Source organism: Enterobacter sp. PI-10 (genome assembly GCF_027947695.1).
Lineage (GTDB): Bacteria > Pseudomonadota > Gammaproteobacteria > Enterobacterales > Enterobacteriaceae > Enterobacter > Enterobacter vonholyi.
In genome coordinates this window covers 1-56951 of the sequence record NZ_JAJNOG010000006.1, presented here as the reverse complement: position 1 = coordinate 56951, position 56951 = coordinate 1, and the positions used below count along the sequence as shown (strand labels likewise).

General features: G+C 56.9%; 51 protein-coding genes, 1 other RNA gene, 1 pseudogene and 1 other annotated feature (1 of these 54 running past the window's edge). Of the genes and pseudogenes, 29 read left to right on the top strand and 24 right to left on the bottom strand.

Annotation, left to right across the window (positions count from 1 at the left end):
* The 4 genes in view from LRM19_RS14185 to LRM19_RS14170 are tightly spaced (at most 11 nt apart) and all read left to right on the top strand, a layout consistent with a single transcriptional unit that may run on beyond the window.
* Nucleotides 1-106, top strand: partial view of a DUF1116 domain-containing protein gene (locus tag LRM19_RS14185; RefSeq protein WP_172621921.1) — the 3' portion only. Its footprint begins 1310 nt before the window's first position; 106 of the gene's 1416 nt are visible here — the last part of the coding sequence; its start codon lies beyond the left edge, outside the window; it ends in the stop codon at nucleotides 104-106.
* A gap of 11 nt (nucleotides 107-117) precedes the next feature.
* Entirely contained in the window at nucleotides 118-1671 is a 1554-nt protein-coding gene (locus LRM19_RS14180; protein WP_271369191.1) for a xanthine permease, read from the top strand.
* Entirely contained in the window at nucleotides 1668-2624 is a 957-nt protein-coding gene (locus tag LRM19_RS14175) for a carbamate kinase family protein (protein WP_271369190.1), read from the top strand. The genes LRM19_RS14180 and LRM19_RS14175 overlap by 4 nt, the downstream gene beginning before the upstream one ends.
* A 1-nt stretch (nucleotide 2625) precedes the next feature.
* Nucleotides 2626-4005, top strand: coding sequence for an amidohydrolase family protein (locus tag LRM19_RS14170; protein WP_271369189.1), 1380 nt, complete (start codon nucleotides 2626-2628; stop codon nucleotides 4003-4005).
* Between the two features lie 116 nt (nucleotides 4006-4121).
* On the opposite strand, the gene LRM19_RS14165 is transcribed toward LRM19_RS14170, so the two are convergent.
* Nucleotides 4122-4724, bottom strand: coding sequence for a short chain dehydrogenase (locus tag LRM19_RS14165; protein ID WP_023308908.1), 603 nt, complete (start codon nucleotides 4722-4724; stop codon nucleotides 4122-4124).
* Between the two features lie 97 nt (nucleotides 4725-4821).
* Here LRM19_RS14165 and LRM19_RS14160 point away from each other — a divergent pair, with 97 nt between their 5' ends.
* The 3 genes from LRM19_RS14160 to LRM19_RS14150 all read left to right on the top strand — a co-directional run bounded on the left by LRM19_RS14160 (nucleotide 4822) and on the right by LRM19_RS14150 (nucleotide 7515).
* Nucleotides 4822-5709, top strand: a complete 888-nt coding sequence (locus LRM19_RS14160; protein WP_271369188.1) for a LysR family transcriptional regulator — start codon at nucleotides 4822-4824, stop codon at nucleotides 5707-5709.
* 20 nt (nucleotides 5710-5729) lie between these two features.
* Nucleotides 5730-6911, top strand: a complete 1182-nt coding sequence (locus tag LRM19_RS14155; protein WP_115876109.1) for an aminotransferase-like domain-containing protein — start codon at nucleotides 5730-5732, stop codon at nucleotides 6909-6911.
* Nucleotides 6912-6996: 85 nt separating this feature from the next.
* Nucleotides 6997-7515, top strand: coding sequence for a DUF6622 family protein (locus tag LRM19_RS14150; RefSeq protein WP_271369187.1), 519 nt, complete (start codon nucleotides 6997-6999; stop codon nucleotides 7513-7515).
* Nucleotides 7516-7535: 20 nt separating this feature from the next.
* On the opposite strand, the gene LRM19_RS14145 is transcribed toward LRM19_RS14150, so the two are convergent.
* From LRM19_RS14145 to LRM19_RS14120, 6 genes are all read right to left on the bottom strand, one after another.
* A complete protein-coding gene (locus LRM19_RS14145; protein ID WP_271369186.1) occupies nucleotides 7536-7883 on the bottom strand; it encodes a HigA family addiction module antitoxin in 348 nt (115 codons plus the stop codon).
* Between the two features lie 10 nt (nucleotides 7884-7893).
* Nucleotides 7894-8193 carry a type II toxin-antitoxin system RelE/ParE family toxin gene (locus LRM19_RS14140; RefSeq protein WP_136195161.1) on the bottom strand — a complete coding sequence of 100 codons (300 nt, stop codon included), beginning with the start codon at nucleotides 8191-8193 and terminating at the stop codon, nucleotides 7894-7896.
* Between the two features lie 250 nt (nucleotides 8194-8443).
* On the bottom strand, nucleotides 8444-9613 hold the full coding sequence (locus LRM19_RS14135) for an HlyD family efflux transporter periplasmic adaptor subunit (protein WP_271369256.1): 1170 nt from the start codon (nucleotides 9611-9613) through the stop codon (nucleotides 8444-8446).
* Between the two features lie 10 nt (nucleotides 9614-9623).
* Nucleotides 9624-11822, bottom strand: a complete 2199-nt coding sequence (locus tag LRM19_RS14130; RefSeq protein ID WP_133295003.1) for a type I secretion system permease/ATPase — start codon at nucleotides 11820-11822, stop codon at nucleotides 9624-9626.
* On the bottom strand, nucleotides 11819-13222 hold the full coding sequence (locus LRM19_RS14125; RefSeq protein ID WP_111965879.1) for a TolC family outer membrane protein: 1404 nt from the start codon (nucleotides 13220-13222) through the stop codon (nucleotides 11819-11821). Before LRM19_RS14125 ends, LRM19_RS14130 begins: the two co-directional genes overlap by 4 nt.
* Before the next feature lie 79 nt (nucleotides 13223-13301).
* Nucleotides 13302-23369: a BapA/Bap/LapF family large adhesin gene (locus LRM19_RS14120; protein WP_271369185.1), complete on the bottom strand. Its 10068-nt coding sequence runs from the start codon at nucleotides 23367-23369 to the stop codon at nucleotides 13302-13304.
* Nucleotides 23370-24129: 760 nt separating this feature from the next.
* On the opposite strand from LRM19_RS14120, the gene LRM19_RS14115 reads away from it, so the two are divergent.
* From LRM19_RS14115 to LRM19_RS14105, 3 genes are read left to right on the top strand one after another with little or no spacing between them, the layout of a single operon-like run.
* Nucleotides 24130-24657: a tetratricopeptide repeat protein gene (locus LRM19_RS14115; protein WP_271369184.1), complete on the top strand. Its 528-nt coding sequence runs from the start codon at nucleotides 24130-24132 to the stop codon at nucleotides 24655-24657.
* A gap of 7 nt (nucleotides 24658-24664) precedes the next feature.
* Nucleotides 24665-25195, top strand: coding sequence for a sigma-70 family RNA polymerase sigma factor (locus LRM19_RS14110; RefSeq protein ID WP_271369183.1), 531 nt, complete (start codon nucleotides 24665-24667; stop codon nucleotides 25193-25195).
* Nucleotides 25192-25983, top strand: a complete 792-nt coding sequence (locus tag LRM19_RS14105; RefSeq protein ID WP_271369182.1) for an anti-sigma factor family protein — start codon at nucleotides 25192-25194, stop codon at nucleotides 25981-25983. Before LRM19_RS14110 ends, LRM19_RS14105 begins: the two co-directional genes overlap by 4 nt.
* Here the strand turns inward: LRM19_RS14105 and LRM19_RS14100 are convergent.
* Both LRM19_RS14100 and LRM19_RS14095 read right to left on the bottom strand, forming a co-directional pair.
* Nucleotides 25975-26535, bottom strand: a complete 561-nt coding sequence (locus LRM19_RS14100) for a YceI family protein (protein WP_115876103.1) — start codon at nucleotides 26533-26535, stop codon at nucleotides 25975-25977. The two genes, LRM19_RS14105 and LRM19_RS14100, sit on opposite strands and share 9 nt — an antisense overlap.
* A 105-nt stretch (nucleotides 26536-26640) precedes the next feature.
* The gene (locus tag LRM19_RS14095; protein WP_008502540.1) at nucleotides 26641-26997 is read right to left on the bottom strand and encodes a hypothetical protein; all 357 of its coding nucleotides are present in this window, start codon (nucleotides 26995-26997) and stop codon (nucleotides 26641-26643) included.
* 386 nt (nucleotides 26998-27383) lie between these two features.
* Between LRM19_RS14095 and LRM19_RS14090 the strand changes: the two are divergent.
* The 3 genes and pseudogenes from LRM19_RS14090 to LRM19_RS14080 form a co-directional block, all read left to right on the top strand.
* Nucleotides 27384-27581: pseudogene (locus LRM19_RS14090) on the top strand (nucleotidyltransferase domain-containing protein); the annotation flags it as partial.
* A 158-nt stretch (nucleotides 27582-27739) separates the two neighbouring features.
* Entirely contained in the window at nucleotides 27740-28516 is a 777-nt protein-coding gene (locus LRM19_RS14085) for an isocitrate lyase/PEP mutase family protein (protein ID WP_271369181.1), read from the top strand.
* Nucleotides 28500-29546, top strand: coding sequence for a bifunctional transcriptional activator/DNA repair enzyme AdaA (locus tag LRM19_RS14080; RefSeq protein ID WP_271369255.1), 1047 nt, complete (start codon nucleotides 28500-28502; stop codon nucleotides 29544-29546). Before LRM19_RS14085 ends, LRM19_RS14080 begins: the two co-directional genes overlap by 17 nt.
* A gap of 141 nt (nucleotides 29547-29687) precedes the next feature.
* Here LRM19_RS14080 and ssrA read toward each other — a convergent pair.
* Nucleotides 29688-30051, bottom strand: a transfer-messenger RNA (tmRNA) gene (gene ssrA / locus LRM19_RS14075).
* A gap of 89 nt (nucleotides 30052-30140) precedes the next feature.
* Complete coding sequence (smpB, locus tag LRM19_RS14070) at nucleotides 30141-30623, bottom strand: SsrA-binding protein SmpB (protein ID WP_008502505.1); 483 nt, start codon at nucleotides 30621-30623, stop codon at nucleotides 30141-30143.
* Nucleotides 30624-30779: 156 nt separating this feature from the next.
* On the opposite strand from smpB, the gene LRM19_RS14065 reads away from it, so the two are divergent.
* Both LRM19_RS14065 and LRM19_RS14060 read left to right on the top strand, forming a co-directional pair.
* Nucleotides 30780-31217 (top strand): type II toxin-antitoxin system RatA family toxin, encoded by a 438-nt coding sequence (locus LRM19_RS14065; protein WP_014832955.1) that lies wholly within the window; start codon nucleotides 30780-30782, stop codon nucleotides 31215-31217.
* Entirely contained in the window at nucleotides 31207-31494 is a 288-nt protein-coding gene (locus LRM19_RS14060) for an RnfH family protein (RefSeq protein WP_008502503.1), read from the top strand. The genes LRM19_RS14065 and LRM19_RS14060 overlap by 11 nt, the downstream gene beginning before the upstream one ends.
* Before the next feature lie 104 nt (nucleotides 31495-31598).
* On the opposite strand, the gene bamE is transcribed toward LRM19_RS14060, so the two are convergent.
* The 3 genes from bamE to nadK form a co-directional block, all read right to left on the bottom strand.
* Nucleotides 31599-31937, bottom strand: a complete 339-nt coding sequence (bamE, locus tag LRM19_RS14055; RefSeq protein WP_008502502.1) for an outer membrane protein assembly factor BamE — start codon at nucleotides 31935-31937, stop codon at nucleotides 31599-31601.
* A gap of 138 nt (nucleotides 31938-32075) precedes the next feature.
* Nucleotides 32076-33737 (bottom strand): DNA repair protein RecN, encoded by a 1662-nt coding sequence (gene recN, locus LRM19_RS14050; RefSeq protein WP_271369180.1) that lies wholly within the window; start codon nucleotides 33735-33737, stop codon nucleotides 32076-32078.
* Nucleotides 33738-33822: 85 nt separating this feature from the next.
* On the bottom strand, nucleotides 33823-34701 hold the full coding sequence (nadK, locus tag LRM19_RS14045) for an NAD(+) kinase (RefSeq protein ID WP_008502500.1): 879 nt from the start codon (nucleotides 34699-34701) through the stop codon (nucleotides 33823-33825).
* Nucleotides 34702-34823: 122 nt separating this feature from the next.
* Between nadK and grpE the strand changes: the two genes are divergently transcribed.
* Complete coding sequence (gene grpE, locus LRM19_RS14040; RefSeq protein WP_271369179.1) at nucleotides 34824-35417, top strand: nucleotide exchange factor GrpE; 594 nt, start codon at nucleotides 34824-34826, stop codon at nucleotides 35415-35417.
* Nucleotides 35418-35469: 52 nt separating this feature from the next.
* Here grpE and LRM19_RS14035 read toward each other — a convergent pair whose 3' ends face one another.
* Nucleotides 35470-36756, bottom strand: a complete 1287-nt coding sequence (locus LRM19_RS14035; RefSeq protein ID WP_039263458.1) for an HlyC/CorC family transporter — start codon at nucleotides 36754-36756, stop codon at nucleotides 35470-35472.
* Between the two features lie 18 nt (nucleotides 36757-36774).
* On the bottom strand, nucleotides 36775-37566 hold the full coding sequence (locus LRM19_RS14030; protein ID WP_032623031.1) for a cytochrome C assembly family protein: 792 nt from the start codon (nucleotides 37564-37566) through the stop codon (nucleotides 36775-36777).
* A 166-nt stretch (nucleotides 37567-37732) separates the two neighbouring features.
* On the opposite strand from LRM19_RS14030, the gene ffh reads away from it, so the two are divergent.
* The 7 genes from ffh to LRM19_RS13995 all read left to right on the top strand — a co-directional run bounded on the left by ffh (nucleotide 37733) and on the right by LRM19_RS13995 (nucleotide 43151).
* On the top strand, nucleotides 37733-39094 hold the full coding sequence (gene ffh / locus LRM19_RS14025) for a signal recognition particle protein (protein ID WP_014884878.1): 1362 nt from the start codon (nucleotides 37733-37735) through the stop codon (nucleotides 39092-39094).
* Nucleotides 39095-39210: 116 nt separating this feature from the next.
* A complete protein-coding gene (rpsP, locus tag LRM19_RS14020) occupies nucleotides 39211-39459 on the top strand; it encodes a 30S ribosomal protein S16 (RefSeq protein ID WP_003863133.1) in 249 nt (82 codons plus the stop codon).
* A gap of 15 nt (nucleotides 39460-39474) precedes the next feature.
* Entirely contained in the window at nucleotides 39475-40014 is a 540-nt protein-coding gene (rimM, locus tag LRM19_RS14015) for a ribosome maturation factor RimM (RefSeq protein ID WP_164850638.1), read from the top strand.
* A 31-nt stretch (nucleotides 40015-40045) separates the two neighbouring features.
* The gene (gene trmD / locus LRM19_RS14010) at nucleotides 40046-40813 is read left to right on the top strand and encodes a tRNA (guanosine(37)-N1)-methyltransferase TrmD (protein ID WP_014832949.1); all 768 of its coding nucleotides are present in this window, start codon (nucleotides 40046-40048) and stop codon (nucleotides 40811-40813) included.
* A gap of 43 nt (nucleotides 40814-40856) precedes the next feature.
* Entirely contained in the window at nucleotides 40857-41204 is a 348-nt protein-coding gene (gene rplS, locus LRM19_RS14005; protein WP_002914145.1) for a 50S ribosomal protein L19, read from the top strand.
* Nucleotides 41205-41336: 132 nt separating this feature from the next.
* Entirely contained in the window at nucleotides 41337-41741 is a 405-nt protein-coding gene (locus LRM19_RS14000) for a DUF2946 domain-containing protein (RefSeq protein WP_111964891.1), read from the top strand.
* A gap of 39 nt (nucleotides 41742-41780) precedes the next feature.
* Nucleotides 41781-43151: a PepSY-associated TM helix domain-containing protein gene (locus tag LRM19_RS13995; protein ID WP_127732007.1), complete on the top strand. Its 1371-nt coding sequence runs from the start codon at nucleotides 41781-41783 to the stop codon at nucleotides 43149-43151.
* A gap of 2 nt (nucleotides 43152-43153) precedes the next feature.
* On the opposite strand, the gene LRM19_RS13990 is transcribed toward LRM19_RS13995, so the two are convergent.
* The 4 genes from LRM19_RS13990 to LRM19_RS13975 form a co-directional block, all read right to left on the bottom strand.
* Nucleotides 43154-43639 (bottom strand): OmpA family protein, encoded by a 486-nt coding sequence (locus LRM19_RS13990; RefSeq protein WP_115876096.1) that lies wholly within the window; start codon nucleotides 43637-43639, stop codon nucleotides 43154-43156.
* Between the two features lie 12 nt (nucleotides 43640-43651).
* Nucleotides 43652-44872: a diguanylate cyclase DgcN gene (dgcN, locus tag LRM19_RS13985; RefSeq protein ID WP_127732005.1), complete on the bottom strand. Its 1221-nt coding sequence runs from the start codon at nucleotides 44870-44872 to the stop codon at nucleotides 43652-43654.
* Entirely contained in the window at nucleotides 44865-45416 is a 552-nt protein-coding gene (locus tag LRM19_RS13980) for a YfiR family protein (RefSeq protein ID WP_223580273.1), read from the bottom strand. The genes dgcN and LRM19_RS13980 overlap by 8 nt, the downstream gene beginning before the upstream one ends.
* 138 nt (nucleotides 45417-45554) lie before the next feature.
* Entirely contained in the window at nucleotides 45555-45929 is a 375-nt protein-coding gene (locus LRM19_RS13975) for a DUF2799 domain-containing protein (protein ID WP_115876094.1), read from the bottom strand.
* Nucleotides 45930-46143: 214 nt separating this feature from the next.
* Between LRM19_RS13975 and aroF the strand changes: the two genes are divergently transcribed.
* The 3 genes from aroF to LRM19_RS13960 are packed head-to-tail and all read left to right on the top strand — an operon-like array spanning nucleotide 46144 to nucleotide 49279.
* A complete protein-coding gene (gene aroF, locus LRM19_RS13970) occupies nucleotides 46144-47214 on the top strand; it encodes a 3-deoxy-7-phosphoheptulonate synthase AroF (RefSeq protein ID WP_111964897.1) in 1071 nt (356 codons plus the stop codon).
* 10 nt (nucleotides 47215-47224) lie between these two features.
* Complete coding sequence (gene tyrA, locus LRM19_RS13965; RefSeq protein ID WP_143345408.1) at nucleotides 47225-48346, top strand: bifunctional chorismate mutase/prephenate dehydrogenase; 1122 nt, start codon at nucleotides 47225-47227, stop codon at nucleotides 48344-48346.
* Nucleotides 48347-48406: 60 nt separating this feature from the next.
* On the top strand, nucleotides 48407-49279 hold the full coding sequence (locus tag LRM19_RS13960) for an SMP-30/gluconolactonase/LRE family protein (protein WP_271369178.1): 873 nt from the start codon (nucleotides 48407-48409) through the stop codon (nucleotides 49277-49279).
* Here LRM19_RS13960 and pheA read toward each other — a convergent pair.
* The 4 genes from pheA to bamD all read right to left on the bottom strand — a co-directional run bounded on the left by pheA (nucleotide 49276) and on the right by bamD (nucleotide 52050).
* Nucleotides 49276-50436, bottom strand: coding sequence for a bifunctional chorismate mutase/prephenate dehydratase (pheA, locus tag LRM19_RS13955; RefSeq protein ID WP_271369177.1), 1161 nt, complete (start codon nucleotides 50434-50436; stop codon nucleotides 49276-49278). The genes LRM19_RS13960 and pheA overlap by 4 nt on opposite strands.
* A 30-nt stretch (nucleotides 50437-50466) precedes the next feature.
* Nucleotides 50467-50592 (bottom strand) — a sequence feature (Phe leader region).
* Complete coding sequence (pheL, locus tag LRM19_RS13950) at nucleotides 50544-50591, bottom strand: pheA operon leader peptide PheL (RefSeq protein ID WP_100249759.1); 48 nt, start codon at nucleotides 50589-50591, stop codon at nucleotides 50544-50546. It overlaps the preceding feature by 48 nt.
* A gap of 110 nt (nucleotides 50593-50702) precedes the next feature.
* Nucleotides 50703-51044, bottom strand: a complete 342-nt coding sequence (gene raiA / locus LRM19_RS13945; RefSeq protein WP_003863162.1) for a ribosome-associated translation inhibitor RaiA — start codon at nucleotides 51042-51044, stop codon at nucleotides 50703-50705.
* 268 nt (nucleotides 51045-51312) lie between these two features.
* Nucleotides 51313-52050 (bottom strand): outer membrane protein assembly factor BamD, encoded by a 738-nt coding sequence (gene bamD, locus LRM19_RS13940; protein ID WP_023308867.1) that lies wholly within the window; start codon nucleotides 52048-52050, stop codon nucleotides 51313-51315.
* Nucleotides 52051-52181: 131 nt separating this feature from the next.
* Between bamD and rluD the strand changes: the two genes are divergently transcribed.
* The 3 genes from rluD to clpB all read left to right on the top strand — a co-directional run bounded on the left by rluD (nucleotide 52182) and on the right by clpB (nucleotide 56593).
* Complete coding sequence (gene rluD / locus LRM19_RS13935; protein WP_111964900.1) at nucleotides 52182-53162, top strand: 23S rRNA pseudouridine(1911/1915/1917) synthase RluD; 981 nt, start codon at nucleotides 52182-52184, stop codon at nucleotides 53160-53162.
* Entirely contained in the window at nucleotides 53159-53890 is a 732-nt protein-coding gene (gene yfiH, locus LRM19_RS13930) for a purine nucleoside phosphorylase YfiH (protein WP_271369176.1), read from the top strand. The genes rluD and yfiH overlap by 4 nt, the downstream gene beginning before the upstream one ends.
* 129 nt (nucleotides 53891-54019) lie before the next feature.
* Nucleotides 54020-56593: an ATP-dependent chaperone ClpB gene (clpB, locus tag LRM19_RS13925; RefSeq protein WP_115876089.1), complete on the top strand. Its 2574-nt coding sequence runs from the start codon at nucleotides 54020-54022 to the stop codon at nucleotides 56591-56593.
* Nucleotides 56594-56951: the final 358 nt, after the last annotated feature.

Below are 56951 nucleotides of genomic sequence, written 5' to 3'. Positions count from 1 at the left end.
GCACAAAGACGCGGGCATCGGCATGATTGGGGCGGGCATCGTTCACCCGCCGTTTAGCTGTTTTGAAAAGGCGCTGTTGACCTTCCGCGATCGCTACTTTTTATAAGGCATGCATCCATGAAAAACATGAAGCTGGAGTGGAAAAGAGGTGACTGGGCGGCTTATTTCGGGTTGATGACCAACAACCTGACCAATTTGCTGACCATGATGGGGTTGCTCATTTTTGCCGTCGGCATCCCGAAGGAGATTGTTTATGGACGCATCGCGCCGGCCTTCGGGCTGGCGGTGCTGGCCGCGAGTATCTGCTACGCGTGGTTCGGCATGCAGATGGCGCGCCAGACCGGGCGCACGGACGTCACCGCGCTGCCGTCCGGCCCCAGCGCGCCGTCAATTTTTACCGTGACCTTCCTGGTGCTGATGCCGGTGTATCAGCAAACGGGCGATGCGGAGTTCGCTATTCAGATTGGCCTGGTCTGGTGCTTCGTTGAGGCGATGATTCTTGCGGGCGGTTCATTCCTGGGCGAAACCATCCGCAAGATGATCCCGCGCACCGTGCTGCTGTCGTGCCTCTCCGGTTTAGGCCTGCTGCTGCTGGCGATGAACCCGATGCTGCAGGCGTTTGAAGCGCCGACCGTATCGTTCATCGTCCTGCTGCTGATCTTCATCAACTGGTTTGGCAAAAAGCCGATTTTCGCCAGAATCCCTACCGGCCTGCTGTTGCTGATAGCCGGTACCGCACTGGCGTGGATCTCCGGCCTGCAAAGCCCGGAAGCGATTAAAGCGTCCATGTCATCCTTCGGCTTTAACCCGCCGCAGGTGCATGTGGAAGGCTTCCTGCAGGGCCTGCCGCACGCGCTGCCGTATCTTGCCTCTGCCGTACCGCTGGGTCTGGCGAACTACATCTTTGACCTGGAGAACATCGAAAGCGCCCACGCGGCGGGAGATGAATACCCGACGCGTAAAGTCATGCTGGCGAACGGTCTGGCCTCCATGCTCGGCTGCCTGATGGGGAACCCGTTCCCGGTGACGGTTTACGTCGGCCATCCCGGCTGGAAAGCGATGGGGGCCAGCATCGGCTACACGCTGGCCTCCGGCGTGACCATGTTCATCGTGCCGCTGTTCGGGCTGGGGGCGTTTATGCTCGCCATCATTCCGATGACCGCCATCGTGCCGATTCTGGTGTTTATCGGCGTGGTCACCGCCAACCAGGTGGTGAGGGAAACGCCGAAGGTGGAAGTGCCGGTGATCTTCATCTGCCTGTTCCCGTGGATCGCCAACTGGGCGCTGACCATGATGAACAGCGTGATGGGAGCGGCGGGCACGAATGCCGCCAAAATCGGTACCGACGTGCTGCACAGCAAAGGGATCTACTACGAAGGATTAGTCCATCTGGGGAACGGGGCACCGCTCGCCAGCATGCTGTGGGGCTGTATCGCCATTTTTGCCATCATCAACAAACCGCTGCGCGGTGCCGTGGCTGCGGCGGGCGGGGCGCTGCTGGCGCTGTTCGGGGTGATCCACGCCCCGGTGGTGGGCTTTGCCGAAGGCAGTTCGCTGATGTTCGTCACCGCGTATCTGATGATGGGCGGCATGTTTGTGGTGAAGCATTTTCTCGACAGCCGGGAAGTTGCGAGCGCTGCGTCTGGTAATGTTGCGAAGGAACACGTATGAAAGAGCTTATGGTCGTTGCCATCGGCGGCAACAGCATTATCAAAGACAACGCCAGCCAGTCGGTTGAACATCAGGCGCAGGCGGTGAAAGCGGTGGCAGAGTCGGTGCTGGAAATGCTGGCCTCCGACTATGACATCGTGCTCACCCACGGCAACGGCCCTCAGGTGGGGCTGGATCTGCGCCGTGCTGAAATCGCCCACGAGCGGGAGGGGCTTCCCCTCACGCCGCTGGCAAACTGCGTGGCGGACACCCAGGGCGGCATTGGCTACCTGATCCAGCAGGCGCTGAACAACCGCCTTGCCGCGCGCGGCGAGCAAAAGGCGGTCACGGTCGTCACGCAGGTGGAAGTGGATAAAAACGATCCCGGCTTTGCGCACCCCACGAAGCCGATCGGCGCGTTCTTCAGCGAGGCGCAGCGCGACGAGCTGCAGCGCGCGCACCCGGACTGGCACTTTGTTGAGGATTCGGGCCGGGGATATCGTCGCGTGGTGGCCTCGCCCCAGCCGCTGCGCATCGTCGAGGCGGATGCGATTAAGGCGCTAACGCAGAAAGGTTTTGTGGTCATCGGCGCGGGCGGCGGCGGTATTCCCGTGGTGCGCACTGAGCAGGGCGATTACCAGAGCGTCGACGCGGTGATCGATAAAGATCTCTCCACCGCGCTGCTGGCCCGTGAGATTTGCGCCGACGTGCTGGTGATAACTACCGGCGTGGAAAAGGTGTGCATCAACTTCGGCAAGCCAAATCAGCAGGCGCTGGAGACCGTCGACGTAGCAGAGATGACGCGCTACATGGACGAAGGCCACTTCCCGGCGGGCAGCATGCTGCCCAAAATCGTCGCCTCGCTGGCGTTTTTACACCACGGCGGCAAGCGCGTGATTATCACCTCGCCGGACTGCCTGCCCGCCGCGCTGCGCGGGGAAACCGGTACCCATATTATTAATGAAGGAAGATAAGATGAGTGAAAATAAAAGCCGCCGTGAATTCATCAGCCAGAGCGGCAAAATGGTGACCGCCTGCGCGCTGTTTGGCGCGACCGGATCCGTCGCGTATGCTGCCGACTCCGCAAAGCCAACCTGCGAGACGGGTAAACCGATGACGATCACCGCGAAACATTACTATCTGGACAACGTGCTGCTCGAAGCCGGGTTTAATTTCGACGGCAGCGTGGCGACGAGCACCCGCACCGAGCTGAAAACGCTTGAGATTCAAGACGGGAAGATCGTCGCCCTGCGCGATAACAAGCGCCACGCCGACGCCACGCTGCCGCACTACGACGCGGGCAACAAGCTGATGCTTCCGCCGATGCGCGACATGCACATTCACCTGGATAAAACCTTTTACGGTGGCCCGTGGCGTTCCCTCAACCGCCCGGCAGGTACCACCATTCAGGATATGATCCGCCTGGAACAGAAGCTGCTGCCGGAGCTTCAGCCCTACACCCAGGAGCGTGCGGAAAAGCTGATCGATCTGATCCAGTCGAAAGGCTCCACCATCGCCCGCAGCCAGTGCAATATCGAGCCGACCTCCGGCCTGAAGAATCTCGAAAACCTGCAGGCGGTCCTGGCGCGCCGTAAGCCCGGCTTTGACTGTGAAATCGTCGCCTTCCCACAGCACGGGCTGCTGCTGTCCCATTCCGAAAAGCTGATGCGCGAGGCGATGCAGGCCGGGGCGCACTACGTGGGCGGGCTGGATCCAACCAACGTTGACGGCGCGATGGAGAAATCTCTCGACCTGATGTTCCAGATTGCGCTGGACTACGACAAAGGAGTGGATATTCATCTGCACGAGACCAGCCTGGCGGGCGTGGCGGCGGTGAACTACATGATCGAAACCGTGGAGAAAACGCCGGAGCTGAAGGGGAAGCTGACCATCAGCCACGCCTTTGCGCTGGCGACGCTTAACGAAAAGCAGGTGGATGAGATCGCCACCCGCATGGCGGCGCAGCAGGTGACCATCGCCTCCACCGTGCCGATTGGCACCCTGCATATGCCGCTGAAGCAGCTGCGGGACAAGGGCGTGTTTGTGATGACGGGAACCGACAGCGTGATCGACCACTGGTCGCCGTACGGTCTGGGGGACATGCTGGAAAAAGCGAATCTCTACGCCCAGCTCTACATCCGCCCGAACGAGCAGACGCTCTCCCGCGCATTAGGTATCGCGACCGGCGACGTGCTGCCGCTGAACGACAAAGGCGAGCGCGTGTGGCCGAAAGCGCAGGATGACGCCAGCTTTGTGCTGGTGGACGCCTCCTGTTCCGCCGAAGCCGTGGCGCGCATCTCTCCGCGTACCGCAACGTTCCACAAGGGCAACCTCGTCTGGGGCGTTGTGGGTTGATGTGCATTTCTCCCTCTCCCTGTGGGAGAGGGGGGATGGCATCAGGCCGCACTTCTGTAGGCCGGGTAAGCGCAGCTTCCACGCCCGATGCTGGTGCCGATCGCCGCGCGCACGGCTCAGTAGCCGACCTTGTATACCCGCCCGCTCTGCACGCCTTCCACGCTGCGGCGATAGGCTTGCGCCACCGTCGCGGCAGGCACGCTTTCGAAGCCCGGGAAGAAGCCATCGTACGTTTCGACGGATTCGGTGAGAACCGTCGGGCTAATCAGGTTGATGCGGATCCCGCGCGGCAATTCGCAGGCTGCGGCGCGAACAAACCCTTCCAGCGCCGCATTCACCGTGGTGGCATTTACGCCCTGCGCAATCGGTTCGTGCGCCACAATTCCGCTTATCAGCGTAATCGAGCCGCCTTCGTTCAGGTAGTGCTGGCCGGTCAGCGCCAGGCGCACCTGTCCTAGCAGCTTATCCTGTAGCCCCTGGTTAAAGTCGCTATCTTTCATGGTCGCGAGCGGGCCAAAGTAGAGGCCACCGCTGGCGGACACAATGGCATCCACCGGACCGATTTTCTCGAACAGCGCCTGAACGCTCGCCTGAGAGGTGATATCTACCTGCTCGTCGCCCTGCGTGCGGCCGACGCGGATGACCTCGTGGCGACGACTCAGCTCTTCCGTTACCGCACGACCAACCGTACCGCTGGCACCAATAATGACGATTTTCATAGCCGACTCCTTCTGTTGTGAGCCTTCATTCTTTAATAAATTAAAATACGGATAAACTGGGCTAAAGTTAGAAGATTGCTAACCAGAGGTTTGGAATATGGATAAGCTTCGCAGCATGGAGACCTTTATTGCGGTGGTTGAAAGCGGCAGCTTCACCGGCGCGGCAGCACGGCTCGAGATGTCGGCGGTGATGGTGGGGAAGTACGTTGCGCTGCTGGAATCCCAGCTTGGCACCCGCCTGCTGGAGCGTAACACGCGGCGCCAGAGCCTGACCGACGCCGGACGGGTCTATTTCGACGAGGCGAAGCGGGTGCTGGAGCAGGTCGCGATCGCCGAAAGCGCCGTGGAACGCCTGCGCGCCGCACCGTCAGGCACCCTGCGCGTGACGGCGCCCACCTCGTTTGGCGGCAGCGCGATCGCGCCGCTTACGGCCTCCTTTTTGCAGCGCTACCCGGAAGTGCGCATCGAGCTGGATCTCACCAACCGGATGGTGGATCTGGTGGAGGAGGGTATCGATCTGGCCATTCGTATTGGCGACATTCACAACGACGATCTGGTGGCGAAATACCTCTGCCCTTACCGGATGGTGATCTGCGCCGCGCCGGACTACCTGGCACGCTACGGTACGCCGCAAACCCCTGCCGATCTGGTGGATCATCTCTGCCTGTCCCACAGCGTGTGGACCGCGCGCAACGAGTGGCGGCTGCCTGGCGTCGAGGGCGAGGTGCGCTGGAAGCGGGATGCGGTCTTAAAATGTAATGACGGCTACGGGCTCCGGATGGCCGCGAGAGCCGGAGCGGGACTGCTGCTGCAGCCGGAGGTGCTGGTGGCGGAAGATCTGGAAAGCGGCAGGCTGGTTCGGGTGCTGAAAGAGTATATTCCGGCGCCGAGACCCGTGCATTTATTGTGGCGTCAGGATTTACGTCAACTGCCTAAGCTTACGGAATTTATCGCCCATATTCTGCTAAGATTGGGCACACTATAAAAAAAGAAGGTAAGCAAAGAATGTCTGTGAGTAAACTCGCCAGCAGCGCGCAGGGCCTGCAATCATCTGCCATCCGTGAATTATTAAAACATAGCAAAATGGCCGGCGTCATTTCGCTCGGTGGGGGGATTCCGAATCCGGCCTTGTTCGATCACGAAGGCCTGAAAATTGCCGCTGATGCCGTGTTATCTCAGCATTTTGGCGAGGCATTCCAGTACGGCCTGACCGAAGGCGTGCCGGGACTGCGGGAAGAGATTCAGCGTATTTGCGAGGGGCGAGGCATTCGCTGTAAGGCGGATGACGTGGTCGTGACCTCTGGTTCACAGCAGTCCCTCGACGTGCTGGCGCGTGCTTTGATTAATCCGGGCGATATTGTCGTCGTCGAGCGTCCAACCTATCTTGCTGCGCTGCAGGTATTCGGCCTGGCGCAGGCGAATTTTGAATCCGTTGGCACCGACGGCGACGGCATGAAGGTTGATGAACTTGAGGCGTTGGTGGCAAAGAAAACCATCAAAGCGGTCTATATCGTTCCAACCTTTGGTAATCCTGGCGGCGTGACGCTTTCTGAGGCGCGTCGTAAACAGCTGGTGGAACTCTCGAAGCGCTATGACTTCGTGATTATTGAAGACGATCCGTACAGCGAAATTAATTACACCGACGAAGTGTTCCGCCCGTTGATTGCTCACGCCAAAGATATCGGTAATGAAGAGAACGTGGTGTATACCTCCACCTTCTCCAAAATTCTCGCTCCCGGAACCCGCGTGGGCTGGGTGCTGGTACCGGAGTGGCTGAAGCGTGCGGTGGTCAACCTTAAGCAAACCACCGATCTGCACACCAGCACGCTGTCGCAGCTGATGACGTATGAGTACCTGAAAACCGGTCGTCTGCCCGCTCAGATTAAAACGATCCGCGAAGCCTATCGCCAGAAATACCAGACGTTCGCAACCGAGCTGGAGGCCGAGCTTGGCGACGTGATGTCTTTCCACAAGCCGAAGGGCGGCATGTTCCTGTGGGCGAATATGAAAAATGGTAGTAATACCACCCGCTGGCTGGAAAAAACGTTAAGTAACGGCGTAGTATTTGTGCCGGGCGAATTTTTCTACTGCAATGAGCCAGACCATTCAACGCTGCGTATGTCATTTGTCACGCCAACGGATGAAGAGCTGAAGGAAGCGGTTCAACGCCTGAAAAAATCGCTGTAAAAGACCTGCGCATAACGGTGGTTTTGCCGTTATGCGCAATACGCGTTCAGGGCGGCACGGGCCGCAATCGTCCATGGAGAACTCCATGTTTGAATTTCTGATCGGTGTTGTGACGCACACGCCCGTCTGGGTGTGGGTGCTGTTTATCTTCCTCATCTCTCGCGGCCTTAAAGCCCGACGGCCCGCCACCGTGACGCTGGAGAGGCTTGCCATCATTCCGGCAATATTTCTAATCTGGGATATCTACGATCTGGTGGTTTACCGCACGTTAACCCCCGGGACAGTCGCATTGTGGACGGCGGGGATCCTCGCCGGGGCCGCGCTGGGGTATGTTCTGATTAAGCAGGCGGTTATCACCCGCGCAGAGGCGCCGAGAAGCATTTACCGCCAGGCGGACTACACCGCGCTGCCGTTTATGATGCTGGCGTTCGGGGTGAAGTATGTGCTGGGCGTGATGAGCGCAGTCTCTCCCCAGACGATGCAGCAGCCTGCCATGAGCGCGCTGGCGATCGTCTCCGGCGGCGTGTTTGCCGGTGTGTTTATTGGGAAATTTGCGCGTTATATTGGCGTGTATAACAGCGCCGCACCTCGCCCGGCGGAGTAAGATCTCCGCGCCTGTTCGGGTCAGGCTACATCCGGTTGGCCAGATTTTCGCTTAGCCATGACGTCCGCAACGGTCTTTATACGGCTTAGTTCCTCCTGCGTCCTGGCGTTAGATTGCGCTTCCCAGATATCGACGTTCAGCTGTAAGTTCAGCCAGAATTCAATCGTGGTATCAAAGGCTTTTGCCAGCTTGATCGCCATATCGGCAGTAAGCTTGCGATTGTTATTGACCAGCGCGCTGATGGTGTTGCGGTGAACATTGAGCATATCCGCCAGATCGCTGATTTTCAGATTGAGCGGTTCAAGATACTCATACTGCAACACGTCGCCCGGCGTGGTGGGTTTGCGGAATGCCTGTTGAAGTGTCATAGATGATGCCTCACTTGTGTTGCGTGTACTTGTGTGGAGAGAGGTACAGATCTTCTGCTTTGCCCTCTGTCCAGCGAAATACGAGCCTGTATTGCCTGTTTACCCGGATGGAGGAATAGCCCTTCAGCGGAGGATTCAATGCTTCATACATATTACCCGGTGGCGATCGCAAATCCCTGTGCGAGGTTGCTGCCCTGATGATATCGAGCTTTCTCGCAAGCGCTGTTTCCAGATTTGAAGGGATAACATTGCTCGATCTGCCGTAAAGAAAAAAATCCTCAAGCCAATGATCCCGAAAATAACTAATCATAATGCTGGCGAGCTCCAGTCCGTGAAGCTGACTGAATAGTAATGCACTCCTGCACTGTGCGCAAGTGCGTTTCGTCTGCGGTTAATATTACCTGGGCGATGGCTGAAGGGAAGTGGGATGCATGACTAAAGATTAATCCTCCGAGGCAGGTTCCAGTTCTGGCGTGCGGTTTAATGCCCGGCGGCGCTGCGCTTGCAAGGGCCTGGGGGGATGTAGGCCGAGTAATGCGCAGCCGCCACCCGGCGATTGGCTATCGCTCCCTTAGCGCCTCTTTCGCCCGGTTGAACGGTTTAATCAGATAATCCAGCACCGTTTTCTCTCCGGTCTTAATGTCCACCGTCGCAATCATCCCCGGTACAATCGAGAAGTGCCTGCCCGCCTTATTGACCAGGTAATCCTGACTGGTGCGGATAAACACCCTGTAATAGAACACCTCCGGCTTGGCCTCATCCTGAATGGTATCCGGGGAAATCGTCTCAACGACCCCGTGCAGGCCGCCGTAAATGGCGTAATCGTAGGCGGTGATTTTGACCAGCGCCTCCTGGTTCGGGTGGATAAAGGCGATATCGCGCGGCGACAGGCGAGTTTCGATCAGCAGGTGATCGTCCACCGGCACAATCTCCATCAGCTCGCCGTTGGGCGGGATCACCCCGCCGATGGTGGTCACCTTGATATTTTTCACGATCCCGCGCACCGGGGATTTTACCGTCAGACGGGTGACGGAATCCTGGCGGCCCTTGAGGATGGCTGAAACCATATCCACCTCAGCGTTGGCTTTGGATAACGCCTCGCGCGCCTGGACGTAATACTGCGAACGCACGTCGGTGAGCTTCAGCTCCAGATCGCTTTTCTGCCGCTGCAGGCGCAGCACCTCCACGTGGCTGGCGGCCCCGGTTTTCACCAGCCGCTGGGTAATGGCCAGCTCTTTATTGGCGAGATCTAACGCGGCGCGAAGCTCCCGCTGGGTATCCTCCAGCTGCGCGCGGCGCGAGTTGTAAAGCCGGGTTTCGTCGGAAATCAGATCCGGCCATTTCGCCAGCGAAGGCGGGAATTTCAGCGGCAGATCGTTTACCTCGGCGTACAGGCGGGCGCTGGAGGCCAGTGAGGCCCGGTAGCGCGCCGCGCTTTCGCCGACGTTCGACTCAGAACGCGTCGGGTCAAGCCGCGCCAGCACCTGTCCGGCCTGCACCTGATCGCCTTCGTGGACGTTCAGCTCGGTGAGGATCCCGCCGTCGAGAGACTGTAAGACCTGCTCGCGCGAGCTGGGGATCACTTTACCCGAACCGGTTGACACCTCATCCAGCACGCCAAACCATGCCCAGACGCCCAGCACTACAAACATCAGCAGCGAGAAGATCACGATCCGGCGCGCGCCGGTGTAGCCGCTTTCGGAGTCGAGGGCGTTATCCAGATCGTCCATTGCCGCCACGTCACGCTGACTGATTTTCATTTTTCCACTCCCGTCCGGTTGCTGCCTGCTGCTGTTGCTGCTGCATACGGCTGTTGCTCAGCGCCTGGGCTTTTGGTGCGTCCATCACCAGCATGCCTTCTTTTAACACCACGACGCGCTCCACCAGTTCCAGAACCGGTACGCGGTGCGTGGCGACGATCAGGGTGCGATGCCCGAGCCAGTCGCCCAGGCGCTGGATGAATTCCCGCTCGGTGTGCTCATCCAGCGACGCGGTGGGTTCATCCATCAGCACAATATTCGGATCGCGCAGGAGCATTCGCGCCAGCAGAATCGACTGGCGCTGCCCGCCGGAGAGCCCTACGCCGTTTTCCATGATCGGATAGTCCAGCCCCTTGGGCAGCTTCTGCACGAAGCCCGCCGCGCCGGTCAGCTCCAGCGCCTCGAAAATTTCTTCGTCGGTGGCGCGCGGCATGCCGAGGGTGATGTTTTCGCGCAGGGTGCCGTAAAACAGCCGCGCGTTCTGGGTCATAAAGCCGACGTTGCGCCGCACGTCCGCCACGTCGAGATGCGGCAGGCTGAAGCCGTCGAGCCGCAGTTCGCCCGCCGCCAGGTCCATCCCGCCCGCCATCGCCTGCAGCAGGGTTGATTTGCCCGCGCCGTTGCGCCCGAGGATCGCCACTTTTTCTCCCGGCCTTATCTCCAGGCGATTAATGCGCAGCGCCATGCGCGGATCGTCCGGCTGATAGCGGAACTGCGCCTGCTCGAAAAGATAGTGTCCGCGCAGGACGTCCTGGCGGATCGGCGTCTCCTCGCGCTGGTTTTCGGTGGGAAGCTGCATGATGCTGTCCAGTCCCTCTTTTGCGGCTTTGACCTGCTGCCAGCGCGCCAGCACGCCGCACAGCGTCGCCATTGGGGCGATCATGCGGGAAGCCAGCATCGACGCGGCGACCACCGAGCCGGTGGTCAGGGTACCGTCGATCACCATCGGCGCGCCGACCACAATCACCCCGGCGTAGACCAGGCTCTGAATGGTCATCCCCCAGCTGATCAGGTTCTGCGTCAGCTCACGAGTGCGCAGGCCGGATTCCGCGGTGATCTGGATATAGCTGTTCCACTGCTGCAAAAAGCGGTTTTCCGCCTGCATCAGCTTGATGTCCTCCAGGCCCTGCACGCTCTCCACCAGCACCGCGTTGCGCAGGGTTGATTCATGGGCCGACTGCTTTGCCAGCTCCGCCAGCTTCTTCTGCAGCAGCAGGCCGGGCAGGACCATGATCACCGCCGCGACCGGGGCGATCCACGCCAGCTGCGGGGCGATGATCGCCAGCACCACCACGAACAGTAAAAAGAAGGGCAAATCGACAATTGTCGAGATGGTGGACGAGGTCACCATCTCACGGATCTGCTCCAGCTCGCGCAGCTGTGAGATAAAGCTGCCGGTGGAGCGGGGGATCGCGCTGTTGCGCAGCCGCAGAGCGTGGCCGAATACGCGATCCGAAACGCGCATATCCGAGCGCTTGCCCAGCAGATCCATAATGTGCCCGCGCGCCACGCGCAGCACAAAACCAAACAGGGTGGCAATCAGCACCCCGATGGTCAGGACGTACAGCGTCGGGTAGGACTGGGCGGGGATCACCCGGTCATAGACCTGCATGGAAAAGACGATCCCGGAGAGCGACAGAACGTTGATAAACAGCGCGGCGAGCATCACCCAGCTGTAGGGGCGGAGATCGCGCATCACCAGCCGGTAGAGCCAGTCCGGACGATATTTGGAGATATAGGCATCCACGCGGCTGTCCTTCAGCGCGGCGAGTGGACGCAGGGCAATAACGTGGCGTATAGCGGGCAGCATCGCCGTCATCGACAGCCGATTGGTGTAGGTCTCGTCGTCGAAAAAGCTGACTTCCAGCGTATCGTCCCCGTCGAAATGCTCGATCACGCCGATCCTGTCGTCATTCATCGCTACGACAACCGGCAGACGCCAGCTGTTGATCGCCTGTCGATCGTCGGTAAGGAGCTGAAACGACAGCCCTGCTTCGCGGGCCAGCTGGGTGAGGGCGGGCACCATCGGTTTGCCTTTCAGCCAGGGTGCGCCTGCAATCAGCGCGCCGGGCGAGCAGGCGACGCGATAGCGCGTGGCAACAAAACCAAAGGCCTGTGCCCACTGCGCCAGCGCCTCATCCGTCATGTTTTCACCTTGCGGGATATCACGCTGCTTCATGGCTGGATCTCCACGGTCTGGATGGTGCGGTTATCAAGATCGAACGCGTGGCGCAGCTGTCCGGTGTTATACAGGCAGTTGAGCTGCAGCTGGTGCAGCTGACCGAGGGTCTGCTGCTGGGTGAAGCGCGCCTGATAAACCTCCTGTTCGGCGTTGAGCACGTCGAGCAGCGGGCGCGAGCCGAGGTCAAGATACTGCTGCTGGTACAGTTCGCGGGTGCGGGCGCTGAGCGCCTCCTGACGGCCCTGAATTTGCAGCGTGCTTTGCAGGCTCATCACCTGGCTGCGGGCTTCCAGCAGTTTCTGGCGGACATCAAGACGCGTGCGCTGAATGGTGGACTGCGCCGCCTCCACCGCGTGTCCGGCAGCGTTACGCCGTGCGGTGAGGCCGCCGCCCTGATAAAGCGGCATCTGAACTTTCACCCATGCGGAATACTGGGTGCGATCCCGCGTGTCGCTGCCCGCGTAGCGATCGTTCATGTAGTGGCGCACCTCCGGCTCCAGCGAGACGGTTGGCGTCATCTGCGCGTCGGCATAGTCCAGGTTAGCCTGGGCGACGTTAGCCTGCGCCCAGGCGGCGAGAACGGCGGGAACCAGGCGGTCGTCCGGCTCGGCGATGTCGCAGCTCCGGCCCAGCTTTTGCGGAAAGTCATTGCTTATCGCGTTCAGGCTGTTCCAGCCGAGAAAGCTCATCAGCGTGGCGCGGGCGCTGTCCAGACTGGCCTGGTACTGCATCAGCTGAGCTCGCGCGCCTTCGATTCGGGCATCGGTCTGCACCACGTCAGAGAGCGATGTAGCCCCTTCGTCGTTACGCTGGCGGGTCAGCGTGCCGATAGAGGAGAGGGCGTCGAGCTGCTCTTTAGCGGTCTCAACCATCTGCTGCCAGGTTTGCACCTGCACCATGGCGACGGCGGTATCGTGGGCGATAGTGTCGATACTCACCAGCACGTTGGCCTGCTGCTGGGCAACGCCGGCGCTCTCGGCGCGTACCTGGCTTGCCACTTTGCCAAAGTCGTAGAGCATCTGTGAGAGAGAAAGCACCAGCGACGGCGTAAAGCCGTTCTGGTCGCCGTCGTGGGAATAACCGTTGTCCACGCCGGCATTAATCTGCGGATAGTATTTTGACTTAGCGACGTCTACCTCTTCGCTCTGCTGGTAGAGTTTCCCCACGGCTTCGCTGATGGCCGGGTGCCAGGTGACGGCGCGGTTAACGGCATCGCCAAGCTGCAATGAACCGGGTGCGGCTTTGCCAGCCGCAGGTGCGACGCGGCCGTTGAGCGAGGGGAGTTCCTGCGTTTCGCGAAGCTGTCCGGTATTGATGGTGGCCGCCGGATTTGCGCAGAAAGCGGGCACAGATATCAGGCAGCACGAGAGCCACCAGTAAGGCATCTTCATTCCCATGTCATGTCCCTATAAAAAAATACGGCTTTATTATTTATGCCCGGGCGCTGCGCGCCCGGGTCATCTCTTGCAGGTGGTATCAGGTAATGATGTGTTGCTGGTTAACAAGCTCGTCGTAGGTGGTCTGAACGCCATCAAGCGTAACGAGCGTGGTATTAGTGTAGGTGCCCCCTGCACCATCACGGTCGATGGAGATCACGGTATTGCCATTACTATTAGTGACATGGAGATAATTCCCGAGCGTCGCGGCGCTACCGTTCCAGCCCACCAGCAGATCGCCGATGTCGATCTTGTCGCCCTGTGCCAGCGAGAAGCCGGTCCAGTGATCGCCCGCGGCACTGCTGGTGTTACCCCCCGTACCGTTGCCCACCGTGCTGTTCAGCACCTGGTAAATCAGCGTATCGCCGTAGGCCGTACCGGTGATGGCGTCGTTATGCTCAGAGCTGATGAACTGCGGCGCCATATTGATGGTCAACGTGGCGCTGTCCGTTCTTCCGGCAGAATCGGTCAGGGTGTAGTTGAAGGTCTCCTTCGAAGTCATGGTTGAGAGCGATACCCCGCTGTTGAGGGTATAGGTGTAATGGCCGTCAGCGCCGATCGCCAGCGTGCCGTAGTGGCCGACAATGTTCACCGTTGCGCTGCCGGTATACGGGTCCAGCGTGGTGGTCACGCCGTTGTAGCCGGTCACGCTCAGACGGGTATCCACCGAGTGGAGCTGATCCAGCACGCCGCCGGAGTCGGTGCCGTCAAAGATATTGCCGTTGACGGTGTGGCTGCCGGTGACGTCGAAATTACTCAGCGAGTAGGTGGTGCCGTTCACGCTTGGGGTAATGGTGATGTTTCCGACGCTCAGCCCCGGGACGCTACCGGTAAAGTTCAGCGTATAGGTCCCGGCGTTGAGATCCAGCCCGGTCAGCGCGACGTCGATACTGCCGCCCAGCAGCGAGGCCCCGCTGAAGGAGCCGCTGCGGATCACGCCCGAGCCGTCGCTGATAGACCAGTTCACCGTCAACCCGGTCAGCGACAGCAGCGATGCCACGCTAAAGTGCAGCGACGCGTTGTGCAGCGCGGTGTTCGCGTCGACCACGAAGGTTCCGCTGCCGCTGCCCTGGGTTGACGAGAGCAGGGCCGTCGTCCAGCTGGCGGTGCCCACGGTCGTATCCGAGTAGACCGACGTGTGATGTACCGAGGTAAGGTCCATCGTGGCGCTGACATCGTTCACCGCATTCATCGCCTGCGCGGTTGGGGTGATGTTGAGCGATGCCGTATCCTTCGAGCCGTCAGGCGCGGTAACGGTGTAGACGAAGGTATCCGGCGTGCTGATATGGTCCGCCCCCACGCCGCTTCTCAGGGTATAGGTGTACTGACCGGACGAATTGATGGTCAGCGTGCCGTATTCTCCCTGAATGGTGGTGGTTCCACTGCTGTTGACCGCCACTCCGTTCACTTCGGTAACCAGCGTGCCCGCTGGAACCGGATCATTCGCCAGCACGTCGCCCGTGGTGGTTTCGCTGATGCTCGCCACGCTGTAGACATGGTCCTGCAGGACGTTAAGCGTGTAGGCCGTCAGTACGGCGATCCCGGATGCGGTATTCAGCAGGAACAGATACTCCCCGGCAGGCAGGTTCAGCGTCAGCTGCGGTGACGTACCCCCCAGCAGCGGGGCGCGCAGCCAGCCCGACTCGACGCGAACCTGCTCGAAGGTCTGGGTCGCATTGTTGAACTTATAGACGTACAGGTCGAACACCGACGCCAGCGCCACGCCGCCCACGGAGGCCTGGATGGTCATGGTGCGGGTCGTCCCTTCCTCCACGTTGTAGATGATCGGGTTGGTCATGTCGTCCAGCAGGTTAAGCCCCAGCGTGCTGCCGAGATTAATGCCCACCAGGGTAAAACCGTTCTGAGACGAGGCGCCGTTATTCACCTCACTCACGGTGGTGTCAAAGGTCAGCGAGGCCGTGTCGTCCACTGCCACAATGCCGTTGATTACCGTACCGGCACCCAGAGACAGCACCAGGTTCGCCGACGCGCTGACGCCGTTATGGGTGATGGTGTAGGTGAAGCTCTCCGTCCGGCCAACGACCGCGGCGCTGGTGTCGGTCAGGTTATAGGTATAGCTGCCGTCGCGGTTGATGGTCAGCGTACCGTATTTGCCCTGGATCACCGTGCCGTCGGCGTTCACGCTGGTGGTAACGCCCTGCGCGTTAGTCACCGTGGAGATAGTGGTTCCGGCCGGCGCGTTGTCGCTGCCGGCGGTCGGATCCGTATCGAGGATCACGTTGCCGTTGAGACTGGTATCGCCGGTAACCGTACCCGGACCGGTCTCTTTCACCGCCACGTCGAGGCTGGTGTAGGAGCCGGTTGCCAGCAGGTTGGTGTTATAGCTAAGCACGCGGTAGTTACCGTCGGCCAGCCCGGTCAGGTTCAGCGAGACGCCGGTAGCGCCGAGGGTCAGGAGATCGGCAAACTGCGGTTGGCCGGTATCCACCACGGTAGTCCAGACGCCGTTGACGTAGTGCTGAACTACCAGCTCAAGAGTGTTGAGCAGAGAGAGCACCGCCCCCGTAGCGTTAGCATTCACCACGATATCCGCGCTGCCGCCGTTGCCCACCGTAAAGTTCACCTGCGCGGTGTCATTGCCCAGCAGCGTCAGGACGTTGCCCACGGCGCCGACCAGCAGGAAGCCGTAGTCGCTGTACTGGCTGTTGGTCACGGTCGCCGTGGTGCTGAGGTTTAGCTCTTCAACGTTATTGCTGGCGGAGAGCGGCAACACCGGCGCAAGGACGGAGCCCGGCAGGGAGGTGTTGCCCGCGGCGTCGGTAGCGGTGATCTGCAGCGTCTGGCCTTCGATCTGTTTGTTAATGAAGGTGTAGCTGTAGGTGCCGTTGTTGCCCGCAATGGCGGTCACCGTCGAGCCGTCCGCAAGGCGGATTGTGACGGTACTTCCCGCCTCCGCGCTCCCGGTCAGGACGCTACCGTCGGCGTTGAGGGTCCCGGTCGGCGCCGTTGGGGCGGTCGTATCGACGATAATCGTCGTCACGCCTGACGCCGTGCTGGTGTTGCCTGCCGCATCGGTGGCCGTGGCGGTGAAGTTATGCGTGCCCTGCGTCAGCGTGGTGGTTTGCGGCAGGGTCCAGTTGCCGTTGCCATCGGCGGTCACCGTGCCGACCAGCGTAATACCATCGTAGATCCTGACCGTGGCATTCGCTTCGGCTGTCCCGCTTAGCGTTGGGCGCGTATCGTTGGTCGGATTCGTACCGGTCACCGGACCGATAACGCTGCCGACATCATCAATCACCGAACTGATAACCGGCGCGCCCGGCGCGAGGGTATCGACGTTAATGACATATCCGGCGGTGGGGGCGCTGGCGTTGCCCACCGCATCGGTGGCGGTGAAGGTCAACGTGTGCGCGCCGTTGCTCAGCGCCGGAGATGGCGTAAAGCTCCACGCGCCGCCGGTCGCCGTCACGCTGCCGATCTGTACGCCGTTATCAAAGATTTTCACCGTCGACCCGGCTTCCGCCGTGCCGCTGAGGGTTGGCTGCGCGTCGTTGGTGAACCCGCCGTTTGCAACCGGCGTCGCCGCATTGCCCACGTCATCCAGAATGCTGGTCAGCACCGGCAGCGCAGGCGGCGTGGTGTCAACGGTGAGGCTGAAGCTGGTGGACGACAGGCTGGTATTGCCCGCCGCATCCGTCGCCTGCGCGGTGAAGCTGTGCGCGCCCGCGGTCAGCGTGGTGTTGAGCAAGATACTCCAGCTCCCGTTGCTATCCGCAGTGCCTGTTCCGACAAGCGTAGTTCCCTCATATATTTTCACGGTGGCAAACGGTTCGCTGGTCCCGACAAGGCGCGGAACGGTATCGTCGGTTGTTTGCCCGGACGTTAGCGGGCCGGTGATGCTGCCCACGTCGTCTACCGCCTGGCTGATAACCGGCGCGTTTGGTGCCGCGGTATCAACAATCAGGGTAAAGCCCGGCGAGGTCGGGCTGACGTTGCCCGCTGCATCGGTGACCGTGGCGGTCCAGGTATGGCTGCCGTTGCCCAGCGGTGCTGATGGCGTAAAGCTCCATGCTCCTGTACCGTCCGCCTGAACGGTGCCGACCGGCTGACCGTTCTCATAAACGGTGACCGTGGCGTTGGCGGTCGCGGTGCCGTTCAGCGTCGGCGTGGTGTCGTCGGTGCTCTGCCCCGAAGAGAGCGGGGTTTGAATGTTGCCCACGTTGTCACCCGCGGTCGAAATGATCGGCGCCGACGGCACGCCCGTATCCACCGTCAGGGTAAACGGCGTCGTCGTGCCGCCGGTATTGCCCGCCGCATCGGTGGCGTTGAAGGTGATGGCGTGTGGCCCTTCGCCCAGATCGGTACCCGGGGTAAAGGTCCAGCTGCCCTGGGCATTGACCACCGCTGTGCCAATTTCGTTGCCATCAACGATCACGTGCACGGTAGAACCCACTTCGCCCGTACCGTTGAAGGTTGGACGCGCGTCGTTGGTGCTGTTACCCGACGTGAGCGTCCCGGTGACCGGACCGACATCGTCAATCACGCTGGTCACCACCGGTACGCCGGGGGCTGCGGTATCAATGGTAAAAGCGAAGACCGATGAGTTCGCCGAGGCGTTGCCTGCGGTATCCGTTGCATACGCGCGCAGGGAGTAGCTGCCGTCGCTCAGCGGCGCGGTCGGCGTAAAGGACCAGTTCCCGCTTCCGTCAACGGTCGTTGTACCAATCTGCGTGCCGTTATTCATGATGTGGATAGTGCTGCCCGCCAGCCCGGTGCCGCTGATGGTTGGGGTGCTGTCGTTGGTTACCTGGCCGCTGGTGAGGTTACCCTGGACGCCGCCAGGGATGTCGTCGTTTACATTATCCAGCGTCGGAACCGTCGGAGCGGTCAGATCAACCACCACGCTCCAGGGAGCAGAGACCGCGCTGACGTTGCCCAGCGGGTCGGTCGCCCGGACGGTGAAGCTGTGCGAGCCTTCGCCGAGCGCGGTGTCAGGGGTAAACGTCCATGCGCCGGTGCCGTCAGCCGTTACCACGGCAATCTGGGTGCCGCCGTCGAAAATTGTCACCACGCTGTTTGCGTCCGCTGTCCCCGAAAGGGTTGGCGTGGCGTCGTTCGTTTCGCTGCCGCTGACCACCGTGGTGGCGGCGTTGCCGACATTATCCGTGACGTTGGTGATGACCGGCGTGGCGGAAACGGAGTCCACCACGACGGTGAAGCCCGCCGAAGGGCCGCTCTGATTCCCCGCAGGATCGGTCGCGCGGATGGTCAGGACATGGTTGCCCTCTGCCAGGGTGGGCGTGGTGTAGCTCCAGGTGCCGGTGTTGCCTACCAGCACGCTGCCCAGCAGCGTCCCGTTGTTGTAGATGGAGATGGTATCGCCCACCGCGCCGGTGCCGGTGAGGGTCGGCTGGTTGTCGTTGGTGGTCTGGCCGCTGGTCAGCGGGCCGGTGCCCGGACCGACGTCGTCAATCACCGCGCCGATAGTTGGCGTGCCCGGGGCGGTGAGGTCGACGGTGACGCTGGCCGCCGGAGAGCGGCCGCTGGTCTGGCCGTTGAGGGTCGCAGTCACTTCAAAGGTGTGCAGCCCCTCGCCAAGCGCCGCCGGCGTATAGCTCCAGTTGCCGCTGCCGTCGGCGGTCACCGTCGCCAATGGCGTCGCGCTACCGTCCAGATAGATGGTAATCAGGCTGCCCGCTTCGGCCGTGCCGGTAAGTGTTGGCGTGGTGTCGTTGGTCGTTTTGCCTTTCACATCGCCAGTTACCGGATCCGCATCATCGACGATCGCCGTGATGACGGGCACCTGCGGCAGCTCAAGCGACGAGTCGGTGACGACAAAAGGCACGCCCGCGCTGGCATTCCCTGCGGCGTCCGTAGCGTTCACGGTCAGCGTGGTCGGGTCCAGCTGCGCCGGACTCAACGCAATCGAGAAGCTGCCGTCGCTGCCGACAACGCCGGTACCAATGACCGTGCCACCGCTATCTTTTACGGTAATAGTACTTCCTATTTCACCTGTACCGGTTAGCGGCGTTCCTTCCTGAGCCAGAGCCATGTTGATCGGGTCGGCAGGCGCGGCAGTATCCACCGTCACGCTCAGCGGTACTGAATCGCCGGAGGAATTACCCGCTGGATCGCTGGAAGAGACGGTGAACGTATGAGGACCATCCGGCAGCGTCGTGTCGGCGGTCCAGCTCCAGGTGCCGCCCGGCTGGACCGTCACAAGCACTGTAGACGGTGTGCCGTCTACGGAAACGATAACGGTGGTGCCGGGTTCACCGGTCCCGGTAAGAGTTGGCGTGCCGTCCTTCGTGTAGAGCACGTTACTGGACAGCTGGCTGTCGGCTACCGCACTAATGACGGGGATCTCAGGCGCAACGGTATCGAGCGTGACGGTAAAGACTGAACTCGGCGCGCTGAGGTTACCCGCTGCGTCCACTCCCGCTACGGTAATGTTGAGCGGGCCGTCCGTTTGCGTGGGGAGCGTCAGGCTCCATTCTCCATTAGCCACCACGACACGACCCAGCTCGACGCCGTTGTTGTAGACGATCACCGTCTCACCGTTAACGCCGGTTCCTCCCACTGTCGGCGTGGTATCCGTAATGTAGCCTCCGTTCGGTTCACCGCCCACGGCGCTGATCGCTGGCGTAGCCGGTGTCACTGTATCCACGACGATCGTAATCGCAGGAGAAGCGTCAGAAACGTTGCCCGCTTCATCGGTGGCGGTGGCGGTAAAGGCGTGGCTGCCCTCGGCAATGTCGCTGCCAGGACGCCAGCTCCAGTTGCCGCTGCTGTCTACCGTGACGGTGCCCACGACGGTCGATATGCCGTTGACGGTGTCAGTGATGTTGATGACATCGTTCGGCGTCCCGGTGCCGCTCAGGACCGGGCGCGGATCGTTGGTTGTTCCGCCATCGGGTACGGGGCCGGTGATCTGGGTGACGCTGTCGGTGACGGTCGGTGCCGCAGGCGTAGCCGGCGCCTCGGTATCAATGGTGATGGTAACCGGCTGCGACGGGGCGCTTTCGTTGCCCGTGCCGTCCACGTTGGTGACGGTCAGGGTGATGTCATAGGTACCGCCGGGCAGCGGGGTTGATGGTGTCCACGACCAGCTGCCGGTATTGTCCACGACAGCATCGCCGATTTTGACGCCGTTGTTGTAGATCGTCACGGTATCGCCCGCCGTGCCGGTACCGCTCAGGGTTGGCGTGGTGTCGCGGGTGGTTTCGCCCGAGTTCAGCGTTGTTTCTGTTCCGTCAGGATTGACGGTGATGGCCGGCACGTCCGGCGTGACAGGCGCGACGGTATCTACCGTCAACACAAACGGGCTGGAGATGGTGGTATTGCCCGCGGCATCGGTGGCGTGAACCGTCAGCGAATGCGGGCCGTCGGTGAGCGGGGTAACGGGCGTAAAGCTCCAGCCGCCGTTGCCGTCGAGGGTGGCGGTGCCGAGCAGGGTGGTGCCGTCATAAATGGTGATCGTCGCATCGGCCGGAGCGGTGCCCTGCAGCTGAGGTTTGGTGTCATCCGTGGTATCGCCGCTGCTGAGCGGACCCTGAACGCCGCCGACGTCATCGGTCACGGTGCCGATGGTTGCCGCCACTGGTGGCGTGGTATCGACGGTCAGGGTGAAGCCGCCTGACGGCTGGCTGGTGTTACCCGCCGTATCGGTGGCGACAACGGTAAAGGTATGAGGCCCGCTGACAAGAGGCGTCGTGAGGGTATAGGTCCACGCGCCATTGTTGTCGACCGGAACCGTGACAAGATCGGTGCCATCGAGGCGGATGGTGACGGTTGAGCCGGGTTCAGCCGTGCCGTTGAGCGTCGGCGTGGTGTCGTTAGTGCTGTCGTTAGGGTTGAGCGCGCCGAGGCGTTCCGGCACATCATCCACCACCTGGGTGATGATTGGGGCAGCAGGCGCCACGCTGTCAACCGTCAGAGTCCAGGTGTTGGAGACGCCGCTAGTGTTGCCTGCCGCATCGGTCGAGACGGCGGTAAGATCATGGGGGCCTTCACCGATCGGGGTGGAAGGGGTAAAGATCCATACGCCAAGGCCATTGGCGACGGTCGTACCAACAGCAACACCGTCCACGCGCACGGTGACAGTCGCGTTTGCTTCGGCGGTACCGCTGAGCGTCGGGGTGGTGTCGTTAGTGGTCCCATTCAGGTCGATCGCGCCGGTGCGCCCGGGGACATCGTCCACGACTTGTGAAATCACCGGGGCGCCAGGTGCCGTCCCGTCGACGTCAATTGTCCAGGAGTCTGATAACCCGCTCGGGTTACCGGCGGGGTCCGTCGCCTTCGCCGTCAGCACGTACGTGCCATCGGTTAGCGGTGCGGGCGGCGTAAAGCTCCACAGGCCGGAAGAGGGAACAACCACCGTACCGAGGACATCGCTGCCGTTATAAATCGTGATGGTCGAGCCCGCTTCGCCCGTCCCGTTCACGGTCGGCGCCCGGTCGTTGGTGATCCCGTTCGGGCCCACGGGGCCGGTGGAGGCCTGTACGTCATCAACAACCGACACGATAACTGGCGTCTGCGGTGGAGTAATATCCGGTGCCGCCGCGGAGGTGGTAGGACTCGTGTTGCCAGCCGTGTCGGTGGCGTCAGCGGTCAGGATTTCGCCGTTGAGCTTCGGCGGGGTCAGCGTCAGGCTGAAGTTACCCTGACTATCGGCAACAACTGGAGTGCCAACGAGTGCGCCGCCTTCACGGATGGTCACCGTGCTGCCCGGCTCTGCTGTACCGCTGATGGTGCCGCCATCATTTGAAACCACGAGGTTTCCAGGGGCTAACGGCGGCGTGGTGTCCACGGTGAAGATGACAGGCTCTGAGGTCGCGCTCAGGTTTCCGGCGGCATCGGTTTCAGTGACGGTTATGGAGTGCGTCCCGTCCGGAAGCGGACCGTTCGGCGTTACGCTCCAGGTGCCGTTGGGCAGTACCGTCGTTGTGCCAACCACCACGCCGTTATCGTAAATAGTGATGGTTCCGCCGGGCTCGCCCGTTCCCGCCAGGATCGGCAGTGAAGCATCGGTAGGCGCGCCCGACGTGATGGTTCCCTTGATAACGCCCGTATCGTCGGTCAGCACAATCGCGGTCGGGGCGTCCGGCGGAGTAAGATCCACCGTCAGGGTAAACACCGGCGAGGCAGGCCCGGTGTTGCCGGCAGCGTCGGTTGCCCGCACGGTAATCTGGTGAGTGCTTTCGCTCAGATCAACTGAAGGGGTAAAGGTCCAGGTGCCGTTGCTGGCGACGACCGCCGTACCAATGGCGATCCCGCCGTCATAAATCGTCACGGTCGAACCCGCTTCACCGGTGCCGGTAAGCTGCGGACGCTGATCGTTGGTGCTGCCGCCGTTGCTGACTGCCCCCGTCTGTGGAGCCGTATCGTCAGTTACGCTGGTGATGGCTGGCGCATCGGGCGCAGTGGTGTCCGGGGCGGTAAGATTCGTGCCCGGGCTGGTATTCCCGGCGTTATCCGTCGCGGTGGCGGTCACCTGCTCGCCGTTGGTCAACGGCGTGTCGAGAGAGACGGTAAAATTGCCATCGCTGCCCGTTTTTCCTGTGCCAATGACGTTACCGTTCGCGTCTTTCAGCGTGATGGTACTGCCGGGTTCTGCGGTACCGGTGACCGTTTTGCCATCTGAAGAAAACTTAAGGCCGGAAGGCGCGTTCGGCGCTGTCGTATCCGGATCGGCCGAATTGTTACTGCTGCCATTATCACCACCACCACCGCCAGTGCTTGCCGCCGCCGCAATGCCGCCCGCAGCGGCAATCCCGCCCAGGGCCCATGGCCAGATGGCGGCACCACCGGTGTCGCTCCCTGAGGCTGCAAGCAGCACGTCCGTGGACGCGATGGATTCGTACGTGGCGGCTCCGGTTGGATCTTCAATCCACCATAAAGCGCCCTGGCTGTCCTGCAGCACCAGCTGGCTCACGCCCTGCGCGTCCGCGACGTAGAAATTTTTAAGGGTGATCACCTCGCCGGAGTGGAGCGTAACCAGCAGATCGTTACCATTTCGCGCGAAGTGAGAGACGCTCGCTCGCTCGACATGAAGCTCAACGACAGAGGAATGGCTCAGCGTAACCTGGGCGCCTTCCGTGGTCGTTTCCACGCCAGTAAGTTTCGAAATAACAGAGATTTGGCTCATTTAGGTATTACTCCAGCAGATGTGTCATGAACGGCGAGCAAGACGAGCCATCTCTGCAGAAGGTAAAGGGCGCCCCCGGCGCAGTCGCTGTTATAACGCAGCACTCACCGTCGTTTTTTGCGCGCACGATGCCCGCCAGAATTCAGAGTGGCAACATCAGAGCGAATCTAATGACTTATAAAAGAGAACAGTTTTTATGGGTGTTTTGCGTCTTATAAAACCCTGCATTTAATAGAGGAATTATTTTTCGGAATATAAAAATGATATAGACAGAAAACGATAGTTGTGCAACTTAAGCTTTCTTAAATAAGTGCCAAAACAATGAAGAGGGCATTAATACATGGGGGGCGTTAATAATTTAAATTGCATAACATATTGTTTTATATGATTTTGTTTTTTCCTTTTGATGCTGATTATAAATATGATTAACGCAGTATGATAATTGGTAGGGGACATTTTCAATATAATGATCAACGTTGTTTTTTAAGCGTGCTTAATATGCATTTAAGTTAGGATAACATTTTTGATATAAAATATATTATATCACTCGTACAATGAAATATATTCTTGTGAGGGGTTAAAGTTCTGCTATCACGCGAAATGAATAGCGTTAAGGAAAGGGTAAAATAACCTGATTTATTTCCATTGCGGCTACGATGTCGGCATGATTTTGCGACAACAAAAAAATACGGGGAGAATGAATAAAAATTCTCAGTCGGGCGTTAACTGACGTCACTTCCTTCTTACCCTGGAGCTTTGTATGAACACGACCTCGTTTCGTTTGATCCCGGTGCTGATTTTTTCCCTGCTGTCCCCACTGGCGCTGGCCATGGGCAATAATAGTACCGAGAGCAAAACGCCCGATTGTCCTTCCGGACAGGCATATGACAGCGCCACACAGAAATGCGTGCCGGACAAGAGCAGCAGCCTCAGCGACCAGGACAAAACCAACTATGCGTACCATCTTGCGAAGAAAGGAGAATACCAGGCGGCGCTGAACCTGCTTGATTCGCTGAAAAATGGCAATACGGCTGAAGCGTGGAACTACCGCGGGTTCGCCACGCGCAAACTGGGCCGCACGGACGAAGGGATTGGTTACTACCAGCGCGCGCTGGCTATCGCCCCGGATTATGCCAAAGCCCGGGAATATCTCGGTGAAGCGTGGATGGTAAAAGGACGCCCGGACCTCGCGAAAGAACAGCTGAAGGTGATTGCCGGTATTTGTGGCCAGTCCTGTGAGGAGTATCGCGACCTGCAGGCCGCTATCAACGGACATCCGGAATCCTGATTTTCTCGTGGAGGGAAAACACATCGCTACCCGTGAGGTTCGTCAACAGTTAGCCGCACACCTGCCGCGTCTCTGGCGGTATGGGCTGGTGCTGTCGCGAAACAGGGATATCGCCGAAGAGCTGGTTCAGTCCACCTGCGTGCGTGCGCTTGAAAGAAGCAGCCAGTATACGCCGGGCACACGCATAGACAGGTGGCTGTTCGCGATCCTTCACTCCATCTGGATCTCTGAACTTCGGGCACGACACGTGCGTCAGGGGCAGGGATTTGTGGCCAGCGACGAGCTTATGGCACCGGACACCCGTGAACAGGATGAGACACGCCTGCATTACCTTAAGGTGATGCAGCGCGTCAACGCGCTGCCTGAAGCCCAGCGCAACGCGGTATTTTTGGTTTATGTCGAAGGCTTTACCTACCAGGAGGCGGCAAACACTCTGGCGGTGCCGATCGGAACCGTGATGAGTCGGCTGGCGACGGCGCGGGCTCGGCTTGCCAGATCCGCTGACGCACTGCCTCCGGTAAAGGAGAAACGCTCTTGAACGCGCACCGTTTTGTACCGCCCTATAACGACGACGCTATCGTGGCCTGGATAGATGGTGAGATGTGCCGCGCCGACGCGCAGCAGTTTGAAGAACAGTTGAAAAATGACGAACGCCTCGCCGGGCGAACCGATGAACTGATGAAAAGCAGCCAGGATTACGCCGGGGCGTTTGCCTCCCTGCTGGATGACGCGCCTCTTGAGACAATGCAGGCGCGTCTGGCAGCTCTTCCCGATCCACAATCCTCCTCGCCGGTCGGGGTCAGCAGGCGGGCGCTGATTGCCGCATCGGTCAGCTTTTTGATGGTTGGCTCCGGTCTGGGCTACCTGCTGCGTACCGCAGCTGCGCCTGCGGATGAGAATGCCCATATCCGTGACCTTGAAGCGCAATATATGTCCCTGTACAGCGTCGAGACGCTGCTGGATATGGACAGCGCAACGCCGGTTCTGCAGCGCGGGCTGAAACGGGCCGCGCAGGACATCGGCCTGAAGCTGAACATGTCGCAGCTTGTCCTTCAGGGGGCAGAGCTGAAAATGGTGCGAATGCTGCGCTATGAAACCACCTCGATCGCGCAGATTGCCTGGATCAACGCCGACTACGGCCCGATGGCGCTTTGTATCTCTCCTGTTGATGAAAAGGCGACGGCCTCGCTCCGCCAGGAGAAGCGGCACAGCATGAACCTGGCGTGGTGGCAGGATGCGGGCTACCAGTTTGTCCTGATTGGCCGCAACCCGCCGTCACATCTGCGGGGAAACGCGGAGCAGCTACAGCGCCTGATCTCAGGATGACGGCACTTTATTCGTCTGAATCGCAATGGCAATGGCAATTCGATCGTCCACGACCAGGGCAAACTTATCCATTCCGTAGGACGCGCGCGAGATCGCCGTGGTGGCATCCAGCGTGAGGGCCTGCGCATGCGGGTTTTTCACGATGGCCTCAAGGATCACCGGACGGGCAATGTTTCGCACGGTCAGCGTGCCGAACACCCTGAACCGTCCGTCGCCCTGGGCGACCACGCGAGAGCTGATGAACTCGATTGTCGGGTAACGCTCGGATTCAAAAAACATGTCGCTTTTGAGCTGCCAGGTGAGCAGCTTGTTTGAGGCTACGAGAGTCGCTACGGGAATGGTGACGTGAATATGATCGTCGACGTCGTTTTCCGGGTTGAGCGTTACGGCTCCCGTCACGCCGCTGAATGTCGCCCAGGAGAGGATGCCGCCGAAGGCATGCCACGACAGCCGAATGGCGGTGTTATCGGTGTCGATAATGTAGCTTTTCGGGGCGGCGTGCAGAGAAGGGCATAAAAGCAGAACGGCCAGAAAGGCCAAAAGGCGATACATAGTGGTTTCTCCGATAAATGCGCACTGCGTAAACGCCCGAGGTGCTAATTATATTCGAAGAAATAAAAAAGGCCGCAAGCGCGACCTTTTTGCGAGCATAAATATTTACTCAGTGACTTTCTTTTCCAGCTCGCTGGCACCTTCTTTGGTTTTGTTCCAGCCTTTCTCAGCGCCTTCTTTGGTGGCATCCCACCCTTTCTCGGTGCCTTCTTTGGTTTTATGCCAGGCTTTCTGGGAATCTTCGCTGACCTTGCTGCCAAAGCTTTCGCTTTTACCTTCCGCAGCATGCTTCTGTTTCAGCTTCAGCTCTTCACCTTTGTTCTGCTCTTCGTGCAGTTTTTGCTTCGCCTCGTTGGCGTTTGCGTTCGCCGCCGCGACGGTATCGTCAGTTGCATGTGTGGTCGCAGCAAATACTGGGGAAGCCAGCAGAACGGCAGATAATGCGATAATTGTTTTTTTCATAATATCCTCATTTAACGTTATCGGTTATGAGCGTGATTCAGCATGGCACAGGCGAAACGGGATGGCTTTAGGAAAAAACTGTAATGAGATCAACATGCCCCGATTAGGGGTATTTCGCCTGAGGATTATCCAAAGGATAAAACGCCTATTTCCGCGAGGGCGGCGAGGGTCAGGAGAATGAATATTATGACGGTTATGGGTCTGTACATGGTGGGGCTCCTTCCGGGGTGAGCGGCTATTCCGTAGCGCTGGGTGGGGGTGTTTTTTTATTCTCCATAGGGGGAGGGGCGGTGTCGTTGATGTTGGTCAAAGGGAGAGGGTAGCTTCTCAAGCGAGAAGATGAATGAGCTCTGTCAGGGCTGGACGTAGTGATTGTGGTGGAATGATCGCAGATTCACTCCCTTCTCGCTGGCGGCTCGCTTGTTCATGGCGGGTTTGATAAATACTCCGATCTCGATTTTGTTGTTGTGGTAGACCCTCTCTACTATGACGAAATCATGGCTCAGCGTATTGTGCTCGCCGGAACACTGGGTCACCTGCTCCATGCTTTCACCGGGGAACATGTGGGAGAGCCTCGTCTGCTTAGCCATGCTGAAAGCCGGAGCCCGGGCCTGAAAGGTTTTGGTCTGTTCCGCCCCCCATGTTCAGACGACGTTTGCTAAAAAATGGTCGTCTGAATTTCGGTTGTGAGGTTCTTCCTGAGTGCTTAGATTCATTTCCAATCTATCGAGAGGATATGAATATGAACTTTGCAGAACGCCACTATCAGCATGAGCCTCTTCTTATCGCCAACGTCTGGGATGCCGCCAGTGCTGTCGCAGCGCAAAAAGCAGGCTACCAGGTTCTGGGAACGTCCAGTGCAGCTATAGCGTCCACACTGGGATATGACGACGGGCAGGGAGTGCCGTTTGATGAGTTATTTTATATGGTCACCCGGATCCGGGCTGCCAGCAGCCTGCCATTGAGCGTTGACATGGAAGCAGGGTATGGTGATTCAGCCGAAGAGATAGCAGACAATCTGCGGCACCTTGCTCAGACAGGCGTCTCAGGCGTTAACCTCGAAGACAGCCGAGTCATAAACGGGGTTCGTCAGCTTGACGATGCCTCTGATTTTTCCCGTAACCTGAGAACAGTATGCGATACGCTGAGAAGCGAAAATTACAGCCTGTTTCTGAAAATCCGGACTGACACTTACTTGCTCGGGCATGAAGACGCGTTGCAGGAGACGATATTACGGGGTCAACGCTACAAAGCTGCAGGTGCTGACGGCCTTTTTGTTCCCTGCCTGACGTCAGAGAAAGACATCAGCCTCATTGCAGAGGCAACGGGATTGCCTCTGAATGTCATGTGTATGCCCGATCTTCCGCCATTCGACAGGCTGAAACGGGCCGGGGTAAGCCGCATTTCAATGGGCAATTTTGTTCATTCAGCGATGCAGTCAACGCTGATTGATGTCATGCATGCGATCCGATCTCGTCAGACGTTTGAAGGACTTTTTGGTGATGAAAATAACCGATAAAAATCTGTGTGATATCTGGTATCAGGCATTACTTGAACGTGCTTCAGACTACACTGGCGTGTTTTTTGTTGGCGTCAAAACCACTGGCGTATTCTGCATTTCGGTATGCCGGGCGCGAAAGCCCAAGCGCGAAAATGTCGAATTTTATAAAGATGCCAAATCTGCCCTGGCGGACGGCTTTCGTCCTTGTAAGGTCTGCAGACCTGCGGAAAATGCGCACAGCGCGCCATTATTCGTTGAGCAGGCGCTTGCGCTTGTCAGGCGCGATATCAAATCCCGTGTAGCAGACGCGGAGCTTCGTCAGCATGGCATCAGCCCGGAGCGGGTAAGACGCTGGTTCCGGCAACATCACGGCATCACTTTTCAGGCTTTCCAGCGAATGCAGCGGGTGAACGTTGCCTTGCAGGAGCTGAAAAGCGGACGAGCGGCGACTGACGTTGCGCTGGACAATGGCTATGAATCGCTGAGCGGCTTTGGTTATACCTACAAGCGTCTTACTGGCGCAGCGCCGACTCAGGCAACCCAGGTGATAGTCATTCACCGGTTTACCACGACGCTTGGACCGATGTTTGTCTGCGCGACAGAGCGGGGAGTCTGTCTGCTGGAGTTTACCGATCGCCGGATGTTAGAAACAGAATTCCGCGATATTCAGCGTTTATTTAACGCCAGAATCGTCACCGGCGAAAACAGCCATACCCGGCAGACAGTAAAAGAGATCGGCGAGTATTTTGCCGGAACGCGCCGACAGTTTGATCTGGCTTTAGATGCTCCGGGAAGTGATTTTCAACAATCCGTCTGGCATGCGTTGCGTGCTGTTCCCTATGGACAGACCTCACACTATCAGGCCATTTCACTACGGCTTAATAAGCCAAATGCTGTGCGCGCCGTCGCTGCCGCTAACGGTGCCAACCGGATTGCGATTGTGATCCCCTGTCACAGGATAATTGGAAAAGATGGCGCGATGACAGGTTACGGAGGGGGGATTTCACGCAAAGAATGGCTCATTGAGCATGAGAGAAATAATGTTTAATGGCGTGATGTTTCTTTGTCGCCGGGAAATTTTACGGACTTCGCGGGACATGTTGAGGGTACAAAAAAGCCCGCAGGGCTTGCGCCGTGCGGGCTCTTGGGACTTCATCGGATGACTCTGGTAATCACCGATGGAGAATTTTGGTGGAGCTGGCGGGAGTTGAACCCGCGTCCGAAATTTCTACATCCTCGGTACTACATGCTTAGTTTGTCTTTACATTCGCACGCCAGCTGCGGACAGACACGCCACTAACGAACTAGCCTGATTAGTTTTAACGCTTCAACCCCAGGCAGGGCTTCCACGCGATCTCTTTTGGGTTTGACCTCTCTTTGATCCCCGTCTTAAGAGCGGAAGCTAGGGAGAGAGGGCTCAGAGCAGGTTATTAAGCTGCTAAAGCGTAGTTTTCGTCGTTTGCGACTATTTTTTTGCGGCTTTTAACGAGGCAAACCGCCCCTCGGCATGCACCTTGGGTTTCGCAAATCCCGTCGAATCCAGAATCAGCCCCAATAGTGTTGAACTGAGTATACCAGATTTCACTTCCTGGATACCAGCCCGGAACGCTAACTTATTGAATAGTACAATAAGTGTGCAGAATCAACGTCCTGCGTTTTTCATAATGCGCGCTTTGTCCAACTGCCATTCGCGCTCTTTCAGGTCAGTGCGTTTGTCGTGCTGTTTTTTACCCTTCGCGACGCCAACTTTCACTTTGCACCAGGCGTTTTTCCAGTACAGCGACAGGGCGACCACGGTGAAACCTTCACGGTTGATGCGTCCGTAGAGGGATTCCAGCTCACGCTTGTTCAGCAGCAATTTGCGCGTGCGCGTTGGGTCACACACGTAGTGTGAAGAGGCGACGGTCAGCGGCGTAAAGTTCGCGCCGAACAGGAAGGCTTCGCCATCTTTCAGAATCACGTAGCTATCGCCGATGTTGGCTTTCCCGGCGCGCAGCGATTTTACTTCCCAGCCCTGCAACGCAAGGCCAGCTTCGAATTCTTCTTCAATGAAATACTCGTGGCGAGCACGCTTGTTGAGCGCAATGGTCGCCGAGCCTGGTTTATGTGCTTTTTTCTTCGTCATAAGTGTCGTAAAGCCGTCGGTAATCTGATTTCAAAAAGTCACCTCATTGCGTCCTGTGAGGTCTAACGCGCTATCTTAGCACGAGATGAGGCTTAGCGTTTTTTTAACAGGTGATAAATGTTATTATTTGTCCGTTGTGTGACCATGGGAAATGCTATGCCTCAGATTAGCCGTACTGCGCTTGTGCCTTACAGCGCGGAACAAATGTATCAGTTAGTGAACGATGTTCAGTCTTATCCAGAGTTTATTCCGGGATGCACCGGGAGCCGCGTTCTGGAGTCTGGCCCGACGCAGATGACCGCGGCGGTGGATGTCTCCAAAGCGGGGATCAGCAAGACGTTCACCACCCGTAATACGCTGACGAGCAATCAGAGTATTTTGATGCATCTGGTGGATGGTCCGTTTAAGACCCTGATGGGGGGCTGGAAGTTTACGCCGCTGAGCGCTGACGCCTGCCGCATTGAGTTCCATCTGGACTTCGAGTTCACCAATAAGCTGATTGAGCTGGCGTTTGGCCGCATCTTTAAAGAGCTGGCATCGAATATGGTTCAGGCGTTCACCACCCGCGCCAAAGAGGTTTACAGTGTCGCATAAGATTGCTGTGGAAGTGGTTTACGCGCTGCCGGAGAAGCAGTATCTGCAGCGCGTGACGCTGGAAGAGGGGGCGACCGTTGAGGCGGCCATCCGTGCTTCCGGCATCCTAGAGCTTCGCAGCGATATCGACCTGGCGAAGAATAAGGTCGGGATTTACAGCCGTCCGGTGAAGCTGGGCGATGTGCTGAAAGAGGGCGACCGGGTGGAGATTTATCGTCCGCTGATTGCCGACCCGAAAGAGCTGCGTCGTCAGCGTGCGGAGAAGGCCAGTAAGTAGTGCTTTCTTCCCCTCACCCTGACCCTCTCCCCAAAGGGGCGAGGGGATCAACACAAAACAAAAAAGGTGCTCAATGAGCACCTTTTTGCATTTCTGACACCGGATTATTTGGTCAGGGCAGGCTTGTTGTCGATGTTGGTCAACACACCGGCGCTGCTGAAGGTCAGCGTCAGGGTCTGCTGGGTCGCATCTTCATGGCCCGGCTTCTGACGGAATACATAGAACCAGGTGTTAGTGCCGAACGGATCGGACATCATCGGGGTTCCCAGTGCATAAGCGACCTGCTGTTGTGTCATCCCCACGCGGATTTTGGACACATCGTTAGGGGTAAGGTAGTTCCCCTGGTTGATGTCAGGACGGTAAACCACTTTCTCCAGAGTGGAACAGCCTGCGGTCAACATCAGAAGAACCGCTGCGGCAGCGGTCAGCATTTTACAACGCATAGTGATTTGATTCCTTTTCGGGCCCGAGCAGAACGCGGCTCATATGTAATATGCCGATGATAATAGACCTTGCCCCACTTTGAAACCGGTCTGGCGGCGTTTTTGTTGTTCTCTATGACCCTGAGATCCCGAAAAAGTTTATGCCGCCAGCAGTTCTTTCGCGTTCGCGAGCGTGTTACGCGTGACTTCGCTGCCGCCGAGCAGGCGTGCCAGCTCCTGCAGACGCGCACGTTTATCCAGCGGCTTCATGTGCGTTTCGGTCATTTCACCGTCGGTTTCTTTGCTGACGATAAAGTGATGATGACCGCAGCCCGCAACCTGCGGCAGGTGGGTGACACACATCACCTGCGTTGATTCGCCGAGCTGGCGCAGCAGTTTACCCACCACCGCCGCCGTCGGGCCGCTGATGCCGACATCCACTTCATCGAAAATCAGCGCCGGGGTGTCCATTTTACGCGCGGTGATCACCTGAATCGCCAGCGCAATACGCGACAATTCACCGCCGGAGGCCACTTTGGAAATCGCCTGCAACGGCTGCCCCGGGTTGGTGGTGACGCGGAATTCGATGCGATCCGCACCTTCCGCCGTCAGGTGATTCTCTTCAAAGCGAACGTCAATGGTGAAGACGCCATGCGGCATCGCCAGCGTGTGCATGCTGTCGGTAATGTGCTGGCTTAACTCCTGAGCATAGTGCTGACGGATTTCATGCAGCTTTTGCGCTGTGGCCAGCGCCTGTTCATGGTGCAGGCTCACCGCCAGGGAGAGGGTTTCCAGCGAGTCAGCCTGATCGTCGAGCTGCTGCTGTTCCTCCAGCAGAGACTGATAGTAACCCGGCAGTTCTTCCGGCGTAACGTGGTGCTTGCGCGCCAGCGAGATCTGACGGGAGATACGCTGTTCCAGCTCAAACAGACGGTTCGGGTCGAGATCCAGACGCTCACAGTAGTGGCGCAGTTCATCACCGGCTTCAGAGATCTGAATGGCTGCCTCTTCCAGCATATCCAGGACGCCAGAAAGTTTGCTGTCCATGCCGACCAGTTCGGTAAGCAGCTGGCGGACGTTATACAGCTGGCTCTGCAGGTTCACGTCTTCGCCATCCGCCAGAAGGTTGAGCGCATTCTGACTGGTTGAGAGCAGATGCCCGCTGTTCGCCAGGCGTTTGTACTCTTCGTCGATTTGCTCAAACTCACCCGCCTGCGGGTTAAATTCGTTCAGCTCTTTGAGCTGGTATTCCAGCAGCTCCGCACGGGCGGTGCGCTCCTGGCTTTGCTGCTGGTGCTGAGCGAGCTCGCGGCAGCTCTGATGCCACTGGCGATAGTGCTCGGCCATAAGCTGAGTAAGCGCGTACTCACCCGCATAGCCATCCAGCAGCGCTTTCTGCTGTTCGGGTTTGACGAGTTGCTGATGCGCGTGCTGACCGTGGATCTGGACAAGCAACTGACCGAGTTCACGAAGCTGGGAGAGCGGGACCGCCGTGCCGTTGATAAAGCCGCGGGAGCGACCGTCGCTGCTGATCACGCGGCGAAGTAAACACTCACGTCCATCTTCAAGCTGGTTCTGTTCCAGCCAGCGCTGGGCGGCAGGGGTGTCTTTCAGGGAGAAGCGGGCGCACAGGTCGGCACGGTTTGCGCCCATGCGCACCATGTCCCCCTCGGCGCGGCCGCCAAGGCACAAGCCGAGGGCATCAATGGCAATGGATTTACCTGCACCGGTTTCCCCGGTGATCGCCGTCATGCCGCTGTGGAAATCGATCTCAAGCTCACGAACAATGGCAAAGTTGCTGATGGTCAGTTGTGCCAGCATAATTGTTTTCCTGTATGAAAAACCATGACTGTGTTTTCATACAGTATAAACTGGTTTTATATACAGTAAAGTCCTGGATGCAAAATCAGAACAATTTTTTTGACCAGCCAAGCTTTGAGCTTAATGTGTTGAAATAGCTGTAATCTTTCGGATGAATCAAGTTCAGGTGGTAATCACACCTGCGAATAAGCACATCTTCACCTTCCTGAATTGGCAGCGCTATCTGGCTGTCGCAGCTGATCTCCAGGTCGTTACGGCGGTGCGAGAAGCGCAGACGGATCGTGCTGTCGCCGTTGATGACCAGTGGGCGGGCGGAGAGCGTGTGCGGGAACATCGGCACCAGGGTAATGGCGTCCAGCGATGGCGTCAGGATCGGGCCGCCGGCAGACAGCGAGTAGGCGGTTGAGCCGGTCGGGGTGGAGATAATCAGCCCGTCAGAACGCTGGGAGAAGGCAAAGATCTCGTCGATATAGACTTCAAACTCGATCATGTGCGCCACTTTTCCGGGATGAAGCACGACCTCGTTAATCGCGGTGCTGATGCGCTTCTGACAGTCCTGCTGGCACACCTGCGCCTCCAGTAAAAAGCGTTTTTCACTGATATAGTGGCCTTCCAGCACGTCGGCCAGCTGCTGCTGGGCATTGTCCGGGTCGAGATCGGTTAAAAAACCGAGATTGCCACGGTTGATGCCGATGACCTTGATGTCATAGCGCGCCAGCGTGCGCGCCGCGCCTAGCATGTTGCCGTCGCCGCCCACCACCACGGCGAGATCGGCCTGTTGGCCAATTTCCGCCAGCGTGCCGGTTTTGACGCTCTTCAGCTGCAGCTCCTGAGCAATCTGCTGCTCGACCATCACTTCATAGCCTTTGCTACACAACCAGCGATACAACATTTCATGTGTCGTTAGTGCGGTAGGGTGACGCGGATGCCCGACGATCCCAATACACCTGAAATGATTATTCATTTTCTGGAGGTCCTTGTGCCTGATGAATGATGACAATCTGTCTTGTTCCCTTGAATCCCGGAAACTGATCCCCATAATAAGCGAAGTTAGCGAGATGAATGCAGAAAAACGCGGAGAAATTCATGAGTAGTAAAGAACAGAAAACGCCTGAGGGGCAAGCCCCTGAAGAAATTATCACGGAACAGCACGATGAAGTTGAGGCTGTAGAGCCAGACGCATCTGCTGAGCAGGTGGACCCGCGCGATGAAAAAATTGCGAATCTGGAAGCCCAACTGGTAGAAGCACAGAATCGCGAACGCGAGAGTGTTCTGCGCATCAAGGCGGAAATGGAAAACCTGCGTCGTCGTACCGAGCAGGACGTTGAGAAGGCGCACAAGTTCGCGCTGGAGAAATTCGTCAACGAACTGCTGCCGGTGATCGATAGCCTCGATCGCGCGCTGGAAGTGGCTAACAAAGCGAATCCGGACAACGCGGCAATGATCGAAGGCATCGAACTGACGCTGAAATCCATGCTCGACGTGGTGCGTAAGTTTGGCGTGGAAGTGATTGCCGATACCGACGTTCCGCTGGATCCAAACGTTCACCAGGCGATTGCGATGGTTGAATCTGAAGAGATTGAAGCCGGTAAAGTACTGGGCGTAATGCAGAAAGGTTACACCCTGAACGGCCGTACCATTCGCGCGGCGATGGTGACCGTGGCGAAAGCGAAAGCGTAATTTGCAATCCGTAGTGCCGAGTAGCGGCGTTCGCCTTACCCGGCCTACAACCTTACTCCGCGATACTTTCGCGCAGGGGTTTTACGGGCAGGACTTTCACCTGCTTAATCATATTGTCCTGCACGTCCAGGATATCAATATCGTACTGTTCAATGCGCACCCGCGTGCCCGCTGCCGGTATCTCTTCCAGCGCTTCCAGAATCATCCCGTTAATGGTGCGAGCCTCATCTTCCGGTAAATGCCAGTTAAAGGCTTTGTTGAGTTCACGAATGTTTGCGCTGCCGTCAATCAGCACCGAGCCATCGTTTTGCGGGGTGACCTCTTCCGCGAGGGAAGGCGACATTGAGGTAGTAAAGTCCCCGACAATCTCTTCCAGAATATCTTCGACCGTCACCAGCCCCTGGATATCGCCGTACTCGTTTACCACCAGGCCGACCTTCTTCTTGTTTCGCTGGAATTTTACCAGCTGCGTGCTGAGCGGCGTTCCTTCCGGCACGTAGTAAATTTCGTCGGCGGCGCGCAGCATCACCTCTTTGGTGAACTCTTTTTTCTCGGTCATCAGACGGTAGGCTTCGCGCACGCGGAGCATGCTGATGGCGTCATCCAGTGAATCACGATAGAGCACAATGCGCCCGTGCGGGGAGTGCGTCAGCTGGCGAACGATGGCTTTCCAGTCATCATTGATGTCGATACCGACGATTTCGTTACGCGGCACCATGATGTCGTTCACGCTCACCTTTTCCAGATCCAGCACCGACAGGAGCATGTCCTGATTGCGCCGGGAGATCTGCGAGCGGGATTCATTCACAATGGTGCGCAGCTCCTCTTTGCTGAGTGCGCTGCTGATGGTGACATCGGCTTTGATTCCCACCATCCGCATCAGTACGCGCGTCACCATGTTCAGCAGCCAGACCAGCGGCATCATCAGGATCAGCAGCGGTGCCAGCAGGAAGCTGCTCGGGTAGGCAACTTTCTCAGGATAAAGCGCGGCGATGGTTTTCGGCAGCACTTCGGCAAACACCAGCACCACGAACGTCAGCACGCCGGTGGCAATCGCCACCCCGGCATTGCCGTAGAGGCGCATCCCGACGATGGTGCCGAGGGCAGAGGCCAGAATGTTGACGAGGTTGTTGCCGATGAGCACCAGGCTTATCAGTCGATCCGGCTTGCGGAGCAGCTTTTCAACGCGACGTGCGGCGCGGTTACCCTGTTTAGCACGATGACGTAACCGGTAGCGGTTTAAGGTCATCATGCCGGTTTCCGAGCCGGAGAAATAGGCGGAGATGACCACCATGACGATCAGGATAACGATCAGCGTGGTGGTAGAGATGTGTTCCAGGGGGAACTCCTTTGTTTCTTAGCCAGCAAATTGCTGTATGAAGCGGCTGCCAAAATAGGCAAGGGTGAGAATGCCCGCACCCGCGACGTTGAACCAGACCACGCGACGACCGCGCCAGCCTTCATGATAATGGCCCCATAACAGGACAATATAGACAAACCACGCGATGATGGAGAGCACCGCTTTATCGATATTCTCCACGCTGAACAGGTTCTTCATGTAAAACAGCCCCGTGCAGAGCGTGAGCGTCAGCAGCACCACCCCCACCTGGGTGATGTGGAACATCTTACGCTCAATGACCATCAGCGGCGGCATTTCATGGTTAAAGGCCAGCTTTTTGTTTTTCAGCTGGTAGTCAATCCAGGCGAGCTGCATGGCGTAAAGCGCGGCGATAATCAGCGTCGCGTAGGCAAAGAGCGACAGGCCGATATGCACCAGCATCCCCGGCGTCGCCTCCAGATGCGTAATGAACTCATTAGGCATAAAGGTGGCGAGGGCCAGATTGATCAGCGCGAAGGTGTAGACAATTGGCAGCAGCAGCCAGCCGCGATTTTTAGACGCGACGATGGTCATTACCGTACAGATCATCAGGCTGACCAGCGAGCCGACGTTGAGGACGCTCAGGTTTTGCACGCTGCCGTCACCGGGGATGATGCGTGATTCCAGCGCAAAGGCGTGGCTAATCAGTGCGATCACCGCCGAAAGAATAGCCATGCGCCGCCAGCCGCTGTTTTTTTGCAGCAGTCCGGGAATAATCAGCGCGAGGCTGACAGAGTAGGCAACAAGGGCGATCAGTGCGAAAACAGGCATATAGGCATCGACAGTTGTCTTAATAAGAAAGAGAAGCAGTATAACGTTACGTGACGCCTGCTCCAACCGTTGCATAACAACAAAGGCGCCTTCATGTTATACTCCGGCAAAATTCTGTGTATGTGTCGCTCAATGCGACCCAACGTTTCTACTCAGGCGAGAGACAATGTTTGATAATTTAACCGATCGTTTGTCGCGCACGCTGCGCAACATCAGCGGCCGCGGACGCCTTACTGAAGAGAACATCAAGGAAACGCTGCGCGAAGTGCGCATGGCGCTGCTGGAAGCAGACGTCGCGTTGCCGGTTGTTCGTGATTTTATCAACCGCGTAAAAGAGAAGGCGGTTGGTCATGAAGTTAACAAGAGCCTGACTCCGGGTCAGGAGTTCGTCAAAATCGTTCGTAATGAACTGGTTTCAGCGATGGGCGAAGAGAACCAGGTGCTTAACCTGGCCGCTCAGCCTCCGGCCGTGGTGCTGATGGCGGGCCTGCAGGGTGCGGGTAAAACCACCAGCGTCGGTAAGCTGGGTAAATTCCTGCGTGAAAAGCACAAGAAGAAAGTGCTGGTGGTCTCTGCGGACGTCTATCGCCCGGCGGCGATCAAGCAGCTGGAAACTCTGGCCGAGCAGGTTGGCGTGGATTTCTTCCCGTCCGACGTGGCGCAGAAGCCTGTCGACATCGTTAACGCCGCGCTGAAAGAGGCGAAGCTGAAATTCTACGACGTGCTGCTGGTGGATACCGCCGGTCGTCTGCATGTTGACGAAGCGATGATGGACGAGATCAAGCAGGTGCACGCCTCTATCAACCCGGTAGAGACCCTGTTTGTTGTCGACGCCATGACCGGTCAGGATGCGGCGAATACCGCGAAAGCGTTTAATGAAGCGCTGCCGTTAACCGGCGTCGTGCTGACCAAAGTGGACGGTGACGCCCGCGGCGGTGCGGCCCTCTCGATTCGCCACATCACCGGCAAGCCGATCAAATTCCTCGGCGTGGGCGAGAAAACTGAAGCGCTCGAGCCGTTCCACCCGGACCGTATTGCCTCCCGTATCCTCGGCATGGGCGACGTGCTGTCGCTGATCGAAGATATTGAGAGCAAGGTTGACCGCGCGCAGGCTGAGAAACTCGCCAGCAAGCTGAAAAAAGGCGACGGTTTCGATCTCACCGACTTCCTTGAGCAGCTGCGTCAGATGAAAAACATGGGCGGCATGGCCAGCCTGATGGGCAAACTGCCGGGCATGGGCCAGATCCCTGACAACGTGAAAGCGCAGATGGATGACAAGGTGCTGGTGCGTATGGAGGCGATCATCAATTCGATGACGCTGAAAGAGCGCGCTAACCCGGACATCATCAAAGGTTCCCGTAAACGCCGTATCGCAGCCGGTTGCGGCATGCAGGTGCAGGACGTTAACCGCCTTCTGAAACAGTTCGACGACATGCAGCGCATGATGAAGAAAATGAAGAAAGGCGGCATGGCGAAGATGATGCGCGGGATGAAAGGGATGATGCCTCCCGGTTTTCCAGGGCGTTAATCGCTTTTGAGATTGCTTTTTGCCCGAAAATGAGTAAAATTTTCGGGCTTTTAATATGACACCCGGGCTCCGTTCCTCGATGGGGCCCGGTTGTTTTATTCACACAAGAGGATGTTATGGTAACTATTCGTTTAGCACGTCACGGCGCTAAAAAGCGTCCGTTCTACCAGGTTGTTGTGACTGACAGCCGTAATGCACGCAACGGTCGCTTCATCGAGCGCGTTGGTTTCTTCAACCCACTGGCCGCTGGCGCAGAAGAAGAAACTCGTCTGGATCTGGATCGTATCGCTCACTGGGTTGGCCAGGGCGCTACTGTTTCCGATCGCGTTGCTACGCTGATCAAAGCAGCAAACAAAGCAGCTTAATCTGTCACGGTGGTCATGATGAGCAGTAAAGCACCTGTTGAACCGATCGTATTGGGAAAAATGGGTTCTTGCTACGGTATCCGTGGTTGGCTCAGAGTGTTTTCCTCCACTGAAGACGCTGATAGCATTTTTGATTACCAGCCCTGGTTCATCCAGAAAGGCGGTAAGTGGGAAGAGGTCGAGCTGGAAAGCTGGCGTCACCACAATCAGGACATCATCATCAAGCTGAAAGGCGTTGACGATCGTGATGCCGCGAATGCGCTGACTAATTGTGAAATTGTCGTGGATTCGTCGCAGTTGCCAAAGCTGGAAGAGGGCGACTACTACTGGAAAGACCTTATGGGTTGCCAGGTGGTCACTACTGAAGGCTACAGCCTGGGGAAAGTCATCGATATGATGGAAACCGGGTCAAATGACGTTCTCGTCATTAAGGCAAACCTGAAAGATGCATTTGGCATCAAGGAGCGGTTGGTCCCGTTCCTCGATGGACAGGTTATCAAGAAAGTCGATCTCACTACTCAAACCATTGAAGTAGATTGGGATCCTGGTTTTTAAATTCTCCGGATAAACGGTAAAAGACGGCGCTATGTGGATTGGCATAATTAGCCTGTTTCCTGAAATGTTCCGCGCGATTACCGATTACGGGGTAACTGGCCGGGCAGTAAAGAATGGCCTGCTGAGCATCCAGAGCTGGAGTCCTCGTGACTTTACTCATGACCGGCACCGTACCGTGGACGATCGTCCTTACGGCGGCGGACCGGGGATGCTAATGATGGTGCAACCCTTACGGGACGCCATTCACACAGCAAAAGCCGCGGCAGGTGAAGGCGCAAAGGTGATTTATCTGTCACCTCAGGGACGCAAGCTTGATCAAGCGGGCGTGAGCGAACTGGCGACGAATCAAAAGCTGATTCTGGTCTGTGGGCGCTACGAAGGGATAGATGAGCGCGTAATTCAAACCGAGATTGACGAAGAATGGTCTATCGGCGATTACGTTCTCAGCGGTGGTGAGTTACCGGCAATGACGCTGATTGACTCCGTCGCCCGGTTTATTCCGGGTGTTCTGGGCCATGAAGCTTCGGCAACGGAAGATTCCTTTGCCGACGGGTTGCTGGACTGTCCACACTATACTCGTCCTGAAGTGTTAGAAGGGATGGAAGTTCCGGCAGTGTTACTGTCTGGAAACCATGCCGAGATACGTCGCTGGCGTTTGAAACAGTCGCTGGGCCGAACCTGGCTTAGAAGACCTGAACTTCTGGAAAACCTGGCTCTGACTGAAGAGCAAGCAAAGTTGCTGGCCGAGTTCAAAACTGAACACGCGCACCAGCAGCATGAACATGATGGGAATGCGTAATACGCTCCCGAATATCAGTTTACCCAGGATAAGAGATTAAATTATGAGCAACATTATTAAGCAACTTGAACAAGAGCAGATGAAGCAGGACGTACCTTCCTTCCGTCCAGGTGACACCGTGGAAGTGAAAGTATGGGTTGTTGAAGGTTCCAAAAAACGTCTGCAGGCATTCGAGGGCGTGGTTATCGCTATTCGTAACCGCGGTCTGCACTCTGCATTCACTGTTCGTAAAATTTCCAACGGCGAAGGCGTTGAGCGTGTCTTCCAGACTCACTCTCCGGTAGTTGACAGCATTGCTGTTAAACGTCGTGGTGCTGTACGTAAAGCTAAACTGTACTACCTGCGTGAGCGTACTGGTAAGTCTGCTCGTATTAAAGAGCGTCTGAACTAAGATTCGCTTAAGCGACATCCTGTTAGAAAGGGCTGGCCGAAAGGCTGGCCCTTTTTTTATCCCATCGCACCTCTCGAGTTAACCCTTTCGTCATAAATCATTTACAATGCTTGCCTCTTGAGTGGAGGGGAAGTGGATAACGTACTGCATCAGCCTGACCGGAAACGCGCAGCGGCATTGATCGCGCTGTTTGCGATCCTGCTGATCGTGGTGGCGCCGCTGATCTCCGTCTCGTTGCAGAAAGATCCCATGAGCGCCATGCCGGGCATGCATCATGACATGAGCATGATGTCGATGGACGAGCATCACGGCGATATGCCGCACTCGATGCCTGTCGACCATGCGGAAGCCTGTGGCTACTGCGTGCTGTTAGCGCATGTCCCTGGCGTGATGCTGGCGCTGATCGTCTTGCTCAGTGTGGTGCTGCAGAGGCTTCGCGTTAAGCCGCCGCGTCAGGCGGTCAACCACTGGCACTTCTTCCCCTGGCTTTACCCGGATACCCGCGCGCCGCCGCGGCAGTCTGCTTTTTCCCTTTAAAAACAAAATCGATAACTTTTTGCCTTAAAAAGGAAAAGTATGACTACCTGCACCTCGCGCGCGGCATGGGGAAACCTGCTGCGTCGCCTTCATTTCTACGTTGGGCTGTTTGTCGGCCCGTTTATCTTCTTCGCCGCGCTGACCGGGACGCTGTATGTGGCGACCCCGCAGCTGGAGAATGCGCTCTACCGACACGCGCTCCACGCGGATTCCGTGGGCGAGCCGCAGCCTCTGGCCGAACAAATCGCCGTGGCGGAAAAAACCGTTGGATCAGATTTACGTTTGCACGCCGTTCGTCCGGGGCTGGCTGAAGGCGAAACCACCCGCGTGATGTTCGCTGACCCGAAACTTGGGTCATCGGAGAACCGCGCTATCTTCGTGGATCCGGTAAGCCTGACGGTACTGGGAGATATGACGGTATACGGCACCAGCGGGATTTTACCGCTGCGTCAGACCATTGATTACCTCCACACCTCTCTGATGTTGGGCGACGTGGGGAGGCTCTACAGCGAGCTTGCAGCCTCCTGGATGTGGGTTGCCGCGCTGGGCGGTATTGCCCTGTGGTTTTATACCCGACCCAAACGGCGGATCAACAATCGCTTCCAGAACCGGCGTCGGGTGCACGTGACGCTGGGCTGGGTTCTGCTGGGTGGAATGCTGCTGTTCTCCGCAACCGGCCTGACCTGGTCCCAGTGGGCTGGCGGGAACGTGGATAAGCTGCGTGCAGAGATGAACTGGCTCACCCCGCAGGTGAACACGACGCTATCCGGCCAACATGAGGTTATGGATGAACATGCCGAACATCGCGGTCATCACGGTGGGATGATGATGCCGGAAATGGCGATGGATTTGACGCAGTTTGACGGGGTATTAAGCGCGGCGCGTAACGCGGGGATTGATGCCAGCAAGCTGGAGATCCGCCCGGCGAAAACAATGGATCGTGCCTGGACCGTAACGGAAATCGATCGCAGCTGGCCGACTCAGGTGGACGCCGTTGCGGTAGATCCCCATACGATGCAGGTCCTGGACAGAACCCGATTCGAGGATTTCCCGTTAATGGCAAAACTGACCCGCTGGGGCGTGGATTTCCATATGGGGATCTTATTCGGCCTAGTGAATCAGCTGCTGCTCGTGGCGTTCGGCCTCGCCCTGTGCGTGCTCATTATCTGGGGATACCGGATGTGGTGGATGCGTCGTCCTGCGCAATCGGCAGTGAGTCCGGTACAGACGCTTTGTCAGAGCTGGCTGGCGCTGTCAGGATGGGGAAGAGGGGTTACGCTGATAATCAGCGTACTGCTGGGGCTGGCCCTGCCGGTGATGGGCGTGAGTCTGGCGCTGTTTATTCTGGTGGACTGGCTGCGCTGGCGAGCGGCAACCAGGGTGACGCTCGCCGAATCATCCGCTAAATAACCCTATGGCGTGCTGATCACCACTGCGACGCGGCGGTTTTCAGCGCGCCCTTGCGGGGTACTGTTGCTCGCCACCGGGTATTTTTGACCTAATCCTCGCGTGGTGAGATTGCTGCGCGGGATATTTGCACCCTTCGCCCAGGCATCGGCCACGGCGTTGGCGCGTTTTAACGACAGCGCTTCGTTGTAGCTTTCTTCCCCGTAGTTATCCGTGTGACCGTCCATTCGCGCATGGGTCAGGCCGGTTTCCGCCAGGCGAGAGGCCATGGACTGGATCTGCGTTTCACTCTCAGAACGCAGTCTGGCGTCATTTTTATCAAACAGGATGGTGTCCGACATGCCAAGCGACCAGTCACCGTTCAGTTCGTTAAAACCGTAAGACTTCATCGCCGCAATTTGCTCAGGAGTGAATTTGCCTTCCGGCGGCGACTGACAGCCTGCCAGAACCAGTGAGGCCAGTACTAACGGCGCGAAGTAACGTTTTAACATAGTGTATCCTTTCTAACTTATTGTTTTCGTACGCTGGTTTTTAACCTGGTACATATTGCGGTCAGCCCTCTCCAGTAATGCTTCCACGGAAGCATTTTCCCACGCCAGAGCAAAGCCAATGCTGAGTGACATCGATGCTTTTTGCCCGTTATGAAGAACAAACGGACGAATAAACTGCTGCGAAAGCGCAGCACAAATGTGTTGAACCTCAAGCTCAGAGTGAACGCCGTACAGCACCATGGCAAATTCGTCACCGCCAAGACGGTAAGACTGATGACGTTTGTCGCCAAACTCCATCATCCTGCTGGCGACTTCGATCAGCACGCAGTCTCCTGCCGCGTGGCCCCAGGTGTCGTTAATAAACTTAAAGTTATCACCGTCGAGGAAGAGCAGGGCCGAGTTTGTTCTGGCTGAAGGGTCGTTCATTAAGGCCGCAATGCTGTTACGAAACGCTGCGCGGTTGGCAAGACCGGTGAGCGGGTCGTGCATGGCGGTCCGCAACAGCTGGGCGTTTTTCGCCTGGAGTTTCAGCTGCCACTCTTCCATTTCATCCAGAAGACTGTTGAAGTCTTCGCCAAACTGGTGAAACTCTTCGATACGCCCGTCTTTCACCCGGCGGGAGAAGTTGCGGTTTGTGCGTACATCATGCACGACGTCGGTAATGTTCTGCAGGGCCATAACCATCCCACGATGCAAAGACTGGGTAATGATAAGCGCGACGACGGCGGCAAAGAGAATGCAGCCGGTAAGTACGGCAAACGACGTCCAGATGAAGTGGCTGATCAAACTGTCACGCGCGGTAAGGCGGATTTCGCCGATCCTTAAGCCGTTATGCATGATGGGCTGCGCAACCGGTACGGGGAAAAGCCAGCGGCTGACCAGTGCGCCCAGCGTGTCGTTGTTATCTTCCGGGTTCCAGGACCAGTAGGCAAACCGCTTTTTATGCGCGTTAATCACCTCCGCCGCGGCAAACTGCCCCTGTTTGCCCAGGGCTGCAAGCGTTTCGTTGGCCGCCAGCGAGTCGTTGAAAACCAGCGAAGCTTCCAGGCTGTGGCTCATTGTGGCGCCGGTTAATTCGAGGTTCTTTTGCGCATATTGTTTTAACGTCACGACGGAAGCAAAACAGAGCAACAGCCATATTAACGTCATTGTGATAATGACGCTTATCATGCTGTTTCGCCTCAACGTTCTTTTAAACGTCGGACGTGGCGTTGAAGTGAAATCTTTATCCATGCTGCTTATTCCGTGCCAGCATTAATACATCCGGATTGACTCTTACGCCACTGCGCGTCAACGCATCCAGGTTGACGGAAAACCGTACCTGGCCGCGATCGATCATCAGGCAAAAGGCACTGCCAATTACACATTCCGGATTTTGCTCTGAGATTAATAGCAACGCTCTGCCCTGATATTGACTTATTAATTCAAGTTGTTTTGCCGGTGATTCAGACCCGAAATAAATCGCATCACACGTCGCGGCCAGGGCTTCCTGATCGTTACGTACAATAACGGGAGTATAGGGTAACTCGTTGTGCCCTTCGTCGCCGCTGAGCGCGTGCGTATAGTGAGAAGTGGCATAGACGCAAAGTTTAGGCTGCCCGGAAAGTGACGGCCATCGCGTATAGCTCACAATGCCTGAGACAATCGAGCGTACCGATTTATCCGTTTCCGTAAGCGTGCCTGCCGCCGCAGGGCCCACCATAAGGAACAGCATTAACACCAGAGTGAGTCGGAAAAAAGAGATCAAGAATAAATTTCTCACCAGAATCCGCCACATCGCTCCGGAAATAGATGTCCTTGAGAGTTGCGGGCAGAATACCATTGTTTATCAGAGCCGTCATTATGTCAGAAATAGCATCAGGCCAACCTAAGCTAAATCCTACAGTTGTTTATTTTTCGGTGGATAAAAATAGACTTAATTAAGTCTGCTGGAACGCATACTTTCATCCATCCCTTCCTGCCATGACGCACGCAGTTTTGTCGCGTTTTCGGCAGTATCGCAACTGGCAGGGAAAGATTTGCCCGCTAATCCCCAGGCATGAATAAACCCTTCTTCGCAGACTTTCTTTTGGCCGTCAGCGTAGCCGCGAAGATATTCACTACGATCAACGTGGGTGTCGTTAAAACTATCGGCCAGGGTCTGGTTATCTTTAACCGGCAGGCCATTCATGGCGTCTTCTTTACCTGCATCAAACCAGGAGGGACTGGTCCAGTCGGGCTGGAAGGTATAAGGATTGATCTGGCAGCCCGTTAAAAACAGCGACAACAGCATGAGAGCAATTGAACGCATAGCCATTCTCCTTTTTTCTTCAGCATAGCCTGGCTTAAGAATATATGTCTGTAATTTAAACTTTACGTTTTTGACGGCTGATTTTTGCAATAAATTGGCTCGTGTAAAGTAATGTGTACGTATTTTGGATTGAAATGTTTACTTTTTATGGTATCGTGGTTTCACCTCATTGAGGAAAACAACTATCGCAAACAAGCTTTACAGGATCGCCATCATGCAAAAAGACGCGCTGAACAACGTACATATCACTGACGAACAGGTTTTAATTACCCCGGATCAACTGAAAGCAGAATTTCCGCTGAGCGTCGCGCAGGAGGCTCAGATTGAGCACTCGCGTCAGACCATTTCAAATATCATCGCCGGCCGCGATCCGCGCCTGCTGGTGGTGTGTGGTCCTTGCTCCATTCACGATCCTGAAACCGCCATTGAGTACGCTCGTCGATTTAAAGCATTAGCGGAGGAGGTCAGCGATAGCCTCTATCTGGTGATGCGCGTCTATTTTGAGAAGCCACGTACTACCGTCGGCTGGAAAGGGTTGATTAACGATCCACACATGGATGGCTCGTTTGATGTGGAAGCAGGCCTGAAGATTGCGCGTCGCCTGCTGGTGGAGCTGGTCAGCATGGGGCTGCCGCTGGCAACCGAAGCGCTGGATCCGAACAGCCCGCAGTACCTGGGCGATCTGTTCAGCTGGTCCGCGATTGGCGCGCGTACCACGGAATCGCAAACCCACCGCGAGATGGCGTCTGGCCTGTCGATGCCGGTTGGCTTTAAAAACGGTACCGATGGCAGCCTGGCGACGGCGATTAATGCCATGCGCGCTGCCGCCATGCCGCACCGTTTCGTCGGTATCAACCAGGCAGGCCAGGTATGCCTCCTGCAAACGCAGGGTAACCCGGACGGCCACGTGATCCTGCGCGGCGGTAAAGCCCCTAACTACAGCCCGGCGGACGTGGCCCAGTGTGAAAAAGAGATGGAGCAGGCGGGACTGCGCCCGGCACTGATGGTAGATTGCAGTCATGGTAACTCGAATAAAGATTACCGTCGCCAGCCTGCGGTTGCGGAATCCGTGGTCGCACAGATCAAAGATGGCAATCGTTCGATTATCGGTCTGATGATTGAGAGCAACATTCATGAAGGCAATCAGTCATCTGAACAACCGCGCAGTGCCATGAAGCACGGCGTCTCCGTGACGGATGCCTGCATCAGCTGGGAGACTACCGATGCACTGCTGCGTGAGATCCATAAAGATTTAAACGGCCAGCTGGCGACGCGTCTGGCTTAAGAGGGTAGTTATGGTTGCTGAATTGACCGCACTGCGCGATCAAATTGATGAAGTGGATAAGGCGCTGCTGGATCTGCTGGCGCGACGCATGTCGCTGGTTGCCGAAGTCGGTGAGGTGAAAAGCAAATACGGCCTGCCGATTTACGTCCCGGAGCGCGAAGCCTCTATGCTCGCCTCCCGCCGTAAAGAGGCGCAGGCGCTGGGCGTTTCGCCGGATTTGATTGAAGATGTTCTGCGTCGCGTGATGCGGGAGTCCTATTCCAGCGAAAACGACAAGGGCTTTAAAACCCTCTGTCCTTCCCTGCGTCCGGTCGTGATTGTCGGCGGGGCAGGGCAGATGGGGCGTCTGTTTGAAAAGATGCTTACGCTTTCTGGCTATCAGGTGCGCATTCTGGAAAAAGAGGACTGGGCGCATGCTCCGGAACTCATGAAAGATGCAGGGATGGTTATCGTCAGCGTGCCGATCCACGTGACGGAGCAAATCATCGGGAAGCTGCCTCCTTTACCGAAAGATTGCATCCTGGTGGATCTGGCCTCCGTCAAAAATGGTCCGCTGCAGGCAATGCTGGCTGCTCATACGGGTCCGGTGCTGGGTCTGCACCCAATGTTTGGCCCGGACAGCGGCAGCCTGGCTAAGCAGGTGGTCGTTTACTGCGACGGTCGTCAGCCGGAAGCCTATCAGTGGTTCCTGGAACAGATTCAGGTATGGGGGGCACGACTGCACCGCATCAGCGCGGTTGAGCACGACCAGAACATGGCGTTCATTCAGGCGCTGCGCCACTTTGCCACGTTTGCCTACGGTCTGCATCTGGCGGAAGAGAACGTACAGCTTGAACAGCTTCTGGCGCTCTCTTCACCTATCTATCGTCTGGAGCTGGCGATGGTCGGGCGTCTCTTTGCGCAGGATCCACAGCTGTACGCGGACATTATTATGTCCTCTGAAAACAACCTGGCGCTGATCAAGCGCTACTATCAGCGCTTTGGTGAAGCCATTACGCTGCTGGAGCACGGAGATAAGCAGGCGTTTATCGATAGCTTCCGCAAGGTCGAACACTGGTTTGGCGATTACGCGCAGCGTTTCCAGAATGAGAGTCGGACTTTATTGCGCCAGGCAAATGACAGTCGCCAGTAATGCGATGATGTATATACTGAAAGCCAGCATTGCTGGCTTTTTTCATTTTGGGGAACTGTCATGGCCGAACCGCAGCTGCTGTTGAATTACACCGGGCATTTGCCTGAATGCCCGACGTGGAGTGCAGAAGAGCACGCGCTCTACTGGGCCGATATTCTGGAAGGAGAGATCCACCGCTACCATCTTCCGACGGCGGAACACACCGTGCTTTCTTTTCATGAGGAGGTGGGCTGTTTCGCGCTGCGCGAGCGCGGCGGCTTTATCGTCGCCATGCGCAATGGCATCTGGCTTGCCGATAAGCATGGCCTTCTGCAGCGCAAGGTGTGCGATAACCCCTCTAACCCGCAGCTGGCGCGTTTTAACGATGGAGGCACCGACCATCAGGGCCGGTTCTATGCGGGTACGTTCTGGGGACCGGGAGATTACAACGGGGCCCTGCTGATGCGCATCGACAACGACCTGACGCCAAAGGTGATCCAGTGCGATATTCACGGTCACAATGGCTTAGCGTTTAGCCCTGATAAGCAGTGGATGTTTACCTCAGACACGCCCAACGGTGTTATTTACCGTACCCCGCTTGATGAGCAGGGCGAGCCGGGTAAGCGGGAGGTGTTTCGTCAGTTTAAAGAGGGCGAGGGGATACCTGACGGCGCGGCGATGGATGTGGAAGGCTACTACTGGAGCGCGCTGTTTGACGGCTGGCGCATCGCGCGTTTTTCACCGCAAGGGGAGCAGCTGGAAGAGTATCGCATGCCGGTACGTTGCCCGACGATGGTCTGTTTTGGCGGCGATGACATGAAAACGCTGTTTATTACTACCACACGGGAAAATATGGATGCGGAGGAGGTGGCGAAATATCCTCTCTCCGGAGCTATCTTCACCCTGCCGGTGAGCGTGGCAGGGATGAAGAAAAGCCGCTTTATCGAACGTTAGATTGGATCGGCCGGCACGACGTTTTCGCTCGGGTAGCAGCCCAGCACCTTCATGGAACGCGTGATCTCGCCCAGCTCGCGGAGAGCTTTCTGCATGGAAGCAGACCCCAGGTTGGCCTGGATGTCGAGGTAAAACATCTCTTCCCACGGGTTACCGTGGATTGGGCGTGATTCCAGCCTGGTCATGATCAGGTTGTGATTACGCAGCACCAGCAGGGCTTCAACCAGCGCACCGGCCTGTTGGCCGGTTGCCATCAGCAGCGTGGTTTTGGCGGGTACCTGGTCAGACACATTGATTGCCTTGCGGGCCAGCACCACGAAGCGGGTAATGTTTTGCGTCTGGTTTGCCAGGTTGCGTTCCAGCACCTGCAGGCCATACAGCGCGCCGCCCGCTTCGCTGCCGAGCGCCGCGACGGTGGGAGAATTAGCCTGCGCCACTTTTTCCATCGCCGCCGAGGTGCTTTCGGTGTACTCAATTTTCCAGTTCGGATAGCGGTTCAGGAACTGGCTGCACTGCTGGAACGGCTGCGGATGACTGTAAACCGTTTCGATCGTGTTCAGGTCCGTTGAACCGGATACCAGCACGCAGTGATCGATAGGGATCGTCAGCTCGCCGACCAGCGACAGGCTGGTGTGCTGCAGCAAATCGTAGACGTCGTTGATGGCGCCGGAGCTGGTGTTTTCAATCGGCACCACGGCGTAATCCGCCTGGCCGGTCTCGACCTGGTTAAAAATGTCGGCAAACTTCGCGCAGCCGCTCTCAATAAATTCTTCGAAATGGCGTGCAGCGTACTGACGTGCGGCCAGGTGAGAATAAGAGCCCTTCGGTCCCAGGAAGGCGATACGCGCAGAGTGTGGATTGGTTTTATTGAGGTGCTGCTGGAGTAACGCTTGCTGGGTCAGAACGGAGTCTTCAATGATGAGCTGGAACAACCGGGTTATGTAGTGGGCATCGAGGTGATGCGCTTTGCCGAGCTGAATGAGACGTTCCAGAAGATCCCGCTCGCGGTCGATATCACGGACCGGACGATGGGAGTCCAGCTTGGCTTTGCCTACTTCAACGGCAAGGGCGCGGCGTTCGGCCAGCAGCGCCAGCAGTTTCTCATCCAGCGCGCTGATTTTTATGCGCAGATCCAGTAACGGGTTTTCCGGTGTCATAGTGTTGCCTGTCTCATTTTATCGTTATCAATAAAAAAGGCCCCCCGGTGTGGGAGGCCTTGTTGTTCGTCTTCGCATTCTTTATCACACGACGAAACGCCTCCCGTTCAGGGGAAGGTAAAAAAGAATGCGAAGAAGAACGGCGTAAGTTTCATAAAGTCATCCTGTGATTGATACCGTTAAAGTACCCGTACTGTTTTCACCCTGTCAATAAAAAACAAAAAACGCGCCCGAAGGCGCGTTGGCGGTACACTCAATTTAAAGGATTACTCTTCTTCAACTTCTTCCGCGAAGCTGGCGTCTTTCACCGACGTTGCGGCGCGACGGGCTTCACCTTTGTGTTGCACTTTATTGAGCTGCCGTTCCAGCTTGTTGATCAAATCGTTAATAGCGGTGTACATATCCTCGTGTTTTGCGCTGGCGACCAGATGGCCGTTTGGAGTATTGATAGTTGCGTCAGCGATGAAACCCTGCGGCTCCTTGGACAGGATGATATGTGGATTAATCAAATGAGTTTGCCATTTATCCAGTTTGGCGAGACGGTCTGCGACGTGCTGGCGAATTGCCGGAGTAATTTCCATTTGTTTACTGGTAATGTTCATTGTCATAAATTTTACCTCTTGTCTTTCCGTCTTGGTGATTCCAGCATACCCGACCCAATGTCAAAATGCGTGATTTAGATCACGTTATTTTGTCGGTTTTTGTCAGGGAATCTTTTTTGTGAGGCAGGGCAGGAAGAGGTGAGATTTACCTTGTAGAAGGCATAAATTGGGGCCATAGTTGACAGGATGTGTTGAGGCTAAGGTGCTTCAGCGATGCTCAGAAACGAATAAAAAAACGGCAGCCAGCGGGCTGCCGTTTTGCATTGAGGCAAAATCAGGTGTTGCTGCTGTTCGCGGCGATGATTTTCGCCACTTTTTCAGCCTGAGCGGTCATCTGCATCTGACGGTAAGCATTTTCCATCAGCTTCAGGCCGTCGCGCGTTGCCTGAGTATCCGGGTAATCGCGCAGCATACCTTCTACGCGGTTAACCACGGCAACCCATGCGCCACGGCGGGTATAATATTCCGCCACGGAGTATTCATATTTCGCCAGACGATCTTTCAGGAACACCAGACGTTTGGTGGCGTCAGTCACGTACTGGCTGTTTGGATAGCCGCGCACCAGCTTGGAGAAGTCATTGAAGGCATCACGCGCATGCTGCGGGTCACGGTCGGAACGATCCACGCCGAAGAAGCCCTGCAGCGCACTGTCATCCAGCGCCATGTTGGTGAGGCCGCGCATGTACATCACGTAGTCGATGTTAGGATGAGTCGGGTTCAGACGCATGAAACGATCGATGGTTGCCTGAGCCAGCGGCAGATCGGCATTTTTATAGTATGCGTAGATGAGATCTAACTGTACCTGCTGCGAATACGGACCAAATGGATAGCGATTATCCAACGCTTCCAGTTGCGTTATCGCCTGTTTCCAGTTACCGTCCTGCAACTTTTGTTGTGCAGTCGCATAGATTTCATTCGGCGGATTGTCAGGGACCTGTTCATTTGAACCGGAGCAGCCCACCAAAGCCAGGCTCAACGTGGCCGCTGCCACCAGATATTTCATGCGCGTCATGACGTTTTGACTTTCCTCAAATGTTTGTCCGGGAGAAACTCTGTTCCTGCTCCCGATTAAGACCAGCTACAATAGCACACTATATTAAACGGCAAAGCCGTAAAACCCAACGTTAAACGAAGAAGCAGTTTATGGCACAACGAGTAGAACTCACCGCAACAGTCTCCGAAAATCAGCTCGGTCAACGCTTAGATCAGGCTTTGGCCGAATTGTTCCCTGATTATTCGCGTTCACGCATAAAAGAATGGATCCTTGACCAGCGCGTGATGGTAAACGGCAAGATCTGGGACAAACCAAAAGAGAAAGTGTTAGGTGGGGAAGCTGTCGCCATCAATGCTGAAATCGAAGAGGAAATCCGCTTCGAGCCGCAGGATATCCCACTGGACATCGTCTATGAAGATGATGACATTCTGGTGATCAACAAGCCGCGCGACCTGGTTGTTCATCCGGGCGCGGGGAATCCTGACGGTACGGTACTTAACGCGCTTCTCCATTACTATCCGCCGATCGCGGATGTTCCGCGCGCGGGCATCGTGCACCGTCTGGATAAAGACACTACCGGTTTGATGGTGGTGGCGAAGACCGTTCCTGCTCAGACACGTCTGGTGGAGTCGCTACAGCTGCGCGAAATCACCCGTGAGTATGAGGCGGTAGCCATTGGGCATATGACCTCTGGCGGGACGGTAGAAGAGCCTATCAGCCGTCATCCGACCAAGCGAACCCATATGTCGGTGCATCCGATGGGTAAACCGGCGGTGACGCACTATCGCATTATGGAACATTTCCGCATTCATACGCGTCTGCGTCTGCGTCTGGAGACCGGGCGTACTCACCAGATCCGCGTGCATATGGCCCACATTACCCATCCGCTGGTGGGGGATCAGGTCTACGGTGGTCGTCCACGTCCGCCTAAGGGCGCGTCGGATGAGTTCATCAGCGTATTGCGTAAATTCGATCGTCAGGCGCTGCACGCGACCATGCTGCGCCTTTACCATCCGATCACCGGTATTCAGATGGAGTGGCATGCGCCTATCCCGCAGGATATGGTGGACCTTATTGACGCGATGCGTGTTGATTTCGAAGAACATAAGGATCAAGTGGACTGGTTATGACCAAACTGATTGTCCCGGAGTGGCCATTGCCTGCCGGCGTGGCCGCCTGCAGTTCAACCCGCACTGGCGGTGTTAGCCAGGGCGCGTGGGAGTCTTTGAACCTCGGCGCACACTGTGGCGATAACCTGGAGCATGTGGAAGAGAACCGCAGGCGTCTGTTTGCTGCGGGGAACCTGCCTTCAAAACCGGTCTGGCTGGAACAGGTTCATGGCAAGGCGGTGCTGAAGTTGACGGGGGAACCCTATGCTTCTAAACGTGCTGATGCCTCTTACAGCAATACTCCGGGAACCGTTTGTGCCGTAATGACCGCGGATTGTCTGCCGGTACTTTTTTGTAACCGTTCAGGCACCGAGGTGGCTGCAGCACACGCGGGCTGGCGTGGACTGTGTGAAGGCGTGCTGGAAGAAACCGTCGCCTGCTTTAAGGATGAGCCCGCCAATATTATGGCCTGGCTTGGCCCGGCCATTGGTCCTCGCGCTTTTGAAGTGGGGCCGGAGGTTCGCGAAGCCTTTATGGTTAAAGATCCGCAAGCGGTGGACGCCTTCCTGCCTTCCGGAGATAAATATCTGGCCGATATTTACCAGCTTGCTCGTCAGCGCCTGAATAGCGCCGGCATAACGCAGATCTTCGGCGGCGATCGCTGTACATTCACCGAAAAGGGTGATTTTTTCTCTTATCGCCGCGACAAGACGACGGGGCGTATGGCAAGTTTCATTTGGCTGATATAACCTAAAGAATCAAGACGATCCGGCACGTGCCGTTTTCTTTTCACATAATTCAGGTCATTAACCTTGAATAATTGAGGGATGACCTCATTTAATCTCCAGTAGCAAATTTGACCTGTTATGGGAGGAGTTATGCGTCTGGATCGTCTTACTAATAAATTCCAGCTTGCTCTCGCCGATGCCCAGTCCCTCGCACTGGGGCACGACAACCAATTTATCGAACCTCTTCATTTAATGAGCGCCTTGCTGAATCAGGAAGGGGGATCGGTACGTCCTTTATTAACGTCCGCTGGCATTAATGCTGGCCAGTTACGCACCTCTATCGATCAGGCGCTGAGCCGTTTACCGCAGGTCGAAGGGACCGGCGGCGACGTTCAGCCGTCGCAGGATCTGGTGCGCGTCCTGAACCTTTGCGACAAGCTGGCGCAAAAACGTGGGGACAACTTTATTTCGTCAGAGCTGTTTGTTCTGGCGGCGCTTGAATCACGCGGTACCTTGACCGACCTGCTGAAATCCGCCGGTGCGACCACCGCCAATGTGACTCAGGCTATTGAGAACATGCGCGGAGGTGAAAGCGTGAACGATCAGGGAGCCGAAGACCAACGTCAGGCTTTGAAGAAATTTACGGTCGATCTGACCGAGCGTGCTGAACAGGGCAAACTTGACCCGGTGATCGGCCGTGATGAAGAAATTCGTCGTACCATTCAGGTACTGCAGCGTCGTACCAAGAACAACCCGGTACTGATTGGTGAACCTGGTGTCGGTAAAACCGCCATTGTTGAAGGGCTGGCGCAGCGTATTGTGAACGGTGAAGTGCCAGAAGGGCTGAAAGGCCGTCGCGTACTGGCGCTGGATATGGGCGCGCTGGTGGCCGGTGCGAAATACCGCGGCGAGTTCGAAGAGCGCCTTAAAGGCGTGCTTAACGACCTGGCGAAGCAGGAAGGCAACGTCATTCTGTTTATCGATGAACTGCACACCATGGTCGGCGCGGGTAAAGCGGATGGCGCGATGGATGCCGGGAACATGCTGAAACCTGCGCTGGCGCGCGGTGAACTTCACTGCGTCGGTGCCACTACGCTGGATGAGTACCGTCAGTACATTGAGAAAGATGCTGCGCTGGAACGTCGTTTCCAGAAAGTGTTTGTTGCCGAGCCAAGCGTTGAAGATACCATCGCGATCCTGCGTGGTCTGAAAGAGCGCTATGAACTGCACCACCATGTACAGATCACTGACCCGGCCATCGTTGCGGCGGCGACGCTTTCGCATCGTTATATTGCTGACCGTCAGCTGCCGGATAAAGCGATCGACCTGATTGATGAAGCGGCGTCGAGCATTCGTATGCAGATTGACTCGAAGCCGGAAGAGCTGGACCGACTCGACCGACGCATCATTCAGCTCAAGCTGGAACAGCAGGCGCTGAAGAAAGAGTCTGATGAAGCCAGTAAGAAACGCCTCGATATGCTCAATGAAGAGCTGGACGATAAAGAGCGCCAGTATTCTGAGCTGGAAGAAGAGTGGAAAGCCGAGAAAGCCTCCCTTTCCGGTACGCAGACCATTAAAGCTGAACTCGAACAGGCAAAAATTGCCATTGAGCAGGCGCGACGCGTGGGCGATCTGGCTCGGATGTCTGAACTGCAGTACGGCAAAATTCCTGAGCTGGAAAAACAGCTTGAGATAGCGACGCAGTCAGAAGGTAAAACGATGCGTCTGTTGCGTAATAAAGTGACGGATGCCGAGATCGCGGAAGTCCTGGCGCGCTGGACCGGTATTCCCGTGGCGCGCATGCTGGAAGGCGAGCGTGAAAAACTGCTGCGCATGGAGAACGATCTCCACAATCGTGTGATTGGTCAAAACGAAGCGGTTGAGGCGGTATCGAACGCTATTCGTCGTAGCCGTGCAGGGCTGTCCGATCCAAACCGCCCGATTGGTTCGTTCCTGTTCCTGGGGCCGACGGGTGTCGGTAAAACCGAGCTGTGCAAAGCGCTGGCTAACTTTATGTTCGACAGCGACGATGCGATGGTGCGTATCGACATGTCCGAATTTATGGAGAAACACTCCGTCTCGCGTCTGGTCGGGGCGCCTCCGGGATATGTGGGTTATGAAGAAGGTGGGTACCTGACGGAAGCGGTGCGCCGTCGTCCTTATTCCGTCATCCTGCTGGATGAGGTGGAAAAAGCGCATCCGGATGTGTTCAACATCCTGCTTCAGGTGCTGGATGATGGTCGTCTGACCGACGGGCAGGGGAGAACGGTCGACTTCCGTAATACGGTTGTCATTATGACCTCGAATCTGGGTTCCGATTTGATTCAGGAACGTTTCGGTGAACTGGACTACAGCCACATGAAGGATCTGGTGCTGGGTGTGGTAAGCCATAACTTCCGTCCGGAGTTCATCAACCGTATTGATGAAGTGGTGGTATTCCATCCTCTGGGTGAGAAACACATTGCGTCGATTGCGCAGATCCAGCTGCAGCGTCTGTACAAACGTCTGGAAGAACGTGGATATGAAATTCACATCTCCGACGATGCGTTGAAGCTGCTGAGTAAGAACGGTTACGATCCGGTGTACGGTGCGCGTCCATTGAAACGCGCTATCCAGCAGCAGATCGAAAACCCGCTGGCGCAACAGATCCTCTCCGGGGAGCTGGTTCCTGGCAAAGTTATCCGTCTGGAAGCCAACGACGATCGCATTGTGGCAGTGCAGTAAGTCACAAAACGCAAAAACGAGCCGCTTGCGGCTCGTTTTTGTTTAAAAACCAGGCGAAAATTGAGGTCTGGAGTTGGTTTTGCCTGGAAAGTGAGCAGTCAGTAAATAAATTTCACTTTATCCTTGCAGGTTCAGAATTACTCCCTATAATGCGCCTCCACTGACACGGAACAACGGCACACACGCCGCCGGGTCAGCAGAGAATAGTGTAAATAAACGCTTGACTCTGAAGCGGGAAAGCGTAATATGCACACCCCGCGCCGCTGCGAAAAGCGAAGCGGCACTGCTCTTTAACAATTTATCAGACAATCTGTGTGGGCACTCAAAGTGACATGGATTCTTAATGTCTTCGGACAAT

Coding starts and splice junctions, on each gene's coding strand:
- LRM19_RS14180 (WP_271369191.1), top strand. CDS start 118: ATGAAAAACATGAAGCTGGAGTGGAAAAGAGGTGACTGGGCGGCTTAT.
- LRM19_RS14175 (WP_271369190.1), top strand. CDS start 1,668: ATGAAAGAGCTTATGGTCGTTGCCATCGGCGGCAACAGCATTATCAAA.
- LRM19_RS14170 (WP_271369189.1), top strand. CDS start 2,626: ATGAGTGAAAATAAAAGCCGCCGTGAATTCATCAGCCAGAGCGGCAAA.
- LRM19_RS14165 (WP_023308908.1), bottom strand. CDS start 4,724: ATGAAAATCGTCATTATTGGTGCCAGCGGTACGGTTGGTCGTGCGGTA.
- LRM19_RS14160 (WP_271369188.1), top strand. CDS start 4,822: ATGGATAAGCTTCGCAGCATGGAGACCTTTATTGCGGTGGTTGAAAGC.
- LRM19_RS14155 (WP_115876109.1), top strand. CDS start 5,730: ATGTCTGTGAGTAAACTCGCCAGCAGCGCGCAGGGCCTGCAATCATCT.
- LRM19_RS14150 (WP_271369187.1), top strand. CDS start 6,997: ATGTTTGAATTTCTGATCGGTGTTGTGACGCACACGCCCGTCTGGGTG.
- LRM19_RS14145 (WP_271369186.1), bottom strand. CDS start 7,883: ATGACACTTCAACAGGCATTCCGCAAACCCACCACGCCGGGCGACGTG.
- LRM19_RS14140 (WP_136195161.1), bottom strand. CDS start 8,193: ATGATTAGTTATTTTCGGGATCATTGGCTTGAGGATTTTTTTCTTTAC.
- LRM19_RS14135 (WP_271369256.1), bottom strand. CDS start 9,613: ATGGACGATCTGGATAACGCCCTCGACTCCGAAAGCGGCTACACCGGC.
- LRM19_RS14130 (WP_133295003.1), bottom strand. CDS start 11,822: ATGAAGCAGCGTGATATCCCGCAAGGTGAAAACATGACGGATGAGGCG.
- LRM19_RS14125 (WP_111965879.1), bottom strand. CDS start 13,222: ATGGGAATGAAGATGCCTTACTGGTGGCTCTCGTGCTGCCTGATATCT.
- LRM19_RS14120 (WP_271369185.1), bottom strand. CDS start 23,369: ATGAGCCAAATCTCTGTTATTTCGAAACTTACTGGCGTGGAAACGACC.
- LRM19_RS14115 (WP_271369184.1), top strand. CDS start 24,130: ATGAACACGACCTCGTTTCGTTTGATCCCGGTGCTGATTTTTTCCCTG.
- LRM19_RS14100 (WP_115876103.1), bottom strand. CDS start 26,535: ATGTATCGCCTTTTGGCCTTTCTGGCCGTTCTGCTTTTATGCCCTTCT.
- LRM19_RS14095 (WP_008502540.1), bottom strand. CDS start 26,997: ATGAAAAAAACAATTATCGCATTATCTGCCGTTCTGCTGGCTTCCCCA.
- LRM19_RS14085 (WP_271369181.1), top strand. CDS start 27,740: ATGAACTTTGCAGAACGCCACTATCAGCATGAGCCTCTTCTTATCGCC.
- LRM19_RS14080 (WP_271369255.1), top strand. CDS start 28,500: ATGAAAATAACCGATAAAAATCTGTGTGATATCTGGTATCAGGCATTA.
- smpB (WP_008502505.1), bottom strand. CDS start 30,623: ATGACGAAGAAAAAAGCACATAAACCAGGCTCGGCGACCATTGCGCTC.
- LRM19_RS14065 (WP_014832955.1), top strand. CDS start 30,780: ATGCCTCAGATTAGCCGTACTGCGCTTGTGCCTTACAGCGCGGAACAA.
- bamE (WP_008502502.1), bottom strand. CDS start 31,937: ATGCGTTGTAAAATGCTGACCGCTGCCGCAGCGGTTCTTCTGATGTTG.
- recN (WP_271369180.1), bottom strand. CDS start 33,737: ATGCTGGCACAACTGACCATCAGCAACTTTGCCATTGTTCGTGAGCTT.
- nadK (WP_008502500.1), bottom strand. CDS start 34,701: ATGAATAATCATTTCAGGTGTATTGGGATCGTCGGGCATCCGCGTCAC.
- grpE (WP_271369179.1), top strand. CDS start 34,824: ATGAGTAGTAAAGAACAGAAAACGCCTGAGGGGCAAGCCCCTGAAGAA.
- LRM19_RS14030 (WP_032623031.1), bottom strand. CDS start 37,566: ATGCCTGTTTTCGCACTGATCGCCCTTGTTGCCTACTCTGTCAGCCTC.
- ffh (WP_014884878.1), top strand. CDS start 37,733: ATGTTTGATAATTTAACCGATCGTTTGTCGCGCACGCTGCGCAACATC.
- rpsP (WP_003863133.1), top strand. CDS start 39,211: ATGGTAACTATTCGTTTAGCACGTCACGGCGCTAAAAAGCGTCCGTTC.
- rimM (WP_164850638.1), top strand. CDS start 39,475: ATGATGAGCAGTAAAGCACCTGTTGAACCGATCGTATTGGGAAAAATG.
- trmD (WP_014832949.1), top strand. CDS start 40,046: ATGTGGATTGGCATAATTAGCCTGTTTCCTGAAATGTTCCGCGCGATT.
- rplS (WP_002914145.1), top strand. CDS start 40,857: ATGAGCAACATTATTAAGCAACTTGAACAAGAGCAGATGAAGCAGGAC.
- LRM19_RS13995 (WP_127732007.1), top strand. CDS start 41,781: ATGACTACCTGCACCTCGCGCGCGGCATGGGGAAACCTGCTGCGTCGC.
- LRM19_RS13990 (WP_115876096.1), bottom strand. CDS start 43,639: ATGTTAAAACGTTACTTCGCGCCGTTAGTACTGGCCTCACTGGTTCTG.
- dgcN (WP_127732005.1), bottom strand. CDS start 44,872: ATGGATAAAGATTTCACTTCAACGCCACGTCCGACGTTTAAAAGAACG.
- LRM19_RS13980 (WP_223580273.1), bottom strand. CDS start 45,416: ATGTGGCGGATTCTGGTGAGAAATTTATTCTTGATCTCTTTTTTCCGA.
- LRM19_RS13975 (WP_115876094.1), bottom strand. CDS start 45,929: ATGCGTTCAATTGCTCTCATGCTGTTGTCGCTGTTTTTAACGGGCTGC.
- aroF (WP_111964897.1), top strand. CDS start 46,144: ATGCAAAAAGACGCGCTGAACAACGTACATATCACTGACGAACAGGTT.
- tyrA (WP_143345408.1), top strand. CDS start 47,225: ATGGTTGCTGAATTGACCGCACTGCGCGATCAAATTGATGAAGTGGAT.
- LRM19_RS13960 (WP_271369178.1), top strand. CDS start 48,407: ATGGCCGAACCGCAGCTGCTGTTGAATTACACCGGGCATTTGCCTGAA.
- pheA (WP_271369177.1), bottom strand. CDS start 50,436: ATGACACCGGAAAACCCGTTACTGGATCTGCGCATAAAAATCAGCGCG.
- raiA (WP_003863162.1), bottom strand. CDS start 51,044: ATGACAATGAACATTACCAGTAAACAAATGGAAATTACTCCGGCAATT.
- bamD (WP_023308867.1), bottom strand. CDS start 52,050: ATGACGCGCATGAAATATCTGGTGGCAGCGGCCACGTTGAGCCTGGCT.
- rluD (WP_111964900.1), top strand. CDS start 52,182: ATGGCACAACGAGTAGAACTCACCGCAACAGTCTCCGAAAATCAGCTC.
- yfiH (WP_271369176.1), top strand. CDS start 53,159: ATGACCAAACTGATTGTCCCGGAGTGGCCATTGCCTGCCGGCGTGGCC.
- clpB (WP_115876089.1), top strand. CDS start 54,020: ATGCGTCTGGATCGTCTTACTAATAAATTCCAGCTTGCTCTCGCCGAT.